The 56956-nt window shown below is 73.2% G+C and carries 51 protein-coding genes and 1 pseudogene (1 of these 52 cut by a window edge); 27 read left to right on the top strand and 25 right to left on the bottom strand.

What is annotated here, in order from left to right; all coding sequences use genetic code 11:
* The 7 genes and pseudogenes from BZZ08_RS24185 to cobI form a co-directional block, all read left to right on the top strand.
* The coding region (locus BZZ08_RS24185; protein ID WP_104634366.1) for a CobD/CbiB family cobalamin biosynthesis protein at positions 1–681 on the top strand (681 nt) is incomplete at its 5' end.
* Positions 678–2186, top strand: coding sequence for a cobyric acid synthase (locus tag BZZ08_RS24190; RefSeq protein ID WP_104634367.1), 1509 nt, complete (start codon positions 678–680; stop codon positions 2184–2186). The genes BZZ08_RS24185 and BZZ08_RS24190, both read left to right, overlap by 4 nt.
* Positions 2183–5836, top strand: coding sequence for a cobaltochelatase subunit CobN (gene cobN, locus BZZ08_RS24195; protein WP_104634368.1), 3654 nt, complete (start codon positions 2183–2185; stop codon positions 5834–5836). The genes BZZ08_RS24190 and cobN overlap by 4 nt, the downstream gene beginning before the upstream one ends.
* Positions 5833–7856 (top strand): annotated as a pseudogene (locus tag BZZ08_RS24200) (putative cobaltochelatase). Before cobN ends, BZZ08_RS24200 begins: the two are co-directional and overlap by 4 nt.
* Complete coding sequence (gene cobO, locus BZZ08_RS24205) at positions 7856–8455, top strand: cob(I)yrinic acid a,c-diamide adenosyltransferase (protein WP_104634369.1); 600 nt, start codon at positions 7856–7858, stop codon at positions 8453–8455. The pseudogene BZZ08_RS24200 and the gene cobO overlap by 1 nt, the downstream one beginning before the upstream one ends.
* On the top strand, positions 8449–9930 hold the full coding sequence (locus BZZ08_RS24210; RefSeq protein ID WP_198601671.1) for a cobyrinate a,c-diamide synthase: 1482 nt from the start codon (positions 8449–8451) through the stop codon (positions 9928–9930). The genes cobO and BZZ08_RS24210 overlap by 7 nt, the downstream gene beginning before the upstream one ends.
* Positions 9927–10658 (top strand): precorrin-2 C(20)-methyltransferase, encoded by a 732-nt coding sequence (gene cobI, locus BZZ08_RS24215; protein ID WP_104634410.1) that lies wholly within the window; start codon positions 9927–9929, stop codon positions 10656–10658. The genes BZZ08_RS24210 and cobI overlap by 4 nt, the downstream gene beginning before the upstream one ends.
* Before the next feature lie 20 nt (positions 10659–10678).
* Here cobI and BZZ08_RS24220 read toward each other — a convergent pair whose 3' ends face one another.
* Complete coding sequence (locus BZZ08_RS24220) at positions 10679–11407, bottom strand: ZIP family metal transporter (protein WP_104634370.1); 729 nt, start codon at positions 11405–11407, stop codon at positions 10679–10681.
* 95 nt (positions 11408–11502) lie between these two features.
* On the opposite strand from BZZ08_RS24220, the gene cobM reads away from it, so the two are divergent.
* Genes cobM through cobC form a run of 5 tightly spaced genes read left to right on the top strand, consistent with a single transcriptional unit; the run spans position 11503 to position 17284 of the window.
* Positions 11503–12315, top strand: coding sequence for a precorrin-4 C(11)-methyltransferase (gene cobM / locus BZZ08_RS24225; RefSeq protein WP_198601672.1), 813 nt, complete (start codon positions 11503–11505; stop codon positions 12313–12315).
* Positions 12312–13553 (top strand): precorrin-6y C5,15-methyltransferase (decarboxylating) subunit CbiE, encoded by a 1242-nt coding sequence (gene cbiE / locus BZZ08_RS24230; protein ID WP_198601673.1) that lies wholly within the window; start codon positions 12312–12314, stop codon positions 13551–13553. The genes cobM and cbiE overlap by 4 nt, the downstream gene beginning before the upstream one ends.
* A complete protein-coding gene (gene cobJ / locus BZZ08_RS24235) occupies positions 13550–15310 on the top strand; it encodes a precorrin-3B C(17)-methyltransferase (RefSeq protein ID WP_241965553.1) in 1761 nt (586 codons plus the stop codon). The genes cbiE and cobJ overlap by 4 nt, the downstream gene beginning before the upstream one ends.
* Positions 15307–16224 (top strand): sirohydrochlorin chelatase, encoded by a 918-nt coding sequence (locus tag BZZ08_RS24240; RefSeq protein WP_104634372.1) that lies wholly within the window; start codon positions 15307–15309, stop codon positions 16222–16224. The genes cobJ and BZZ08_RS24240 overlap by 4 nt, the downstream gene beginning before the upstream one ends.
* Positions 16196–17284 (top strand): Rv2231c family pyridoxal phosphate-dependent protein CobC, encoded by a 1089-nt coding sequence (gene cobC, locus BZZ08_RS24245; RefSeq protein ID WP_241965554.1) that lies wholly within the window; start codon positions 16196–16198, stop codon positions 17282–17284. Before BZZ08_RS24240 ends, cobC begins: the two co-directional genes overlap by 29 nt.
* Positions 17285–17369: 85 nt before the next feature.
* Here the strand turns inward: cobC and BZZ08_RS24250 are convergent, their stop codons facing one another.
* From BZZ08_RS24250 to BZZ08_RS24260, 3 genes are all read right to left on the bottom strand, one after another.
* The gene (locus BZZ08_RS24250) at positions 17370–18314 is read right to left on the bottom strand and encodes an SCO1860 family LAETG-anchored protein (protein ID WP_198601674.1); all 945 of its coding nucleotides are present in this window, start codon (positions 18312–18314) and stop codon (positions 17370–17372) included.
* 197 nt (positions 18315–18511) lie between these two features.
* Complete coding sequence (locus BZZ08_RS24255; RefSeq protein WP_104634375.1) at positions 18512–19603, bottom strand: amidohydrolase family protein; 1092 nt, start codon at positions 19601–19603, stop codon at positions 18512–18514.
* A 43-nt stretch (positions 19604–19646) separates the two neighbouring features.
* Positions 19647–20012: a hypothetical protein gene (locus BZZ08_RS24260; RefSeq protein ID WP_241965555.1), complete on the bottom strand. Its 366-nt coding sequence runs from the start codon at positions 20010–20012 to the stop codon at positions 19647–19649.
* A gap of 284 nt (positions 20013–20296) precedes the next feature.
* Here BZZ08_RS24260 and BZZ08_RS24265 point away from each other — a divergent pair, with 284 nt between their 5' ends.
* The 5 genes from BZZ08_RS24265 to thpD all read left to right on the top strand — a co-directional run bounded on the left by BZZ08_RS24265 (position 20297) and on the right by thpD (position 25096).
* Positions 20297–21424, top strand: a complete 1128-nt coding sequence (locus BZZ08_RS24265) for a pyridoxal-phosphate-dependent aminotransferase family protein (RefSeq protein WP_104634376.1) — start codon at positions 20297–20299, stop codon at positions 21422–21424.
* A 329-nt stretch (positions 21425–21753) separates the two neighbouring features.
* The gene (ectA, locus tag BZZ08_RS24270; protein ID WP_104634377.1) at positions 21754–22266 is read left to right on the top strand and encodes a diaminobutyrate acetyltransferase; all 513 of its coding nucleotides are present in this window, start codon (positions 21754–21756) and stop codon (positions 22264–22266) included.
* 130 nt (positions 22267–22396) lie between these two features.
* On the top strand, positions 22397–23668 hold the full coding sequence (gene ectB / locus BZZ08_RS24275) for a diaminobutyrate--2-oxoglutarate transaminase (protein ID WP_104634378.1): 1272 nt from the start codon (positions 22397–22399) through the stop codon (positions 23666–23668).
* A 120-nt stretch (positions 23669–23788) separates the two neighbouring features.
* Positions 23789–24187: an ectoine synthase gene (locus BZZ08_RS24280; protein WP_030184764.1), complete on the top strand. Its 399-nt coding sequence runs from the start codon at positions 23789–23791 to the stop codon at positions 24185–24187.
* 6 nt (positions 24188–24193) lie between these two features.
* Positions 24194–25096 (top strand): ectoine hydroxylase, encoded by a 903-nt coding sequence (gene thpD / locus BZZ08_RS24285; RefSeq protein WP_198601675.1) that lies wholly within the window; start codon positions 24194–24196, stop codon positions 25094–25096.
* Between the two features lie 78 nt (positions 25097–25174).
* Here thpD and BZZ08_RS24290 read toward each other — a convergent pair whose 3' ends face one another.
* The 4 genes from BZZ08_RS24290 to BZZ08_RS24305 all read right to left on the bottom strand — a co-directional run bounded on the left by BZZ08_RS24290 (position 25175) and on the right by BZZ08_RS24305 (position 29399).
* Entirely contained in the window at positions 25175–26233 is a 1059-nt protein-coding gene (locus BZZ08_RS24290; protein WP_104634379.1) for an aminotransferase class V-fold PLP-dependent enzyme, read from the bottom strand.
* Between the two features lie 108 nt (positions 26234–26341).
* Positions 26342–27055 (bottom strand): DsbA family oxidoreductase, encoded by a 714-nt coding sequence (locus BZZ08_RS24295; RefSeq protein WP_104634380.1) that lies wholly within the window; start codon positions 27053–27055, stop codon positions 26342–26344.
* A gap of 87 nt (positions 27056–27142) precedes the next feature.
* The gene (locus BZZ08_RS24300; protein WP_104634381.1) at positions 27143–27751 is read right to left on the bottom strand and encodes a DUF1349 domain-containing protein; all 609 of its coding nucleotides are present in this window, start codon (positions 27749–27751) and stop codon (positions 27143–27145) included.
* Between the two features lie 118 nt (positions 27752–27869).
* Positions 27870–29399: an aldehyde dehydrogenase (NADP(+)) gene (locus tag BZZ08_RS24305; RefSeq protein WP_104634382.1), complete on the bottom strand. Its 1530-nt coding sequence runs from the start codon at positions 29397–29399 to the stop codon at positions 27870–27872.
* Positions 29400–29521: 122 nt separating this feature from the next.
* Between BZZ08_RS24305 and BZZ08_RS24310 the strand changes: the two genes are divergently transcribed.
* The 5 genes from BZZ08_RS24310 (at position 29522) to BZZ08_RS24330 (ending at position 33720) form a co-directional block, all read left to right on the top strand.
* Positions 29522–30295 carry an IclR family transcriptional regulator gene (locus BZZ08_RS24310; protein WP_059301842.1) on the top strand — a complete coding sequence of 258 codons (774 nt, stop codon included), beginning with the start codon at positions 29522–29524 and terminating at the stop codon, positions 30293–30295.
* Positions 30296–30298: 3 nt separating this feature from the next.
* The gene (locus tag BZZ08_RS24315) at positions 30299–30769 is read left to right on the top strand and encodes a GNAT family N-acetyltransferase (RefSeq protein ID WP_104634383.1); all 471 of its coding nucleotides are present in this window, start codon (positions 30299–30301) and stop codon (positions 30767–30769) included.
* Between the two features lie 98 nt (positions 30770–30867).
* Positions 30868–32322, top strand: a complete 1455-nt coding sequence (locus BZZ08_RS24320; protein ID WP_104634384.1) for a peptidoglycan D,D-transpeptidase FtsI family protein — start codon at positions 30868–30870, stop codon at positions 32320–32322.
* A 94-nt stretch (positions 32323–32416) separates the two neighbouring features.
* Positions 32417–32992, top strand: a complete 576-nt coding sequence (locus BZZ08_RS24325; RefSeq protein WP_104634385.1) for a SigE family RNA polymerase sigma factor — start codon at positions 32417–32419, stop codon at positions 32990–32992.
* Positions 32989–33720, top strand: coding sequence for a hypothetical protein (locus tag BZZ08_RS24330; RefSeq protein WP_104634386.1), 732 nt, complete (start codon positions 32989–32991; stop codon positions 33718–33720). Before BZZ08_RS24325 ends, BZZ08_RS24330 begins: the two co-directional genes overlap by 4 nt.
* An 80-nt stretch (positions 33721–33800) precedes the next feature.
* Here BZZ08_RS24330 and BZZ08_RS24335 read toward each other — a convergent pair whose 3' ends face one another.
* The 14 genes from BZZ08_RS24335 to BZZ08_RS24400 all read right to left on the bottom strand — a co-directional run bounded on the left by BZZ08_RS24335 (position 33801) and on the right by BZZ08_RS24400 (position 49244).
* Positions 33801–34598, bottom strand: a complete 798-nt coding sequence (locus BZZ08_RS24335) for an HAD family acid phosphatase (protein WP_104634387.1) — start codon at positions 34596–34598, stop codon at positions 33801–33803.
* Positions 34599–34715: 117 nt separating this feature from the next.
* Positions 34716–35846 carry a pectinesterase family protein gene (locus BZZ08_RS24340; protein WP_104634388.1) on the bottom strand — a complete coding sequence of 377 codons (1131 nt, stop codon included), beginning with the start codon at positions 35844–35846 and terminating at the stop codon, positions 34716–34718.
* A gap of 75 nt (positions 35847–35921) precedes the next feature.
* The gene (locus BZZ08_RS24345; protein WP_104634389.1) at positions 35922–37253 is read right to left on the bottom strand and encodes a pectate lyase family protein; all 1332 of its coding nucleotides are present in this window, start codon (positions 37251–37253) and stop codon (positions 35922–35924) included.
* 38 nt (positions 37254–37291) lie between these two features.
* The gene (locus tag BZZ08_RS24350; protein ID WP_104634390.1) at positions 37292–38095 is read right to left on the bottom strand and encodes a rhamnogalacturonan acetylesterase; all 804 of its coding nucleotides are present in this window, start codon (positions 38093–38095) and stop codon (positions 37292–37294) included.
* Between the two features lie 154 nt (positions 38096–38249).
* Positions 38250–39620 carry an ABC transporter substrate-binding protein gene (locus BZZ08_RS24355; protein ID WP_198601676.1) on the bottom strand — a complete coding sequence of 457 codons (1371 nt, stop codon included), beginning with the start codon at positions 39618–39620 and terminating at the stop codon, positions 38250–38252.
* Positions 39621–39675: 55 nt separating this feature from the next.
* The gene (locus tag BZZ08_RS24360; RefSeq protein ID WP_104634392.1) at positions 39676–41220 is read right to left on the bottom strand and encodes a glycoside hydrolase family 43 protein; all 1545 of its coding nucleotides are present in this window, start codon (positions 41218–41220) and stop codon (positions 39676–39678) included.
* Complete coding sequence (locus tag BZZ08_RS24365) at positions 41217–42062, bottom strand: DUF6807 domain-containing protein (protein WP_104634393.1); 846 nt, start codon at positions 42060–42062, stop codon at positions 41217–41219. Before BZZ08_RS24365 ends, BZZ08_RS24360 begins: the two co-directional genes overlap by 4 nt.
* Positions 42059–43216, bottom strand: coding sequence for a Gfo/Idh/MocA family protein (locus BZZ08_RS24370; RefSeq protein ID WP_104634394.1), 1158 nt, complete (start codon positions 43214–43216; stop codon positions 42059–42061). Before BZZ08_RS24370 ends, BZZ08_RS24365 begins: the two co-directional genes overlap by 4 nt.
* A complete protein-coding gene (locus BZZ08_RS24375) occupies positions 43213–44112 on the bottom strand; it encodes a carbohydrate ABC transporter permease (RefSeq protein WP_104634395.1) in 900 nt (299 codons plus the stop codon). Before BZZ08_RS24375 ends, BZZ08_RS24370 begins: the two co-directional genes overlap by 4 nt.
* Complete coding sequence (locus BZZ08_RS24380) at positions 44109–45044, bottom strand: carbohydrate ABC transporter permease (RefSeq protein ID WP_104634396.1); 936 nt, start codon at positions 45042–45044, stop codon at positions 44109–44111. The genes BZZ08_RS24375 and BZZ08_RS24380 overlap by 4 nt, the downstream gene beginning before the upstream one ends.
* Before the next feature lie 115 nt (positions 45045–45159).
* Positions 45160–46908, bottom strand: coding sequence for an L-arabinonate dehydratase (araD, locus tag BZZ08_RS24385; RefSeq protein WP_104634397.1), 1749 nt, complete (start codon positions 46906–46908; stop codon positions 45160–45162).
* A complete protein-coding gene (locus tag BZZ08_RS24390; RefSeq protein ID WP_104634398.1) occupies positions 46905–47813 on the bottom strand; it encodes a dihydrodipicolinate synthase family protein in 909 nt (302 codons plus the stop codon). The genes araD and BZZ08_RS24390 overlap by 4 nt, the downstream gene beginning before the upstream one ends.
* The gene (locus BZZ08_RS24395) at positions 47810–48478 is read right to left on the bottom strand and encodes a GntR family transcriptional regulator (protein WP_104634399.1); all 669 of its coding nucleotides are present in this window, start codon (positions 48476–48478) and stop codon (positions 47810–47812) included. The genes BZZ08_RS24390 and BZZ08_RS24395 overlap by 4 nt, the downstream gene beginning before the upstream one ends.
* A gap of 166 nt (positions 48479–48644) precedes the next feature.
* The gene (locus BZZ08_RS24400) at positions 48645–49244 is read right to left on the bottom strand and encodes a TIGR03086 family metal-binding protein (protein ID WP_104634400.1); all 600 of its coding nucleotides are present in this window, start codon (positions 49242–49244) and stop codon (positions 48645–48647) included.
* Positions 49245–49385: 141 nt separating this feature from the next.
* Here BZZ08_RS24400 and BZZ08_RS24405 point away from each other — a divergent pair, with 141 nt between their 5' ends.
* Complete coding sequence (locus BZZ08_RS24405; RefSeq protein WP_104634401.1) at positions 49386–50633, top strand: MFS transporter; 1248 nt, start codon at positions 49386–49388, stop codon at positions 50631–50633.
* Here BZZ08_RS24405 and BZZ08_RS24410 read toward each other — a convergent pair.
* The 3 genes from BZZ08_RS24410 to BZZ08_RS24420 form a co-directional block, all read right to left on the bottom strand.
* Positions 50622–51014, bottom strand: coding sequence for a VOC family protein (locus tag BZZ08_RS24410; RefSeq protein ID WP_104634402.1), 393 nt, complete (start codon positions 51012–51014; stop codon positions 50622–50624). The two genes, BZZ08_RS24405 and BZZ08_RS24410, sit on opposite strands and share 12 nt — an antisense overlap.
* Positions 51015–51094: 80 nt before the next feature.
* On the bottom strand, positions 51095–52267 hold the full coding sequence (locus BZZ08_RS24415) for a hypothetical protein (RefSeq protein WP_104634403.1): 1173 nt from the start codon (positions 52265–52267) through the stop codon (positions 51095–51097).
* On the bottom strand, positions 52264–53214 hold the full coding sequence (locus tag BZZ08_RS24420; protein WP_104634404.1) for a 5-dehydro-4-deoxyglucarate dehydratase: 951 nt from the start codon (positions 53212–53214) through the stop codon (positions 52264–52266). The genes BZZ08_RS24415 and BZZ08_RS24420 overlap by 4 nt, the downstream gene beginning before the upstream one ends.
* 206 nt (positions 53215–53420) lie before the next feature.
* On the opposite strand from BZZ08_RS24420, the gene BZZ08_RS24425 reads away from it, so the two are divergent.
* From BZZ08_RS24425 to BZZ08_RS24440, 4 genes are all read left to right on the top strand, one after another.
* The gene (locus tag BZZ08_RS24425; RefSeq protein WP_104634405.1) at positions 53421–54230 is read left to right on the top strand and encodes an NAD-dependent epimerase/dehydratase family protein; all 810 of its coding nucleotides are present in this window, start codon (positions 53421–53423) and stop codon (positions 54228–54230) included.
* Positions 54231–54512: 282 nt separating this feature from the next.
* Complete coding sequence (locus BZZ08_RS24430; RefSeq protein ID WP_104634414.1) at positions 54513–55289, top strand: DeoR/GlpR family DNA-binding transcription regulator; 777 nt, start codon at positions 54513–54515, stop codon at positions 55287–55289.
* Positions 55290–55385: 96 nt separating this feature from the next.
* Positions 55386–56756: an ABC transporter substrate-binding protein gene (locus tag BZZ08_RS24435; protein ID WP_104634406.1), complete on the top strand. Its 1371-nt coding sequence runs from the start codon at positions 55386–55388 to the stop codon at positions 56754–56756.
* A protein-coding gene (locus tag BZZ08_RS24440; RefSeq protein ID WP_104634407.1) for a carbohydrate ABC transporter permease crosses the window boundary here: on the top strand, positions 56753–56956 show its 5' portion. Its footprint extends 741 nt past the window's final position; 204 of the gene's 945 nt are visible here — the first part of the coding sequence; the start codon lies at positions 56753–56755; its stop codon lies beyond the right edge, outside the window. Before BZZ08_RS24435 ends, BZZ08_RS24440 begins: the two co-directional genes overlap by 4 nt.

Below are 56956 nucleotides of genomic sequence, written 5' to 3' on the forward strand. Positions count from 1 at the left end.
ACCTCGCTGGCCCGTGAGGCCGCCGCCGTCGGCCGGGCCCTGGAGGCCGGGGACGTCGCGGCGGCCCGGGCGCGGCTGCCGCACCTGTGCGGGCGGGACCCGCAGGCGCTGGACGCCGACGGCGTCGCCAGGGCCGTCGTGGAGTCCGTCGCCGAGAACACCTCGGACGCGGTCGTGGGCGCCCTGGTGTGGGGCGCCGTGGCGGGCGTGCCGGGGCTGCTCGGTTTCCGGGCCGTCAACACGCTGGACGCCATGGTCGGCCACAAGCCGCCCAGGTACCGCCGCTACGGCTGGGCCTCGGCCCGCCTGGACGACCTCGCGGGCTGGCCGGGCGCCCGTCTGACCGCCGTCCTGACCACCGTGGCCGGTGGCGACCCGCGGGGCGCGGCGCGGGCCTGGCGCGCGGACGCCGCACGGCACCCGAGCCCCAACGCGGGGCCCGTGGAGGCCTCGTTCGCCGGTGCCCTGGGCGTGCGGCTCGGCGGGACGCTCTCCTACGGCGGGCGGGTCGAGCACCGGCCCGTCCTCAACGGCGCCGCGGGGCGCCCGGTACGGGCCGGTTCCGGCGACATCGACCGGGCGGTACGGCTGTCCCGGCGCGTGAGCTGGCTGGCGCTGGGCGTGTGCGCGGGCGCACGGCTGCTCGCGCGCGGCATCGTCAGGAAGGGACGTACGTCATGATCGGTGGTCTGCTCGTCGCCGGCACCACCTCCGACGCCGGCAAGAGCGTCGTCACCGCCGGGATCTGCCGCTGGCTGGTGCGGCAGGGCGTGAAGGTGGCGCCGTTCAAGGCGCAGAACATGTCGCTGAACTCCTTCGTGACCCGCGAGGGCGCGGAGATCGGGCGGGCGCAGGCCATGCAGGCCCAGGCCTGCCGGGTGGAGCCGACCGCGCACATGAACCCGGTGCTGCTCAAGCCCGGCGGGGAGCGCAGCAGCCAGGTCGTACTGCTCGGCAGGCCGGTCGGCGAGATGAGCGCCCGCGGCTACCACGGCGGGCGCCAGGAGCGGCTGCTCGGCACGGTGCTCGACTCGCTCGCCGAACTCCGTGCCACGTACGACGCGGTGATCTGCGAGGGGGCGGGCAGCCCGGCCGAGATCAACCTGCGCCGCACCGACATCGTGAACATGGGGATCGCCCGGGGCGCCGGACTCCCGGTCCTGGTCGTCGGCGACATCGACCGCGGGGGCGTCTTCGCCTCCTTCTTCGGCACGGTGGCGCTGCTGGCCCCGGAGGACCAGGCGCTGGTCGCCGGGTTCCTGGTCAACAAGTTCCGGGGCGACGTGTCGCTGCTGGAGCCGGGCCTCGACATGCTGCACGGCCTCACCGGGCGGCGGACGTACGGTGTGCTGCCGTTCCGGCACGGGCTCGGCATCGACGAGGAGGACGGACTGCGGGTCTCCCTGCGCGGGACCGTGCGGGAGTCGGTGGTCGCGCCGCCCGTCGGCGAGGACGTGCTGCGGGTCGCCGTCTGCGCGGTGCCGCTGATGTCCAACTTCACGGACGTGGACGCGCTGGCCGCCGAACCGGGTGTCGTGGTGCGGTTCGTGGACCGGCCGGAGGAGCTGGCCGACGCGGACCTGGTGGTCGTGCCGGGGACGCGGGGGACGGTGCGGGCGCTGGAGTGGCTGCGGGAGCGGGGGCTCGCGGACGCGATCGTCCGCAGGGTCGCCGAACAGCGGCCCGTGCTCGGCGTCTGCGGCGGCTTCCAGCTCCTCGGGGAGCACATCGAGGACGAGGTCGAGTCCCGCGCCGGGCACGTGGACGGGCTCGGGCTGCTGCCCGTGCGGGTCCGGTTCGCCCGCGAGAAGACCCTCACCCGGCCGGTGGGCGAGGCCCTCGGCGAGCGCGTCGAGGGGTACGAGATCCACCACGGGGTCGCCGAAGTCGCAGGGGGCGATCCCTTCTTGGACGGCTGCCGGGTCGGCCAGACCTGGGGCACGCACTGGCACGGTTCGCTGGAGTCGGACGGCTTCCGGCGGGCGTTCCTGCGCGAGGTGGCCGCCGCCGCGGGCCGCCGCTTCGTGCCGGCCCCCGACACCTCGTTCGCCGCGCTGCGCGAGGAGCAGCTCGACCGGCTCGGCGACCTGATCGAACACCACGCGGACACGGACGCGCTGTGGCGGCTCATCGAGTCCGGCGCGCCGCAAGGACTGCCCTTCATTCCACCGGGAGCGCCCGCATGAGCACAGTGTTGTTGTTGTCGACCGCCGACACGGATCTGCTGGCGGCCCGCGCGTCGGACGCCGCCTACCGGATCGGCAACCCGACCCGGGTCGACGTCCGGGAGGAACTGCCGGGCCTGGTCGAGGGCGCGGACCTCGCCGTCGTGCGCCTGCTCGGCGGCAAGCGCGCCTGGGAGGACGGGCTGGCCGCGCTGAAGGCCGCCGGCATCCCGACCGTCCTGCTCGGCGGCGAGAGCGTGCCGGACGCGGAGCTGATGGCCGAGTCGTCGGTCCCGGCCGGGGTGGTGGCGCAGGCGCTGCGCTACCTGGTCGAGGGCGGCCCGGACAACCTCACCCAGCTCGCCCGCTTCCTGTCGGACACGGTGCTGCTGACCGGCGAGGGCTTCGACGAGCCGGAGAAGATGCCGGAGTACGGCGTCCACGGCTCCCGGGACGTCGTGGCCGGCCGCCCGACGGTGGGCGTGCTCTTCTACCGCGCCCATCACCTGAGCGGCAACACCGCGTTCGTCGACACGCTGTGCGACGCGATCGAGGCGCGCGGCGCCAACGCCCTGCCCGTGTACTGCGGTTCGCTGCGCGGCGCCGACCCCGGGCTGTACGAGCTGCTGGGCCGGACCGACGCCCTGGTCGCCACCGTCCTCGCGGCGGGCGGCACGCACGCCTCGCAGGCCTCGGCGGGCGGTGACGAGGAGGCGTGGGACGTCGGGGCCCTGGCCGACCTGAACGTGCCGGTGCTGCAAGGGCTCTGCCTCACCTCCTCCCGGGCCGCCTGGGAGGCCTCCGACGCCGCCCTCTCCCCGATGGACGCGGCGATGCAGGTCGCGATCCCGGAGTTCGACGGGCGCCTGGTCACCGTGCCGTTCTCCTTCAAGGAGCAGGGTCCTGACGAGGTGCCGGTGTACGTCGCCGACCCGGAGCGGGCCGGGCGGGTCGCCGGGATCGCCGTACGGCACGCGGCGCTCGGGCACAAGGCGAACGCCGACAAGAAGCTCGCGCTGGTCTTCACGGCGTACCCGACCAAGCACTCCCGCGTCGGCAACGCGGTCGGTCTCGACACCCCGGCGTCGGCGGTGCGGGTGCTGGACGCGCTCAGGGACGCGGGGTACGGGGTCGGCGCATACCCCTCCGAGGGCGACGAGTTGATCCACCGGCTGATCGCGGCCGGCGGCCACGACGTGGAGTGGCTGACCGAGGACCAGCTCGCCGCCGCGCCCGCGCGGGTGCCGCTGGCCGACTACCGGGCCTGGTTCGAGACGCTGGACCCGGAGCTGCGGGGCGCGATGACCGAGGCGTGGGGCGAGCCGCCGGGGTCGCTGTACGTCGACGGGGACGACATCGTGCTGGCGTCGCTCCGGTTCGGGAACGTCGTGGTGATGATCCAGCCGCCGCGCGGCTTCGGGGAGAACCCGATCGCGATCTACCACGACCCGGACATGCCGCCGTCGCACCACTACATGGCCGCCTACCGCTGGCTGGAGCACAGTTTCGGCGCCGACGCGATCGTGCACATGGGCAAGCACGGCACGATGGAGTGGCTGCCGGGCAAGGGCCTCGGCCTGAGCGCGGGCTGCGCGCCGGACGCCGTACTCGGCGACCTGCCGCTGATCTACCCGTTCATCGTCAACGACCCCGGCGAGGGCACCCAGGCCAAGCGGCGCGGCCACGCCACGGTGGTCGACCACCTCGTCCCGCCCATGGCGCGTGCGGACACCTACGGCGACCTGGCCAAGCTGGAGCAGCTGCTCGACGAGTACGCGCTCGTCTCCGACCTGGACCCGACGAAGGCGCCGGCGGTCCGGGCGCAGATCTGGACGCTGGTCAAGGCGGCCGAGCTCCACCACGACCTGCACGTGGACGACCAGCCGGACGACGACGCGTTCGACGAGTTCGTCATGCACATCGACGGCTACCTGTGCGAGATCAAGGACGTGCAGATCCGCGACGGCCTGCACGTCCTGGGCGGCGGCCCGGTCGGCGAGCCGCGCGTCAACCTGGTCCTCGCGGTGCTGCGCGCCGCGCAGGTGTGGGGCGGGCAGGCGAACGCCCTGCCGGGCCTGAGGGCGTCCCTGGCCGAGCACTTCGGCCTGGTGGAGAAGGAGCTGCTGGCCGAGCCCGGTGCCCCGGTGAAGGTGCCGGTGGAGCTGACGGAGCTGGTGGACGGTCCGGCCCGGTCGGCGGCCGACGCGATCGACCTCCTCGAGCAGCTGTGCCGGCGGGTCGCGGAGGGGATGGAGCTGCGGGCGTGGGACCCGGCGGCCGTCCCGGGCCTGGTGCGCGACGTGCTGGGCAGCGAACTCCCCGACGCGGTCGCGGTGCTGGAGTTCGCCTGCACGGAGGTCGTGCCGCGCCTGGCCCGGACCACGGACGAGATCGGGCACATCCTGCGGGCCCTGGACGGCGGCTACGTGCCTGCCGGACCGTCGGGCTCCCCGACCCGCGGGCTGGTCAACGTCCTGCCGACCGGCCGGAACTTCTACTCCGTCGACCCGAAGGCGATCCCGTCCCGGCTGAGCTGGGAGGTCGGGCAGTCGCTGGCGGACTCGCTGATCCAGCGGTACCTGAACGACACGGGCGAGTACCCGAAGTCCGTCGGCCTCACCGTCTGGGGCACGTCCGCGATGCGCACCCAGGGTGACGACATCGCGGAGATCCTGGCCCTGCTGGGGTGCCGTCCGGTGTGGGACGACGCCTCGCGCCGGGTGACGGGCTTCGAGGTGGTGCCGGTCGACGAGCTGGGCCGGCCCCGGGTCGACGTCACGGTGCGCATCTCGGGCTTCTTCCGGGACGCTTTCCCGCACGTGGTGGGGCTGATCGACGACGCGGTGCGGGCGGTCGCGGAACGGGACGAGCCCGCCGGGTCGAACTTCGTGAAGGCGCACGCCGACGAGGACACCGCCGAGCACGGCGACCGGCGCCGGGCCACCTCCCGCATCTTCGGCTCCAAGCCGGGCGCGTACGGCGCGGGTCTGCTCCCGCTGATCGACGCCCGCAACTGGCGCTCCGACGCGGACCTCGCCGAGGTGTACGCGGTGTGGGGCGGCTACGCCTACGGGCGCGGGCTCGACGGGCGGGCGGCGCGCGGGGACATGGAGACGGCGTTCCGGCGGATCGCGGTGGCCGCGAAGAACGTGGACACGCGTGAGCACGACCTCGTGGACGCCGACGACTACTTCCAGTACCACGGCGGCATGGTGGCCATGGTGCGGCACCTGACGGGCGAATCCCCCGAGGCGTACGTCGGCGACTCCGCCACTCCCGACCAGGTGAAGACCCGGACGCTGGGCGAGGAGACGCACCGGGTCTTCCGGGCCCGGGTGGTCAACCCGCGGTGGATGGCGGCGATGCGGCGGCACGGTTACAAGGGCGCCTTCGAGATGGCGGCCACCGTGGACTACCTCTTCGGGTACGACGCCACGGCCGGCGTGGTGGACGACTGGATGTACGAGCGGCTCAGCGCCGAGTACGTCTTCGACCCGGAGAACCGGGACTTCATGAAGAAGTCCAACCCCTGGGCGCTGCGCGGCATCACGGAGCGGCTGCTGGAGGCCGCGGACCGGGGGCTGTGGGCGGAGCCGGACCAGGAAACCCTGGACCGGCTGCGCGCCACCTATCTGGAGCTCGAAGGTGACTTGGAGGGTGACGACAAGTGAGTACCCCGTTCCCGTTCACGGCCGTCGTGGGCCAGGACGACCTGCGGCTCGCGCTGCTGCTGAACGCCGTCTCCCCGGCCGTCGGCGGTGTGCTGGTCCGCGGCGAGAAGGGCACCGCGAAGTCCACGGCCGTGCGGGCGCTGTCGGCGCTGATGCCGGAGGTGGACGTCGTCTCCGGGTGCCGCTTCTCCTGTGACCCCGACTCCCCCGACCCGGGCTGCCCGGACGGCCCGCACGAGCCGGGCGCGTTCGCGTCGCGCCCGGCCCGGATGGTCGAGCTGCCCGTCGGCGCCTCCGAGGACCGGCTGGTGGGTGCCCTGGACATCGAGCGCGCGCTGGCGGAGGGCGTGAAGGCCTTCGAGCCGGGCCTGCTGGCCGACGCGCACCGCGGGATCCTGTACGTCGACGAGGTCAACCTGCTCCACGACCACCTCGTGGACCTGCTGCTGGACGCCGCCGCCATGGGCGCCTCGTACGTCGAACGCGAGGGCGTGTCGGTGCGGCATGCCGCGCGGTTCCTGCTCGTCGGGACGATGAACCCCGAAGAGGGCGAGCTGCGCCCGCAGTTGCTGGACCGGTTCGGCCTGACCGTCGAGGTCGCCGCCTCGCGCGAGCCCGACCAGCGCGTGGAGGTCGTACGGCGCCGGCTGGCCCACGACGACGACCCGGCCGGTTTCGCGGTGCGCTGGGCCGACGAGGAGGCCGCCGTACGGGCGCGGATCGTGGCGGCGCGGGAGCTGTTGCCGTCGGTGCGGCTGGGCGACGGGGCGCTGCGGCAGATCGCGGCGACGTGTGCCGCCTTCGAGGTGGACGGCATGCGGGCCGACATCGTGATGGCGCGGACGGCGACCGCGCTGGCGGCCTGGGCCGGGCGGACGGAGGTGCTCGCGGAGGACGTGCGGCAGGCGGCACTGCTCGCGCTCCCGCACCGGCGGCGGCGCAATCCGTTCGACGCGCCGGGGCTCGACGAGGACAAGCTGGACGAGACGCTGGAGGAGTTCGGCGGGCAGGACGGGGACGGGCCCGACGGGGACGACGATCCCGACCCGGGTCCCGGCGGCGGTCCCGGTGGACAGCCCGAGCCCGACGACGCGCCGCCGGGTGACGGCGACGCCGCCGCGCGTCCCGAGGCCGGGGAGGACGGGGAGCCGCAGCCGTCCGGCGGTGCCGGGGAGCAGTCCCCCGCGCGGGCCGCCGAGCCGTTCCGGACCAAGGTGCTGAGCGTGCCGGGGCTCGGCGAGGGTGCCGCCGGGCGGCGTTCGCGGGCGCGGGCCGAGCACGGGCGGACCATCGGGGCCCGGCGGCCCCGGGGGGCGCTGACCAAGCTGCACCTTGCGGCGACCGTGCAGGCCGCCGCCCCGCACCAGCGGGCGCGGGGGCGCAGCGGGCCGGGGCTCGTGGTGCGCCGGGACGATCTGCGGCAGGCGACGCGCGAGGGGCGTGAGGGCAACCTCGTGCTGTTCGTCGTGGACGCCTCCGGGTCGATGGCCGCGCGGCAGCGGATGGGCGCCGTCAAGGGTGCCGTGCTGTCGCTGCTGCTGGACGCCTACCAGCGGCGGGACAAGGTGGGTCTGGTGACCTTCCGGGGTGCGGCCGCCGACCTGGTGCTGCCGCCGACCTCGTCGGTGGACGCGGCGGCGGTCCGCCTGGAGTCGCTGCCGACCGGGGGGCGTACGCCGCTCGCGGCCGGGCTGCTCAAGGCGCACGAGGTGCTGCGGGTGGAGCGGCTGCGGGATCCCGCGCGGCGGGCGCTGGTCGTGGTGGGACGGACGGGCGGGCGACCGGGGGCCCGGAGCCCGTCGCGCTGGCGGGGCGTGCCGCGCGGCTGTTCGCCGCCGAGGGCACCGCCTCGGTGGTCGTCGACTGCGAGTCGGGGCCGGTGCGGCTCGGGCTCGCCGGGCAGCTCGCGGGTGAACTGGGCGGTACGGCGGTGACGCTGGACGAGCTGCGGGCCGACTCGATCGCCGGGCTCGTGAAGGACGTGCGGGGCAGCAGGCTGGGCAGCGGGAGGGCCGCGTAATGCCGCAGGGGAAACCGAGTGTCGTACCGGACGACGGGCTGACGACCCGTCAGCGGCGCAACCGTCCGCTGGTCGTGGTGCACACGGGCATCGGGAAGGGCAAGTCCACCGCCGCCTTCGGGCTGGCGCTGCGCGCCTGGAACCAGGGGTGGCCGATCGGGGTGTTCCAGTTCGTCAAGTCGGCCAAGTGGAAGGTCGGCGAGGAGAACGCGCTGCGGGTGCTGGGCGCCAGCGGCGAGGGCGGGTCGGTCGACTGGCACAAGATGGGCGAGGGCTGGTCCTGGGTCCAGCGCGACGCGCAGCTGGACAACGAGGAGAAGGCCCGGGAGGGCTGGGAGCAGGTCAAGCGGGACCTGGCCGCCGAGACGTACAAGCTGTACGTGCTGGACGAGTTCGCCTATCCGATGCACTGGGGGTGGGTCGACACCGACGAGGTGGTGTCCGTGCTGCGGGAGCGGCCGGGGACCCAGCACGTCGTGATCACCGGGCGGAACGCGCCCGACGCGCTGGTGGAGTGCGCCGACCTCGTCACCGACATGTCCAAGGTCAAGCACCCGATGGACACCGGGCAGAAGGGGCAGAGGGGCATCGAGTGGTGACCTCCGCCGACTCCGACTCCCGCTCCCACGCCCACTCCGCCGTGCCCCGGCTGGTCGTCGCCGCGCCCTCGTCCGGGAGCGGCAAGACCACCGTCGCCACCGGGCTGATGGCCGCGCTCGCCGGGCGCGGGCTCGCCGTGTCGCCGCACAAGGTCGGGCCGGACTACATCGATCCCGGCTACCACGCGCTCGCCACCGGGCGGGTGGGCCGCAACCTCGACGCCTACCTGTGCGGGCCCGAGCTGGTCGGACCGCTCTTCCTGCACGGGGCGCGCGGCTGCGACATCGCCGTGGTCGAGGGCGTGATGGGGCTGTACGACGGGGCCGCCGGGGAGGGCGAGCTGGCGTCCACCGCGCAGGTCGCGAAGCTGCTGCGGGCGCCGGTGGTGCTGGTCGTGGACGCGTCGTCGCAGTCGCGGTCGGTGGCGGCGCTGGTGCACGGGTTCGTGAGCTGGGACCCGGAGGTGCGGATCGGCGGCGTGATCCTGAACAAGGTCGCGTCGGACCGGCACGAGGTGCTGCTGCGGGAGGCGGTGGACTCCGTCGGGGTGCCGGTGCTGGGGGTGTTGCGGAGGGCTCCGCAGGTCGACGTGCCGTCGCGGCATCTGGGGCTGGTTCCCGTAGCCGAGCGGCGTTCGCAGGCGGTGGGGGCGGTTGCGGCCATGGCCGGGCAGGTCGCCGACGGGTGCGATCTGGAGGCGCTGGTCGGGCTGGCGCGGACTGCCGGGGCGTTGGCTGGTGCGGCTTGGGATGCGGCCGAGGCCCTGGTTTCCTCGCCCCCGCCGCCCCGTCCCGTCCCGTCCCCGGGGGCTGCTGCCCCCGGACCCCCGCTTCGGCCTGGACGACCTCGTCCTCGAACGCCGGACGGGCTGAGGGAGCGCGTCGCCGTCGCCGGTGGGCCCGCCTTCACCTTCTCCTACGCCGAGCACACCGAGCTGCTCGCCGCCGCCGGGGCCGAGGTCGTCACGTTCGACCCGTTGCGGGACGAGGAACTGCCGGAAGGGACCGCCGGGCTGGTGATCGGGGGCGGGTTCCCCGAGGTGTACGCCTCCGAGCTGTCCGCCAACGAGGGGCTGCGGAAGTCCGTCGCCGAGCTGGCGCTCAGCGGTGCTCCCGTCGCCGCCGAGTGTGCGGGGCTGCTGTATCTGTGCCGGGAGCTGGACGGGTTGCCGATGTGCGGGGTGCTGGACGCCTCCGCCCGGATGTCGGAGCGGCTGACGCTGGGCTACCGGGACGCCGTGGCCGTGTCCGACAGCGTGCTGGCCGGGGCGGGGACGCGGCTGCGGGGGCACGAGTTCCACCGGACGGTCGTGGAGCCGGGGGCCGGGGCGGCGCCGGCGTGGGGGATGCGGGCGCCCGAGCGGCGCGTCGAGGGATTTGTGGAGCGCGGTGTGCACGCGAGCTATCTGCACACGCACTGGGCGGCCGAGCCCGGTGTCGCCCGTCGGTTCGTGGAGAGGTGCCGGACGTCATGAGCAGCAGACTGATCGGTGTGGGGGTCGGGCCCGGGGATCCGGAGCTGGTGACCGTGAAGGGGGTCAACGCGCTTCGCGGCGCCGATGTCGTGGTCGTGCCCGTGATGGACTCCGGTGAACGCGGGCGCGCCGAGGCGACGGTGCTGCACTACGTGGGCGGTGAGAAGGTCGTACGGGTCGTGTTCGCGCTGAACGAGCGCACCGACCGGGCGCGGCGCGAGGCGGCCTGGGACGCGGCCGGGGAGCGGGTGGCCGGGCTGCTGCGGGAGCACGCCGCCGTGGCCTTCGCGACCATCGGTGATCCCAACGTGTACTCGACCTTCACCTATCTCGCGCAGACCGTCGGCGCGCTGGTGCCGGGCACCGTCGTGGAGACCGTGCCGGGGATCACCGCCATGCAGGACCTCGCGGCGCGGTCGGGGGCCGTACTGACCGAGGGCACCGAGCCGTTGACGCTGGTGCCGGTCACCGCGGGGGCCGCCGTGCTCAAGGAGGCGCTGCACGGGCCGGGCACGGTCGTCGCCTACAAGTTCGGCCGGCAGGCGGCCGAGGTGGCCGAGGCGCTGCGGGAGAGCGGGCGGCTGGACGACGCCGTGTGGGGGTCGGCGCTCGGGCTGCCCGAGGAGTCCGTACGGCCCGCCGGCGAGCTGGACGGGGCGCCGTTGCCGTATCTGTCGACGCTCATCGCGCCCGCCCGGCGCGAGGGCGGGCGGGGCGGGAAGCTGTGAACGTCCGTGGTGCGCGGCGCTCACTCGGCGATGCCCACGACCAGCCAGATGAACGCCGCGCCCGCGACCGTGCACAGCAGGGTCGAGCGGGCGGGGTGCTCGTGGTGGGCCTCGGGGAGGATCTCGGCCGCGGCGAGGTACAGGAGCACGCCGCCGAACAGGCCGAGATAGGCGCCGAGCGCACCCTCCGGGATGGTGAACAGGAGGGTGGAGGCCGCGCCGACGACGGGGGCCAGCGCGTCGGCGACGAGCATCGCGACGGCCCGGCGGCGGGCGTTGCCGTACAGGCTGGTCAGTGTGTAGGTGTTGAAGCCGTCCGCGAAGTCGTGGGCGATCACCGCCATCGCGACCGCCGCGCCCATGCCGCCGCCGACCTGGAAGGCCGCGCCGATCGCCACGCCGTCCATGGCGCTGTGACCGACCATCGCGGCCGCGGCCGTCAGGCCCACCTCGGGCGAGCGGTGGCCGTGCTCGTCGGCTCCGTGTGCGGCGCGGCGGGCCGCCAGCAGGCGTTCCACCAGGTGCGCGAGCAGGAATCCGGCGACGAAGAGCAGCAGGGCGGCGGGCACGCCGAACACCTCGTCGCCCGCCGCCTGCAGGGCCTCCGGCAGCAGGTCGAGGCCGACCACGCCCAGCATGAGGCCGCCGGCCAGGCCCAGGACGAGGTGGCGCCGGTCGGTCACGCGCTGGGCCGTCCAGCCGCCGGCCAGCGTCATCAGGAACGCGCCGAGCGCGACGAAGACCGCCATGGGCCCTTGGTATCCGATCACGTCGCGTTCACGCGCGTACGACAGCAGCAACCGCAGTAAATATGCGCAGGACGCACAGGAGAGGACCGAAAACGATGGATTCCGAGGCCAAGGTGACCTTCGTCGGTGCCGGTCCCGGCGCCGCCGACCTGCTGACGTTCCGTGCGGCGCGCGCCATCGCCGAGGCGGACGTGGTGATCTGGGCGGCGAGCCTCGTCCAGGCGGAGGTGCTCCAGCACGCGCGGGAGGGCGCCGAGGTGCTGGACTCGGCGACGATGTCGCTGGAGGACGTCGTCGCCGTCTACCGGCGGGCGCGGCAGGAGGGGCTGCGGGTGGCCCGCATCCACTCCGGCGACCCGGCGCTGTGGGGCGGCACGCAGGAGCAACTCGACCGGTGCGCGGAGATCGGCGTCGCGACCGAGGTGGTGCCCGGTGTCTCCGCGTTCTCCGCGGTCGCCGCGCTCGTGCGGCGGGAGCTGACGATCCCGGAGGTCGCGCAGTCCGTGGTCCTCACCCGGCTCGGCGGGGGCAAGACGCCGATGCCGCCCGGGGAGGAGGTCCGCGAGTTCGCGAAGCACGGCACGACGATGGCGGTCTTCCTGTCGGCGGCCCGCAGCGGCCAGCTGGTGCGGGAGCTGCTGGAGGGCGGCTATCCGACGGAGACGCCGGTCGTCGTCGCCTATCAGGCCACCTGGCCCGAGGAGCTGGTCGTGCGGTGCACGATCGGGACGCTGGAGGAGACGGTCAAGGAGCACAAGCTCTGGAAGCACACCCTGTTCCTGGTCGGCCCGGCCCTCGACGCGCACGGCACCCGCTCGCACCTCTACCACCCGGGGCACTTCCACGGCTATCGCAAGGCCGACCCCGAGGCGCGCCGGGAACTGCGCTCGCGGGGTGCGAGCACGTGATCACCGTGGTCGGGGCGGGAGCCTCCGCCGGTGCGGCTCCCGCCGGGGACGTCGCCGCGGGTGCGGAGCTGGTCGTCGGGGGACGGCGGCACCTGGACTCGGTACGGCTGCCGGAGGGGGCCCGGACGGTCGTCCTCGGTGCGCTGGCGCCCGCCCTGGACACGGTCGCGGAGTACGTCGCCGAGGAGCGGCCGGTGACCGTGCTGGCCTCCGGTGATCCGGGGTTCTTCGGGATCGTGCGGGCGCTGGCCGAGCGGTTCGGTCCGGAGCGGCTGGACGTGCGGCCCGGGGTCTCCTCGGTCGCCGCGGCCTTCGCGCGGGCCGGGCTGCCGTGGGACGACGCCGTGGTGGCGAGCGCGCACGGGCGGGACCTGCGGACGGCCGTGCACCTGTGCCGGGCCCACCCGAAGGTCGCCGTGCTGACGGGCCCCGGAGCCGGTCCTGCGGAGCTGGGGGCCGCGCTGGGGTCCGACGGGCGGGTGTTCGTCGTCGCCTCCGCGCTGGGCTCGGCCGGGGAGCGCGTGGAGCGGATGACGCCCGCCGAGGCCGCCGCCCGGGACTGGGGGACGGCGGTCAGCGTGGTGCTGTGCCTGGACGAGGCGCGGGCGCTGGGGCCGCTGCGGGCGGTCGCGGGGCCGCGCCCCGGGCCCGCCGGGTGGGCGTTGGACGAGGACGCGTTCGCGCACCGGGACTCGATGATCACCAAGTTCGAGGTGCGGGCGCTGGCGCTGGCCCGCCTCGGGCCGCGCCCCGGCGACCTGGTGTGGGACGTCGGCGCGGGCTCCGGGTCCGTGGCCGTGGAGTGCGCGCGGCTGGGCGCCGCCGTCACCGCCGTCGAGAGGACGCCGGACGGTGTCGGGCGGGTCCGCGCCAACGCCGCCGCGCACGGTGTCGACGTGCGGGTGGTGCACGGGGCGGCGCCCGCGGTGCTGGCCGGCCTGGACGAGGACCCGGACGCGGTGTTCGTGGGCGGTGGCGGGCGCGAACTGCCCGCGATCGTCGCCGAGTGCGCGCGTCGGGCCCGGCGCGCCGTGGTCGTCGCGATGGCCGCGCTGGACCGGGTGCCGGCGGCCCGTCGGGCGCTGCTCGACGCCGGTCTCGACTGCGACGGGGTGCTGCTGCAGTCCTCGCGGCTCGCGCCGCTGCCGGGGGACGTGACCCGGCTCGCGGCCACCAATCCCGTCTTCCTGCTGTGGGGCGTGAGGCCGCACAGCCGTACCGAAGGAGTTGCCCCTTGATCGGGCTCATTTCCGCCACGGCGGCGGGAGCGGCGGCGCGGGACCGGCTGGCCGCGGCGTGGCCGGAGCGCACGCGCGTGTACGAGGGTCCCGTCGCGGACGCCGTACGGACCGCGTTCGCCGAGTGCGAGCGGCTGGTGTGCTTCCTGGCCACGGGGGCCGTGGTCCGGCTCGTGGCGCCGCTGCTGGACGACAAGCGGACCGACCCGGGTGTGGTGTGCGTCGACGAGGGCGGGCGGTTCGCCGTGTCGCTGGTCGGCGGGCACGGGGGCGGCGCGAACGAACTGGCCCGCGCGGTCGGCGAGGTGCTGGGCGCGGAGCCGGTGGTGACGACGGCGACCGACGCGGTCGGGCTGGCCGGTCTGGACACGCTCGGGCTGCCCGTCGAGGGCGATGTCGCCGGGGTGTCGCGGGCGCTGCTGGACGGCGAGCCGGTGGCGCTGCGCGCGGAGGTGGCCTGGCCGCTGCCGCCGCTCCCGGTCGCGGCCGACGGGGCGTACACGGTCCGGGTGACGGACCGTGCGGTGGAGCCGTCCGAGCGCGAGGTCGTCCTGCGTCCGCCGTCCCTGGTCGTCGGCGTCGGCGCGTCCAGGGGGGCGCCGGTGGACGAGGTGCTCGGCCTGGTGGAGGCCGCGCTGCGCGAGGCGGGGCTGTCGGCCGCGTCGGTGGCCGAGCTGGCCACCGTGGACGCCAAGGCGGAGGAGCCCGGGATCGTCGGGGCCGCCGGACGGCTGGGCGTGCCCCTGGTGACGTACCCGGCCGACGCGTTGGCGGGCGTCGAGGTGCCCAACCCCTCCGACGCCCCGCTCGCGGCCGTGGGCACCCCGTCGGTCGCGGAGGCGGCGGCGCTGGTGCGCGGGGGCGAACTCCTCGTGCCCAAGCGGAAGTCGGCGGCGGTGCCCGCGATGGCGACCTGTGCGGTGGTACGGCGGCCGGGGCGCGGGCGGCTCGCGGTGGTCGGGCTCGGGCCCGGCGCCCGGGACCTGGTGACGCCGCGGGCACGGGCGGAGCTGCGGCGGGCGTCGGTGCTGGTCGGGCTCGACCAGTACGTCGACCAGGTCCGCGATCTGCTGCCGCCGGGCACCCGGGTGCTGGAGTCGGGGCTCGGCGCGGAGGAGGAGCGGGCCCGGACGGCGGTCGAGGAGGCGCGGCGCGGGCACGCCGTCGCGCTGATCGGCAGCGGGGACGCCGGGGTGTACGCCATGGCCTCGCCCGCGCTGGCCGAGGCGAGCGACGACATCGACGTGGTCGGGGTGCCGGGCGTGACGGCGGCGCTGGCGGCCGGGGCGATCCTGGGCGCGCCGCTCGGCCACGACCACGTGTCCATCAGCCTGTCCGACCTGCACACGCCGTGGGAGGTCATCGAGCGCCGGGTGCGCGCGGCGGCCGAGGCGGACCTCGTCGTGACGTTCTACAACCCGCGCAGCCGGGGCCGCGACTGGCAGCTGCCCAAGGCGCTGGCGATCCTCGCGGAGCACCGGGAGCCGGCGACTCCGGTGGGCGTCGTGCGCAACGCGTCGCGCGCCGACGAGTCGAGCCGCCTGTCCACGCTCGCCGCGCTCGACCCGGCGACCGTCGACATGATGACCGTCGTGACGGTGGGCAACACCGCGACCCGGGAGATCGCCGGGCGCATGGTGACGCCGCGCGGCTACCGCTGGCAGGAGGACCCGGCGACCCGCCGCTCCCCCGCCGATGGCTCCCGGACCGCCGGGTCCGGGACGTCCGAATCCGAGACACCCGAGGAGAACCTGTGACGACCCCGCCCGCCCTGCTCATCGCCGGACACGGCACCCGGGACGAGGCCGGAGCCGAGGCGTTCCGCGACTTCGTGCGCGAGCTGGGCCGACGCCACCCCGAGCTGCCCGTCGCGGGCGGCTTCATCGAACTGTCCCCGCCGCCGCTGGGCGACGCGGTGACGGAGCTGGTGGAGCGCGGGGTGCGCCGGTTCGCCGCCGTGCCCCTGATGCTGGTGTCCGCCGGCCACGCCAAGGGCGACATCCCGGCGGCACTGTCCCGTGAGAAGGAGCGCCACCCCGGCATCTCCTACACCTACGGGCGCCCGTTGGGCCCGCACCCCGCGCTGCTGCGGGTGCTGGAGCGGCGCCTCGCGGAGGCGGTCGACCCGTCCTGGGACCCGTCCGAGGTGACCGTGCTGCTGGTCGGGCGCGGCTCGACGGACCCCGACGCCAACGCCGAGGTGTTCAAGGCGGCGCGGCTGCTGTGGGAGGGGCGCGGTTACGCGGCCGTGGAGACGGCGTTCGTGTCGCTGGCGGCGCCGGACGTGCCGGGCGGCCTGGACCGGTGCGTGCGGCTGGGGGCGCGGCGGGTCGTCGTGCTGCCGTACTTCCTGTTCACCGGCATCCTCCCGGACCGGGTCCGGCACCAGACCGAGGAGTGGGCCGCCGCGCACCAGGAGACCGAGGTGCGGTCGGCGGACGTGATCGGTCCGGAGCCGGAGCTGCTGGATCTGGTGTGGGAGCGGTACGAGGAGGCGGTCAAGGGCGACCTGCGGATGAACTGCGACAGCTGCGTGTACCGGATCGCGCTGCCGGGGTTCGAGGACAAGGTGGGACTGCCGCAGCAGCCGCACTTCCACCCCGACGACGACGGCGACCACCACCACGGGCACCATCACGGGCATGGACACGCGCACTCCCATGCTCACTGAGGCCCAGGGGCCCGATCTGCGCCATCACGGGGACGCCGAGGTGCGCGACGAGGGTTCGGCGCTGGTGGACCTCGCGGTGAACGTCCGCGCGGACACTCCCCCGGCCTGGCTGCGTGAGCACGTCGCCGCCTCGCTCGGCTCGCTCGCCGCCTACCCGGACGGGCGGGCCGCGCGGGCGGCGGTGGCCGCGCGGCACGGGCTGCCGGTGGAGCGGGTGCTGCTGACGGCGGGGGCGGCGGAGGCGTTCGTGCTGCTGGCGCGGGCACTGAAGGTGCGCCGGCCGGTCGTGGTGCACCCGCAGTTCACCGAGCCCGAGGCGGCGCTGCGGGACGCGGGGCACACGGTCGGCCGGGTGCTGCTGCGGGCGGCGGACGGCTTCCGCCTCGACCCTGCCGGCGTCCCCGAGGACGCCGACCTGGTGGTGGTAGGCAACCCGACGAACCCCACCTCGGTGCTGCACCCGGCGGGCGTGCTCGCGTCGCTGGCCCGGCCCGGTCGGACGCTGGTCGTGGACGAGGCGTTCATGGACGCGGTGCCGGGCGAACGGGAGGTGCTGGCCGGGCGGACGGACGTACCCGGTCTGGTCGTCCTGCGCAGCCTCACCAAGACCTGGGGGCTGGCGGGACTGCGCATCGGATACGTCCTGGCCGAACCGGAGACGATCACCGACCTGGAGCGCGCGCAGCCCCTGTGGCCGGTGTCCACGCCCGCGCTGGCGGCGGCCGAGGTGTGCGTGGCGCCGCGGGCACTGGCGGAGGCCGCCCACGCCGCCCACCGCGTCGCCGCCGACCGGGACCGTCTCGTCGCCGGGCTGGCGCAGTTCGCCGGTGCCGGGGTGCGGGTCGTCGGTCCGGCCGAGGGTCCCTTCGTCCTGGTCGGCGTCCCGGAGGCGGCCGCCGTACGGCACCGGTTGCGCGGCCTGGGGTACGCGGTCCGGCGCGGGGACACCTTCCCGGGGCTGGGCGAGGGGTGGCTGCGCCTGGCGGTACGGGACCGGACGACGACGGACGGCTTCCTGCACGCCCTGGAACGCGCACTGGCGACACCGAACCCCTCCTGAGCCCACCCCCCCGACCGGCCCCCGCACCGCCGTCCCCGTCTGCCCGGCCCTTCACGTCAGCCCCGCCCGGCCGGGCCCCTCGCCGTCAGCCGTGCCTGCGCCTGGCCAGGAGCAGTGCGCCGCCGCCTGCCAGGACCAGGGCCGCGGCGCCGGCCGCGATGTACGGGGTCGCGGAGCTGCCGCCGGTCTCGGCCAGGTCCGCCTCGGCGCGGGCGCCCTGGGGCTTCACGTCCGCGGCGGGGTCGGCGTCCTGCTCGGCCGGGGGTTCCTCGGCCTTCGCCGGGGGCTGCCCGGCCTCGTGCGTCGGGGCGGACGGGGACTCGCAGGTCGCCTCGGCCAGGGTGACGGTGCCGTCGACCTCGGCGACGTTCAGGTCGAGGGGGTTGACGGAGACCTTGAGTTCGAGCGCGGTGGCGGCGGCCGTGCGGGAGGTGGTCTCCTCCTTCGAGAGGTCGAGCCGGACCTCGCCGACGCCGGGCACCTTCACGTCCGTCGTCCCGCCGGTGGTGAGCGTGACCTTCTTGCCGAGGACGGTCACCGGACCCAGCAGGTTGGCGTCGGCGACCGGCTTCTTCCCGGCCTCGCAGGTCGCCGTGGAGGTGACCTCCTGGACCTCGATCACCGACAGCAGCGGCAGGCCGGGGACGTGCAGCCGGGCGCGGGCCAGCGTGGTGGAGCCCTCGCTCCCGCCGGCGTTCGCGGTCGCCTTCGCCTCGGCGACGTCGGCGCGCAGGACGCTGAAGGGCTTGCCGCCGTCGACGCCGTCCAGCCGGGCGGTGAGCGCGGTCTTCTCGGCGTTCCCGGGGGCCCGCACCTCGTTGAGGGTGACCGCGAGCGGGACGTTCACGGTCTTGTTGAGCAGGGAGACGTCGAGCCCGGTGCGCAGCACGGTGGCGCTCGCGCGGCCGTGGTCGCCGGTCGCGTGGGCGGATCCCGCGCCGGCCAGGGTCGCGGGGCCCGCGGCCAGGGCGGTGGCCGCCGCGACGGTGGCGAGACGGCGTGCGGGCATGCGGAAGGTGTTGCCGTTCAAGGTGGTGGGACCCCCAGTGAGACATGCGTACGGGGCACGCATGAGCGATGTGCTTGGGACCCGGACAGAATGTCCCCGCGTCCACCGAACCGTCAGCGAACTCAGGGCACTTCACCCCTTCGTGGGGTATTGGCGAACCCTTTCGAATCTTCCCCGCATCTTCCCGCACGGGTGTTCCCCGGCGTCACTCCCGTCGGCTAACCGACGACCCGCCCGTTGAGCACCACCCGGCGCGGAGTGGTGAGCACGCGCACGTCCGCGCGCGGGTCCTGCTCGTACACCACCAGGTCCGCCGGTGCGCCCTCCTCCAGGCCCGGACGGCCGAGCCAGCGCCGGGCGGCCCAGGTCGTCGCGGCGAGGGCCTCGACGGGCGGGATGCCCGCGGTGACCAGCTCCGCGACCTCGGCCCCGGCCAGCCCGTGGGCGAGGGCACCGCCCGCGTCGGTGCCCACGAAGACCGGGATCCCGGCGTCGTAGGCGTTGCGCACGGTGTCGTAGCGGCGTTCGTGGAGCCGGCGCATATGGGCCGACCAGCGCGGGAACCGGGTCTCGCCGCCGTCGGCCAGCGCGGGGAAGGTGGCGATGTTGACGAGGGTGGGCACGATGGCGACGCCCCGCTCGGCGAAGAGGGGGATCGTGTCGTCCGTGAGCCCCGTGGCGTGCTCGACGCAGTCGATGCCGGCCTCGACCAGGTCGCGCAGGGAGTCCTCGGCGAAGCAGTGCGCGGTGACGCGGGCGCCCAGGCGGTGCGCCTCCGCGATGGCCGCCTCGACGGCGCCGCGCGGCCAGCAGGCCGACAGGTCGCCGAGGTCGCGGTCGATCCAGTCGCCGACCAGCTTCACCCAGCCGTCGCCGCGCCGGGCCTCCTGGGCGACGTGGGCGACGAGGTCCTCGGGCTCGACCTCCCAGGCGTAGTTGCGGATGTAACGGCGGGTGCGGGCGATGTGCCGGCCCGCCCGGATGATCTTCGGGAGGTCCTCGCGGTCGTCGATCCAGCGGGTGTCGGAGGGCGAGCCCGCGTCGCGGACGAGGAGGGTGCCCGCCTCGCGGTCGGTCAGCGCCTGCTTCTCCGCGACGTCCGCGGGGACCGCCCCGTGCTGGTCCAGGCCGACGTGGCAGTGCGCGTCGACCAGGCCGGGCAGCGCCCAGCCCTCGACGGTGCGGACGTCGGCCGCGCCGGCGGGGCGGTCGTACGAGATACGGCCGTCGACCACCCACACGTCGTCCCGGACCTCCTCCGGTCCGACGAGCACCCGACCCTTCACGTGCAGCACCGCGCGATCGCTCATGCCCCGCACCCTAGACGGTGCCCGCACGCCCGTCCGGGGCCGGTCACCGGCGCCCGCCGCGCGCTGCCGCACGGGTGCGCAGCTCGGTCGCGTACCCGGCCCCGACGGCGCTCGCGACGGCCGTCAGGGCCAGGACGGCGGTGGCGGGATTGACGTAGCCGGGGACGTCGTCGCTGGTGTACTCGCCGCCGTCGGTGGTCTCGCAGACGAAACCCAGGGGCAGGAAGGAGACCGACTGGTCGATGACGTGGAGGGCGCGCTCCTCGTACCCGGGCATGCGGCAGGGCGGCGCCGGTGCGGAGCCCGCGCCGCCGTCGGACGCCATGACGGCGCCGGTCACGTGGAGCAGCCCCCAGGCGTACGCCGCGACGGCGGCCGCACCGGCGAACGCTGCGAGGGCGTGCAGCACCGGACCCGCGGGCGCGACGGGCGGCGAGGACGCTCGCGCCGTGGCCGGTCAGCCCGACGGCCGACACCACGGCGACCACGACGACCAGCAGGAGTACGAGGAACACGGGGCCAGTCCATCAGGCCGGTGACCGCTTCGGCTGTGACGGAAGCCATGATTCCGGGCGTGGGGGTGTCGCAACGGAACCCCTCCGGCGCGAGTGCCGGCGGACGCCGTGGTTACTCTCGACTCCGTACGCCGCGTACCCGCGCCGCGCACCCGCCGTTACCGAAGAGAGCACCGCCGTGACCCATCCCCTCCTGGACCTCCCCCCGCTGAGCGCCGGACGTTTCGCCGCGATCGAGGACCGGGTCGCGCGCCTGCTCGGCACCGGGCAGGACGTGGTGGTCATGCAGGGCGAGGCGCTGCTGCCGCTGGAGGGCGCCATCCGCGCCGCCGCGGGCCCCGGCACCGTCGCGTTGAACGTCATCACGGGGCCGTACGGGCAGACCTTCGGGAACTGGCTGCGGGACTGCGGCGCGACCGTGCACGACCTCGCCGTGCCGTTCCACACGGCCGTCTCCGCCGAGCAGGTCCGCCGGGCCCTCGCCGAGCACCCGGAGACCGACTTCGTGTCCCTCGTGCACGCCGAGGCGGCGACCGGCAACACCAACCCGGTCGCGGAGATCGGCGAGGTGGTGCGGGCGCACGGCGCGCTGTTCTACCTGGACGCGGTGGCCTCCGTGGGCGCCGAGCCGGTGCTGCCGGACGCGTGGGGCGTGGACCTGTGCGTGATCGGCGCGCAGAAGGCGATGGGCGGCCCGGCCGGGGTCTCGGCGGTGTCGGTGAGCGAGCGGGCCTGGGCGCGGATGGCGGCGAACCCGAACGCTCCGCGCCGGTCGTACCTGTCGCTGCTGGACTGGAAGGAGCGCTGGATCGACGGCGGGCGCAAGGCGCTGCTGCACGCGCCGGCGCAGTTGGAGATGCTCGCGCTGGAGGCCTGCGTCGAGCGCATCGAGGCGGAGGGCCCCGAGACGGTGATGGCGCGGCACGCGTCCGCCGCGGCGGCCACCCGGGCCGGCGCGCTCGCGCTGGGCGGCCTGGAGCCGTACGTGTACGAGGCGGGGGACGCGGCGCCGGTCGCCACGACGCTGCGGACGCCGCCGGACGTCGACGCGTCCGCGCTGGTGGCCCGTGCCCTGGAGTCCGACCCGGCGCTGCCGCTGGCCGCGGGCGGCGGCGCGCTGGCGGGCAGGATGATCCGGGTCAACCACTACGGCCCGGACGCGACGCGCGGGGCCGTGCAGGGCTGCCTGGCGGCACTGGGTGCCGCGCTGGCCGAGCGGGGCGTGAAGGCCGACCCGGAGGCCGCCCGGCGGGCCGTCCAGGAGGCGTGGGAGCGGCCGGCCGGACCCGGCCTTTCACGGGGATGAATTGAAGGGAATTCCCGATGCTCGCAGCAGCGGAATTAGAGAATTCCACTCAGCGCAGCTTCCCGTATTCTTCTGCCCGCTTTCCTAGGACCTAAACACAAAGATTTCACGACAACCGATCTGCACATTTCGGACACGTCTCGCACGGGTTACGCGATTGTGACCCGATCCACAAGCCGCCCGTTCTGCGGCTTAAGTCCCTGGCAAATCGCCACATAACGCCGCCACCTCGCGCGGAGGCACGCGCCCGCGTGATAACACACGGAGCGTCCATTCGTAACCCCATCCGGCGATGCAATTTTGAATTTCGCTGGGTAAATTCAATTTGCATGACTGCCGCGCAAGCAGACCTGCAAATCGATCGTCCGAGAGTGGCCGACGGCGCCGCCCTGTGGCGGATAGCGAGGGATTCCAAGGTCCTCGACCTCAACTCCTCCTACAGCTATCTGCTCTGGTGCCGGGACTTCGCCGCGACGTCGGCCGTCGCCCGCGACGAGCGCGGTGAGCCGGTCGGCTTCGTCACCGGCTACGTGCGACCGGACCGCCCGGACACCCTGCTGGTGTGGCAGGTGGCGGTGGACGAGGCGTACCGCGGGCGCCGGCTCGCCGCCTCCCTGCTCGACGGACTGGCCGAGCGGGCCGTCGCGGAACGCGGGCTGACCACCCTGGAGACCACCATCTCCCCCGACAACACCGCATCCCAGCGGCTGTTCACCTCGTTCGCCGAGCGCCGCGGCGCCCGGCTGGAGCGCGAGGTGCTGTTCGACACGGACGTGTTCCCCGACGGACCGCACGAGCCCGAGGTGCTGTACCGCATAGGCCCCCTGTCCGCCACCGGCTGACCGACCGGCACTCCGGACGGCCCGGCACCCCGTGCCAGTCCGGCCCCCAGACTTCCCGGCGGACCGCACCGGTCCCCCGGAGCCGTACGACCTTCCTCTCCCACCCTCACCCCACGAGGAGCGATTCGTCGTGACCATCACCCAGCCCGACCTCAGCGTCTTCGAGACCGTCGAGTCCGAGGTGCGCAGCTACTGCCGCGGCTGGCCCACCATCTTCGACCGTGCGGTCGGCAGCCGCATGTACGACGAGGACGGCCACGAGTACCTCGACTTCTTCGCCGGAGCGGGCTCGCTCAACTACGGGCACAACAACGCGGTCCTGAAACGCGCGCTGATCGACTACCTGGAGCGGGACGGCGTCACGCACGGGCTCGACATGTCGACGACCGCCAAGCGCCGCTTCCTGGAGACGTTCCAGAACACCATCCTGCGGCCCCGCGACCTGCCGTACAAGGTCATGTTCCCGGGCCCGACGGGCACCAACGCCGTCGAGTCCGCGCTCAAGCTGGCCCGCAAGGTGAAGGGGCGCGAGTCGATCGTGTCCTTCACCAACGCCTTCCACGGCATGTCGCTGGGCTCCCTCGCGGTGACCGGCAACGCCTTCAAGCGGGCCGGCGCCGGCGTCCCGCTGGTGCACGGCACGCCCATGCCGTTCGACAACTACTTCGACGGGACCGTCGAGGACTTCATCTGGTTCGAGCGGCTCCTCGAGGACCAGGGCTCCGGCCTGAACAAGCCGGCCGCCGTGATCGTCGAGACCGTGCAGGGCGAGGGCGGCATCAACGTCGCCCGGGCCGAGTGGCTGCGTGCCCTGGCCGACCTGTGCGCGCGCCAGGACATGCTGCTCATCGTCGACGACATCCAGATGGGCTGCGGCCGTACCGGCGCCTTCTTCTCCTTCGAGGAGGCGGGCATCACGCCGGACATCGTCACCGTCTCCAAGTCGATCAGCGGCTATGGCCTGCCGATGGCGCTGACCCTGTTCAAGCCCGAGCTGGACGTCTGGGAGCCGGGCGAGCACAACGGCACCTTCCGCGGCAACAACCCGGCCTTCGTCACGGCGACCGCCACGCTGGAGGCGTACTGGGCCGACGGGTCGGCGATGGAGAAGCAGACCCGCGCCCGCGGTGAGCAGGTCGAGCAGCACATGATCGCCATCACCGAGGAGAACCTGGCCGACATCAAGGAGTACCGGGGCCGCGGTCTGGTCTGGGGCCTGGAGTTCCACGACAAGGACCGCGCGGGCCGGGTCGCCAAGCGCGCCTTCGAGCTGGGGCTGCTCATCGAGACGTCCGGCCCCGAGAGCGAGGTCGTCAAGCTGCTGCCGGCCCTCACCATCACGCCCGACGAGCTGGACGAGGGCATGAAGACCCTGGCCAGGGCCGTGCGCGAGACCGCCTGACCGTCCTACCGACTGACGGCGCAACCGTCGGACACCACTGCTTCCGGCGCCTTCGGGCCGCATGGCCGAAGGCGCCGGGGACCCCACCGCACATCCTCACCTAGGAGGCATCGCAACACCGTGATCGTCCGTTCGTTCAAGGAGTTCGAAGGCACCGACCGGCACGTGAAGAGCGCGTCCGGCACCTGGGAAAGCACCCGGATCGTCCTCGCCAAGGAGAAGGTCGGCTTCTCCCTGCACGAGACGATCCTGTACGCGGGTACGGAGACGTCGATGTGGTACGCCAACCACATCGAGGCCGTCGTCTGCACCAAGGGCGACGCCGAGTTGACCGACCGCGAGACGGGGAAGACGTACCACATCACGCCGGGCACGATGTACCTCCTCAACGGCCACGAGCGGCACACGCTCAAGGTCAAGGAGGACTTCCACTGCATCTGTGTCTTCAACCCGCCCGTCACCGGACGGGAGGATCACGACGAGAACGGCGTCTACCCGCTGCTCACCGAGGAGGTGTGAGTCACCGTGACCACGACCACGACCACGAACGTCACCGACCTCTACCCGACCCGCGGCGCCACCGAGGTGGCGACTCCCCGGCAGGACCCGGTGGTCTGGGGCTCCCCGGACACTCCCGGTCCGGTGTCGGCCGGTGACCTCCAGGCGCTGGACCGCGACGGCTTCCTCGCCATCGACCAGCTGATCGCGCCGGACGAGGTCGCCGAGTACCAGCGGGAGCTGGAGCGGCTCACCACCGACCCGGCCATCCGCGCGGACGAGCGCTCGATCGTCGAGCCGCAGTCCAAGGAGATCCGGTCGGTCTTCGAGGTGCACAAGATCAGTGAGGTCTTCGCCAAACTGGTGCGCGACGAGCGCGTGGTCGGGCGGGCGCGGCAGATCCTCGGCTCGGACGTCTACGTCCACCAGTCGCGGATCAACGTCAAGCCGGGCTTCGGGGCCAGCGGCTTCTACTGGCACTCGGACTTCGAGACCTGGCACGCCGAGGACGGCCTGCCCCACATGCGTACGATCTCGGTCTCGATCGCGCTCACCGAGAACTACGACACCAACGGCGGCCTGATGATCATGCCGGGGTCGCACAAGACGTTCCTCGGGTGCGCGGGGGCCACGCCGAAGGACAACTACAAGAAGTCCCTGCAGATGCAGGACGCGGGGACCCCGTCCGACGAGGCGCTGACGAAGATGGCCTCCGAGTACGGCATCAAGCTGTTCACCGGCAAGGCCGGCTCGGCGACCTGGTTCGACTGCAACTGCATGCACGGGTCGGGCGACAACATCACCCCGTTCCCGCGCAGCAACGTGTTCATCGTGTTCAACAGCGTGGAGAACACGGCCGTGCAGCCGTTCGCGGCTCCGATCCGGCGGCCGGAGTTCATCGGGGCGCGGGACTTCACTCCGGTGAGGTGACCCGCTTCTGATCTCGGGCAGGGGCCTTTTCGTGTGGGACGGGAGGCCCCTGCCCGATATTCTTTCCGGCCCGCCGGGTCAGCCCGCCAGCACGTCGAGCAGCCGGTCCACGTCCGCCGTCGTGTTGTACACGTGGAAGGCGGCCCGCAGGTTGCCCGCCCGGTCGGACACCTGGACCCCGGCCCGGCCCAGCTCGCCCTGCCGGTGGCCCAGCCCCGGCACGGACACGATCGCCGAGCCCGGCGCGGGCACCGGCTCGTGGCCCAGCGAGCGCACGCCCGCGCGGAACCGGTCGGCGAGCGCGGTGTCGTGGGCGTGCACGGCGTCGACGCCCAGTTCCTCCATCAGGGCCAGGGAGTGCCGGGCGCCGGTGTAGGAGAACAGCGCGGGGCTCTCGTCGAACCGCCGGGCGGAGTGCGCGAGTTCCTCGACGGGGCCGTAGCAGCTGTCCCAGGGGTGCTCCCCGGTCGCCCACCCGGCGAACAGCGGGGTCAGCCCGGCCGCCGCCCCCAGGTCCTCGGGGACCACGAGGAAGGCGACGCCGCGCGGGCAGAGCACCCACTTGTAGCCGACGGCGGTCACGTAGTCGAAGTCGTCCGCGGCCGTCGGCAGCCAGCCGTTCGCCTGGGAGGTGTCGATCAGCGTCCGCGCCCCGTGCGCGCGGGCGGCGTCCCGCAGCGCGGGGAGGTCGGCGAGCCGCCCGTCGGCGGACTGCACGGAACTGACCGCGACGAGCGCGGTGTCAGGGCCCACCGACTCGGCCAGCCGCTCCAGCGGTACGCTGCGCACCTTCAGGTCGCCGCGCGTGTACAGCGGATTCACCAGGGAGCTGAAGTCGGCCTCCGCGGTGAGGACTTCGGCCCCCGACGGCAGCGACGCGGCGACGAGCCCGCTGAACGTGGCGACGGACGCGCCGGTCGCGACCCGGGTGGCGGGCACCCCCACGAGGCGGGCGTACGCGGCCCGGGCCGCCTCGACGTCGGCGAACATGTCGAGCGGCTGCCCTTCCGCCGCGGCTGCCGCCGCGTCCCGCATGGCCGCGAGGGCCCGGGCGGGCAGCAGGCCGGTGCTGGCGGTGTTCAGGTACGTGGTCTTCGGGGCGAACTCGGTACGGACGAGATTCTCGAAGCTCTCCATGGCACCACTGTGCGGCCCCCCGGACCTCTCCGTCCATCGCGTATTTCTACGCGGTTTCTCCAAGTATCACTTATGCACGGCCTCTCACCTGGGCTTTTGGCCACCCCTTCACCCCTGGGGCACCGCGCACCCGTCCGGACCGCAGGCCTGCGCGCCCCCGTCGTCGATCAGCTTCAGCGGCGTGCGCTCGCCCCACGCCTGGGTCAGCGCCTGGGCGAAGACCTCGGCGGGCTGGGCGCCCGAGACGCCGTAGGCGCGGTCCAGCACGAAGAACGGCACCCCGGTGGCCCCGAGCTGGGCCGCCTCGCGCTCGTCGGCGCGCACCTCGTCGGCGTAGGCGGCGGGGTCGATGAGCACCGCGCGGGCCTCGTCCGCGTCGAGCCCGGCGGCGACGGACAGCTCGACGAGCCGCTCGTCGTCGTTGAACACGGAGCGCTCCTCGGCGAAGTTGCCCCGGTAGAAGGCGTCCAGCAGCGCCGCGTGCCGCCCCCGTTCCCTGGCGAGGTGCAGCAGGCGGTGCATGTCGAAGGTGCTGCCGTGGTCGCGGTCCCGGGTGCGGTAGTCGAGGCCCTCGGCGGCGGCCTGCGCACCGAGGTTGTCCTCACCGGCCCGCGCCTGCGCCTCGCTCATGCCGTACTTGGCGGTGAGCATCGTCAGCACGGGCTGCACGTCGTCCTTGGCCCGCCCGGGGTCCAGCTCGAAGGAACGGTGGACCACCTCGACCCCGTCCCGGTGCGGGAAGGCCGCGAGCGCCTTCTCGAAGCGGGCCTTGCCCACGTAGCACCAGGGGCAGGCGATGTCGCTCCAGATCTCGACGCGCATGTCTCGGCTCTTCTCCAGGTCGTACGACGGCGGAGGCCCTCTCCGCCTCGTACGTGAACGTTCAAGCAGCGGGTCCCATTCCCGCCGTCAGCTGCCGTCCCGCAGGTCCGCCGGCCAGGCCGGGCGGAACTCCAGGTGGTCGTACGTCACGGTGCAGCCCTCCCCCGTCGGCGCCTGCGCCAGGAAGCCGACCAGGGCGGAGCCGGTCTCCTCCTCGTCACCCAGCGTGAAGAGGCGTACGAAGGTCCAGCGCTTCCCGTCGAGGGAGGCGTGGAAGGCGAAGGCCCGCCCGCTCCGGCTGACCCGGAGCCAGACGGAGTCCCCCTGCACGGTGAAGGAGTTGCAGTCGTCGGAGTGGCCCCGGGTGACCACCGTGCAGACGGTGGGCACGTCCGGGGAGTACTCCAGACACAGCTTGGCCCAGGCCCGCTCCCCCACGTGCACGTAGAGCACCCCGGCGTCGAAGGCGCCCCGGAACCCGGCCGACACCCGCGCGATCAGCTGGAAGTCCCCGTCGGGCGCCCCCAGCAACCGCGGCGCGTCGGACACGGACTCCAGCGCTTCCCCGGTGGGCGGCACGAACCGATCCTGCCGGGGCCCGGCGGTTCCGGTGAGCACACCGTCGGCGTAGGACCAGTGCCCGTCGGGGCCGTAGGGGCGGAGGGTGAAGGGCAGTTCGGGGAGTTCGAGGTTCATGGTTCGATCATCGCAGGCTCAGCGGATGCCCTTGAGGGGCGCGGGGAACTGCGCGGCAGGCCACGGCGGCGCGTGACCCGCCGAACGACCCGCACCCCTACGGCGCGACCGCGAACCTCTACCGCTCGAGCACCCCGTTGAACCGCCGAGGCAGCCCCAGCGGATTGTCGTCCCGCAACTCCGCCGGCAGCAGCGCCTCAGGCACCCCCTGATAGGCCACCGGCCGCAGCCACCGCTCGATAGCGGTACCCCCCACCGACGTGGACGTCGACGTGGTCGCCGGGTACGGCCCCCCGTGCTGCTGAGCCGCGGCCACCGCGACCCCCGTGGGCCAGCCGTTCACGAGGACCCGTCCCGCCAGCGGCGTCACCTCCGCGAGGAGAGCCGCTCCGGCACCCTCCCCCGCCACCTCCTCGGCGGAGAGCTGCACGGTCGCCGTGAGGTTCCCCGGCAGCCGGGACAGCACGCCCCGCACCTCCGCCTCGTCCTGGTAGCGGGCCACCACGGTGACCGGCCCGAAGCACTCCTCCAGGAGCAGGTCGTGCTCGCCCTCCGCCGCCAGCCGCGCCGCCGGCACCGTGAGGAACCCGGCGCTGACGGTGTGCTCGCCGCCCGAGCCCGGCGTCACAGGGGAGTCCACGTCGGGCAGCGCGGCGCGCTCGGCGACGCCCGCGACGAAGTTGTCCCGCATGCGGTGGTCGAGGAGCACCCCGGCGTCGGTGGCGCTGACCGCGTCGGTGAGGGACTTGACCAGGCCGTCGCCGGCGTCACCGGCCGGCACGAGCACCAGGCCGGGCTTCACGCAGAACTGCCCGACGCCCAGCGTCATGGAACCGGCCAGCCCCGCGCCGATCGCCTCCGCCCGCTCGGTGGCCGCCGCCTCCGTGACGACGACCGGGTTCAGCGAGCCCAGCTCGCCGTGGAAGGGGATCGGCACCGGACGCGCCGCCGCCGCGTCGAACAGCGCGCGACCGCCGCGGACGGAGCCGGTGAAGCCCGCCGCGGCGACCAGCGGGTGCTTGATCAGCTCCACGCCCGCCTCGAAGCCGTGCACCAGGCCGAGGACGCCGTCCGGGATGCCGTGGCGGGCCGCGGCCCGGCGCAGCACCTTGGCGACCAGCTCGGACAGGGCCGGGTGGTCGGGGTGGGACTTGACGACGACCGGGCAGCCGGCCGCGAGGGCGCTGGCCGTGTCGCCGCCGGGGACGGAGAAGGCGAAGGGGAAGTTGGAGGCCGAGTAGACGGCGACGACCCCGAGCGGCACCTTGTAACGGCGCAGGTCCGGGATGGGCGGGGTGGCGGTGTCGTCGGGGTGGTTGACGACCACGCCGAGGTACTCGCCCTCGTCGACGATGTCGGCGAAGGCCCGCAGCTGGTAGCAGGTGCGGGCGAGTTCGCCGGTGAGCCGGACCGGGCCGAGCGCGGTCTCCGCGTCGGCCACCTCGACGAGGGTGCCCTCGGCCGCCTTCAGCTCGTCGGCGGCGCTCCGCAGGAAGGCCGCGCGGACGGTGCGGTCGGCCAGCGCGTCCCGGGCGGCGTGCGCGGCGCGGACGGCGGCGTCCACCTCCTCGGCCGTGGCTTCCACGGCGACCTGTTCACGCTGCTTCCCGGTACGGGGGTCGACACTCCAGACTGGTGCTGCTGCCACCGCGGGTCCCTCCACGTGCTCTGCACAGAAGATGTTCGATATACTGAACGCTGTCTCTACTGATGAATATGCTGTTCGAGACTATATCTTCAGCTTCTCGTCGAACGAAGGGGTCAAGGGCGATGTCGGCTGTCGAGACGGGGGGCGGAGCGCAGGTCAAGTCCGCGGTGCGGACGGTTGAACTGCTCGAATACTTCGCCGGACGCCCCGGTATGCACTCCCTCGCGTCGGTCCAGGAGGCCGTCGGGTATCCGAAGTCCAGCCTCTACATGCTGCTGCGCACACTGGTGGAGCTGGGCTGGGTGGAGACGGACGCCACGGGCACGCGGTACGGCATCGGGGTACGGGCGCTGCTGGTCGGCACCTCGTACATCGACGGCGACGAGGTGGTCGCGGCGGCCCGGCCGACGCTGGACCGGCTCTCGGACGACACGACGGAGACCATCCACCTCGCGCGCCTGGACGGCACCAACGTGGTCTACCTGGCCACCCGCCAGTCCCAGCACTACCTGCGGCCGTTCACCCGGGTCGGCCGCCGGCTGCCCGCGCACTCGACCTCGCTGGGCAAGGCGCTGCTGAGCACGTACAGCGACGAGCAGGTGCGCAAGCTGCTCCCGGAGACGCTCCCGGCGCTGACCGAGCACACCATCACCGACCGGGAGAAGCTCATCGAGGAGCTGCGCCTGGTGCGGGAGCAGGGCTTCGCCGTGGACCGCGAGGAGAACACGCTGGGGCTGCGCTGCTTCGGCGTGGCGGTCCCCTACCGCACCCCCGCGCGGGACGCGATCAGCTGCTCGGTGCCGGTGGCGCGGCTGACGCCCGCGCACGAACAGATGGTGAAGGACGCGTTGTTCGACGCGCGGGACCGGCTGACATTGGCCACGCGTAGGCTCTGATCCATGCACATCGCACTGCGTGAGGTACACGACAGCGATCTGCCCGTCTTCTTCCGGCAGATGAACGATCCTGAGGCCCTGCGCATGGCGGCCTTCACGGTGAAGGACCCCGCCGACTGGGAGGCGTTCGCCACCCACTGGAACAAGATCCGCGCCTCCCGCGACGTGGTGCGGACCATCCTCGGCGACGGTGACGTCATCGGCAGCACGGCGGTGTACGGGGATCCGGGCGAGCGCGAGGTGACGTACTGGGTGGACCGGGCGTACTGGGGGCAGGGTGTGGCCACGGCCGCGCTGCGCGCCCTGCTCGCCGAGGTGCCGGACCGCCCGCTGTACGCGCGCGCGGCGGCCGACAACGCGGGGTCGCGGCGCGTGCTGGAGAAGTGCGGGTTCGTGACCAGCGCGCGTGCGCGGGGGTTCGCGCCGGCCCGGGGCGAGGAGATCGACGAGGTCGTGCTGCACCTCGCGGAGTGAGGACATCGCCGATGAACGGCCGATGAGAAAGATGAGAAAACGGGGCACACGGGAACGACCGTCCCCCGCCCGTTCGTCCTGTCAGCGGGATGAACGGGATGAACAAGACGATCAGGCGGGCCTCGGTCCTCACGCTGCTCCTGGTGTTCGCTCTGCTGATCAGGGCGACCTGGGTGCAGTTCTACGAGGGCCGGGCGCTCGCGGACGGCAAGGACAACCGGCGCAACGCGATAGAGACGTACGCGGAGCCGCTCGGGAACATCATCGTGGCCGGCCGGTCGGTCACCGGATCGGCGCCGACGGAGGGCGGCGACCTCGCGTACAAACGCACGTACGGGAACGGGAAGCTGTACGCGGCGGTGACGGGCTACGCCTCGCAGGCGTACGCGCCGACCCAGCTGGAGGGCATCTACCAGGACGTGCTCAACGGCACCGATCCGCGGCTGAAGACCGTCATGGACACGGTCACCGGCACCCGGGCCGAGCCGGGCAACGTGGTGACCACGATCGACCCGGACGTGCAGAAGGCCGGGTTCGAGGCGCTGGGCGACAAGAAGGGCGCCGCCGTGGCGATCGACCCGAAGACGGGCAGGATCCTGTCCGTGGTGTCGACCCCCTCGTACGACCCGACCTCGCTGACCGACGCCAACACCGCCGGTGAGGCCTGGAAGAAGCTCACCGGTGACCCGGACAAGCCGCTGACCAACCGCGCGCTGCGCCAGCCGCTGCCGCCGGGCTCGACGTTCAAACTGGTCGTGGCGGCCGCCGCGCTGGAGAACGGGCTGTACGACTCGGTGGACGTGAAGACCGACAGCCCCGACCCGTACACCCTGCCCGGCACCGCGAAGGACCTGACCAACGAGAACCCGAGCGCCCCCTGCGAGAACGCCACGATCCGCACCGCGCTGCAGTACTCGTGCAACAACGTCTTCGCGAAGATGGCCGTCGACCTCGGCCAGGACGAGCTGCGCGCCATGGCCGAGAAGTTCGGCTTCAACGACGAGACGCAGGACGTGCCGGTACGGGCCTACACCAGCGTCTACCCGAAGGACATGAACCGGTCGTCGACGGCGCTGACGGGCATCGGCCAGTTCGACGTGACGGCGACCCCGCTGCAGATGGCGATGGTGTCCGCGGCCCTGGCCAACGGCGGCGAGCTGGTCTCCCCGCACATGGTGTCGCAGGTCACCGACAGCGGCGGCGACGTGCTGGAGGACCACACCGACGCGGACTCGAAGCGGATCGTCAGCTCCTCCACCGCGGAGCAGTTGCAGTCGGCCATGCGGACCGTCGTCGAGAAGGGCACGGGGTCCAACGCCCAGATCTCCGGCGCGACGGTGGGCGGCAAGACGGGCACGGCCCAGCACGGCGAGAACAACAGCAAGACGCCGTACGCCTGGTTCACCTCCTACGCCAAGTCCGACACGTCGGGCAAGGAGGTCGCGGTGGCGGTCCTCGTCGAGCAGTCCGACGCGGCCCGCAGCGAGGTCAGCGGCAACGGCCTGGCGGCCCCGGTGGCCAAGGCAATGATGGAGGCGGCGCTCCAGGACTGAGGCCGCCCCTCGGCCGAAGCCGCCCCTCCCCCGCGGGTTCGGTCTGCCGTACGGTGTTCGGCACCCGGGAAGCCGCTGCGAGGGAGAGTCCGCCGTGAGGACAGTCGCCGACGACGACGCCTCCGCGGAGTTCCACGCCTTCTTCGAACGCCACTACGCCGAACTGGCCCGGCTCGCCCGGCTGCTGACGGGCGAGCCGGACGCCGCCGACGACCTGGCGGCGGACGCCCTGCTGGCCCTGTGGCACCGCTGGGACCGGGTCCGCGCGGCCGACCACCCGGTGGCCTACGCGCGCGGTGTGGTCGCCAACCTCGCCCGCACCCGGGTCCGCACCGCCGTGCGTGAGCGCAGACGCGTCGCCCTGTTCTGGTCGCAGCGCGAGGAACAGGCCGAGAACCCCGACGTCGCGGGCGTGGTGGACGTGCAGGAGGCGCTGCGCCGGCTGCCGTTCCGCAAGCGGGCGTGCGTGGTGCTGCGGCACGCCTTCGACCTCTCCGAGAAGGACACGGCGCTCGCCCTGGGCGTCTCGGTGGGCACGGTCAAGAGTCAGACGTCGAAGGGGGTGGCCGAACTCCAGCGGCTGCTCGGCACCCGGGCGGCTCCGCGCGCTCCCCGGCAGGTGCGCGCGGCGATCGCGCACAGCGGTGAGGCCGCGGGAGGGACCCGATGACCGGGCGGCGGGACGTGGACGAGGAGCTGCGTGCCCGGCTGCGCGAGGCGGCCGGGGCGCACCGGCCCGACCGGGTCCGGATCCTGGCCCGGGTGGAACGCGGCATGGCGGTCGGCGACCGCGGGCCGGCCCGTGTGCGGCTGCCGGGGTGGGTGCGGGTGGCCGGTGCGACGGCGGCGGTGGCGGGCGTCCTGGTGGCCGGCGGCTACGCGGTCACGGCGGCGGTGCAGGACGACGCCCCCGCACCGCGCTCGGTCGCCGCCCCGCCGGTTCCCGCACCGTCGCCCGAGGAAGCCACCCCGAGCCGGCCGCCCGCCTCCGACGCCGAGGACGGGCCCCTGTGGTCGGACGGCTCGGTGGACCCGCACAGCAACGCCTTCTGGGCGCAGAGCAACATCACCCTCAGGACGAGCACTCCGCTGACCGCGCTCACCGTCGAGCTGAGGGTGGCGCAGACCGGTTCGGTCACCTCCACCGGGGCCTGGCGGTCGCTCCCGGAGGACGACTTCACGTGCACGGTGGAGGAGCGGGACGGTTTCCTCGTCTACCGGTGGACGCTCGAGCGGGGCCGTACGGTCCCGGCGGGCGAGTGGATGTTCGCCGGCCAGTACAACCACGAGCGCGGTGGCCGGGACGCCCGCGGCGACCGCTACGCGGCGACGGCCACCGCCGCGTCCGGACGGCTGTCGGTACGGGGCGACTTCGCGCCTCGCGACGACGACTCGTGAGGAACCTCTGAGGCCCCGGCAACCCGTTCCGCACCGGTGGCGACCAGGACGCGCCGGCCCGTCCCCGCCGGGGCGGCGCGCTACTCCACGAAATAGGTCGGGTTGGGCAGCTTGTACGTCCGGTCCGCGTAGCCGCCCTGGAGGTCGGAGTACTGGTCGCCGAAGTTGGCGACGATGTCGTACCCGAGGTCCCGCTCGATGTGCCGGCGGGTGCCCGCCCTGTACTGCACCGTGGTGCACTTCCAGGTGCCCGGGGTGGCGCAGTGGGCCAGGTAGGACGGCGGGTTCGCCTTGTCCTTCAGGAAGATGTGGCCGGTGTCGAGGTTCACGTCGGCGCCGACCTTCTTCAGGTTCTCGACGGCGGCGGCGCGCTGCGCCTCGCTCAGGCCGGAGTTGTAGAAGACCTCGACCCCCTTCTTCTCGGCGTACCGGGCGAGTTCGGGGCTGCCGGGGACGGCCGGGCGGTCGGCGCGGTCGACGTAGGCGGCCCAGGTGGCGCCGTCGTAGCCGTAGTTGTTCTTCTTCTCGTAGTCGAGGCTGAGCAGCAGTGTGTCGTCGATGTCGAAGACGACCGCCGGCCTGGTGTGCCGGTGGTGCGCCGCGCGGGCGGCCCGGTCGATCTGCTGCTTCGCGGCGGCGTCGAGGCGGGCCAGGTCGGTGGCGTACGGGCTGTCCGGGGACGCCTGGTAGACACCGTCGGCGTCGAGCGTGGTGCCGTAGTAGGCGTCGATGTCCTTGGCCAGCACCCCGATGTTGTACGGCTCGTGGGTGGAGTTGGCCGTCGACTGGCCGGCGGTGGCGGCGCCCGTGCCGTACAGGACGGCACCGGCGACGGCACAGGCGGCGGTGACGGTCGCGATGCGCAGTGGTTTATGCATGACACAGGTTTCTACGCGCGTCACCCTGGTGAGCGCGAGACCCGTGGCCGGATCCGCGCCCCTTTACCTGGCAAAAATCACGTCAAGCAGGTCAAGTCCCGGTGACCTGCGGACCGGTCACCGCCGCCGGTCGTACGGCCGCCAGTCGCCGAGGTACGCCTCCCGGGTGTGCGCGGCGGCCTGGGCACGGGTGAGCCGGGGCCGGTTCTCCGGGACGGTGGCTGCGGCGCCGGGGCCGGTGTTGCGGTACTCGCGGAACCGCTGCTCCTGCCAGGGGTACGCGTCCCGCATGTTCGCGTACGGCGCCACCGCGTCGATGCCCGCGCCGAGGTGGGTCTCGCGCACGGTGAGCATCGGGCGGGCGGTGGTGTCGGAGCTGGGCACCCAGGGGCGGGCCAGCTTGTAGTAGCCGTCGGGGGCCTCGCTGCTGACGCGGCCGCGGACCACCAGGTAGCCGCGCGGGTTGGCGCCCGCCGTGGACGGCGCGAACACGAAGCCGTAGGGGGCGGTGTCGAGGTCGGGGCGGACCAGGGTGCGGAAGTGGCACTGCTCGTACACCGCGGTCGCCCGGCCGAAGACGAAGTCGACGTCGCCCTCCGCGTAGCAGCGCGCGTAGTACTGGCGGGCGAAGAGGCCGAGGTCGCGGGTGTCGGCGTAGAGGGTGTCCTGGTGGCCGAGGAAGCGGCAGTCGTGGAAGGCGGACCGGTCGCCCATGACCTTGAGAGCGACGGCCTGGGTGCCGGTCCAGTCCGGCTGGTCGGCGCGCAGCCAGTCGTTGGCGAAGGTGATCGCGCGGGCGGTGAAGCCGTCGGCGCGCACGGTGGTGGTGGCCGATCCGCTGGTGCCGTAGGTGCCGGAGCCGTCCGGCTTGGGGGTGCCGGCCGCGTTGTCGTACACGATGACGACGTCGCGCGGGTCCCCGGAGGCGCCGAGCCAGGTGGCCCCGGTGCGCCCGGTGTCGACGGAGACCGTCTCGCGGTAGGTGCCGGGGGCGAGGACGAGCGTCCAGCCGTCGCCCTCGGCGGCGTCGACGGCGGCCTGGACGGAGGTGAAGTCGCCGCGGCCGTGCGGGTCGACGTACAGGGTCTTCGGGGTGCGGCGGGCGGCCGGTGAGCCGTACCGGCCGAAGGGACGCGGGTGCGCCCGGGTGCCGGCGACGGCGGGACCGGCGGCCGCGAGACCGAGGGCGGCGCCCGCGCCGGCGGTCGCCAGGAGGAAGCCTCTGCGGGACGGGGCGGGTCGGTGCATACGGATGCTCCTTCGGGGACGGGCGGGGTGGGCCGGGGCGGTGCGGGCGCCCCGGCCCGGTTCGGGGGACGGGGGTCAGCGCAGCCGGCCGGCGCCCGCGCCGTGGTCGACGACGAAGGGGACCGCCCGGGCCGGCAGCACCTGGGTGCGCAGCGTGGGCGTCCAGCCCGCGCCGGAGCGGAGTGCGGCGTCCGGGTTCTCGGCGTTGTGGGCCGCGATCAGGTCGACGGTGCGGCCGTTGACGCGGTTGTGGGCGGCGCTGAGCGGCGAGTCGTTCCAGCGCTTGAGCACCTTCGCGGGGCTGACTCCGGCCGGCAGGGTGAAGGCGTTGTGCTCGGCGACCAGGGCGGACTCCTTGCCGACGCCGAAGCTGTAGGCGTAGTCGTCCGAGGCCACGAAGTGGTTGTTGTAGACGTCGACCTGGCCGAAGCGGACCCGGGGCGCGCGCTCGACGAGGTTCTTGAACAGGTTGTGGTGGAAGGTCGCCCTCAGGTGGCCGCGGTCGACGGCGGCGGTGGACTCGCTGTCGCTGTTGCCGATCAGGATGGTCTTGTCGTGCTCGGTGAAGACGTTCCAGGAGGCGGTGACGTAGTCGGCGCCCTTCACGATGTCCAGCTGGCCGTCGTGCTGCTGGTAGAGCATGCCGAAGTAGGTGGGCGCCGCGCTGTCGGGGTGCTCGCCGTCGGTGAAGGTGTTGTGGTCCAGCCACACGTGCGTCGACCCGTGGACGACGGCGCTGTCGTACTCGGAGTTCCAGTTGCCCTGGTCCCCGTCCGTCGGGTCCCACTGCGGGAAGCAGTCCACGGGGCTCTCGAAGGCCAGGTTGCGGACGATGACGTTGTCCACGTCCTTGATCTGGAGGCTGGCGCCCTTGAGCGCGGCGCCCCGGCCGACGCCGATGATGGTGGTGTGGGAGGGGACGTTCGCCTTGACGGCCCGGTCCTGCTGTGCGGCGGAGGCGCGGCGCAGGCCCTCGGGGCTGTCGTCGGGCTCGGCGCTCAGGTCGGTGTCCCTGCCCCAGTTCTCCGGGGAGTACTTCTCCAGGTAGGCGTCGAAGTCGTAGCCGGGCGCGGCGAAGGCCTCGCAGCCCTGCGAGACGGCGTCGACGGTGCCCTTGACCTTGATGATCCGGGGCGCGGTGCCTTCGACGGCGAGGGCGGCCTTGAACTCGGCCCAGGTGGAGACGGTGTAGACGTGCTCCGCGTCGGCGTCGGCCCCGCCGGTGGTACCGGTGCCGTGGGAGGCCCAGCCGTCGCCCGCGGGCAGCGTCTGCCGGGCGGTGTCCCGGGGGTGGTGGCCGGGGCGGGCCTCGGCCGTGGCGGCGGTCAGGCTCAGTACGAGGGCGGTGCAGCCGGCGAGCGCGGCCGCTCTCTTCATGGCATGCCCATGCCATCTACGCGTGATCATGGTGCGGCTCTCCCTTGTTCCGGGTGTCGGTCGAGGTGTTACGCGGTGGCCGGCGCGGGCCAGCTGATCCAGGACTCGGGGATCTCCTCGTCCAGCCGGCGCACGTCCCGGTGCGCCAGTACGCGCCCGCGCAGCAGCTCCCGGGCGACGATCCGGGCGACCGCGATCGCGCCCGGCGGATTGAAGTGGGTGTTGTCCTGCTCGGTGGCGGTCCAGTTGAAGTACGCCTTGGTCCCCTCGACGCCGAGCCGCTGCCACAGCGCGAGCGACAGCGCCTGTACGTCGAGCAGCGCCACGCCCTCCTCGCGCGCCAGCGCCCGCATCGCCGCCGGGTACTCCCCGTGGCTGGGCACGGCGTCCCCCTCGGCGTCGAACCGCCGCCGCTCGACGGGCGTGGCCAGCACCGGCCGCGCCCCGCGGGCCCGCGCGCCGTCGACGTACAGCCGCAGGTAGTCCTGGTACGTCGTCCAGGGCTCCGTGTAGCGGGCGGGGTCCTCGTCCTTCTCGTCGTTGTGCGCGAACTGGATCAGCAGGAGGTCACCGGGCCGGACCGCCCCGAGGACGACGTCGAGCCGCCCCTCGTCGGCGAAGCTCTTGGAACTCCGCCCGTTCACGGCGTGGTTGGCGACCCCCACCTCCTTGCGGAGGAAGAAGGGCAACGCCATGCCCCACCCGGTCTCGGGCGCGGCGTCGGAGTACTTCTGCGCGGCGGTGGAATCCCCGGCGATGTAGAGGGTGCGGGGGCGGTGGCGTCCGCCGGCGTGGGCGGTCTGGGTGGCGGAGAACGCCAGCGGGATGGAGGCAACGGCGGCTGAAGCAACCTGTCTTCGGCTGAGCGACATGCGGGTCACCTTTCGGCGCGAGGGGCTGGGAAAGACACCTGGGGGCGCGGGGCTGTATCGATGTGCGGCTCCGCCGCGTGGGCGCGACAAGCCAGGGACGGCCCGCAGCCCGCACACCACAGGCCGCCCCACGGCGATCTCCAGCTCAGGGCGTTCAGCCCATCTGCTCCGTCCACTCGCCCTGCGCCTCGTTCAGCTTCTCGGCCAGCCCGTCCAGGAAGTCCTTCGCACTCATGTCGCCCAGCAGCACCTTCTGGAACGCCGGCTCACTCTCCGACTTGGACAACGTGTTCCAGTCCGGCAGGTAGTACGGCAGCTGGACGATGGTCGTGGACCCGTCGTTCAGCGCCTGCGCCGCCAGCTTCGTGGGCTCGGCCTTCTGGATCCACGCGTCGTTCGCCGCCTCGGTGTTGGACGGCACCTGCCCGGCCGACTCGTTGAACTTCGAGTTCTGCTCCTTCGACGTGGCGAACTCGATGAACTTCCAGGCGGCCTCCTTGTTCTTCGAGCTCTTGAACATGCCGAGCCCGTCGACCGGGTTGGAGACCTGGACCCGCTTGCCGGAAGCACCGACCGGCTGCGGGATGCCGCGGAACTTGTCGACGCCGAGCGCCTTCACGTGGTCCTGGTAGGAGCCGAGGTTGTGGTTGACCATGCCGATGGTGCCGGTGTCCCACTGGGCGACCATCTTGGCGAAGTCGTTGTTGACGTCGGCGGCCGGCGTGACCTTCTTGTAGAGGGCCGCGTACTTCTCCAGCGCCTCGACGTTCTTCGGGTCGTTGACGGTGGTCTTCTTCTTGTCGGCGTCCCAGAACGAGGTGATGCCGGACTGCCCGTACATCGCGTCGAACGCCTGGGCGATGGATCCGGAGCCGCCGCGGATGGTGTAGCCGAACTCGTTCTTGCCCGTGTTCGTCAGCTTCTCGGCGGCGTCGTAGAACTTGTCCCACGTCGTCGGCGCGTCGAGACCGGCCTTCTCGAACAGGTCGGTGCGGTAGTAGAGGACGCCGTTGTTGGCGGAGCTGGGCATCGAGTACAGGGTGCCGTCGCCACCGCCGGCGGCCTTCAGGGACTCGACCATGTCCTTGTTGAGCTTGCCGTTCAGGGAGGACTTGGTGAGCCGCTCGTCCAGCGGCTCCAGGGCGCCCTGGGCGGAGAAGCCCGCGAGCATCGACGCCGTCACACCGCCGACGTCCGGCAGGCCGCCGCCCTGGATGGCGGTGTCGACCTTGGACTGGTACTCGGTGGCGGCGATCCCGACGTACTCCACGTCGATGTCCGGGTTCGCCTTCTCGAAGTCGGCGATGATCTCCTTCCAGACGTCCGTACGGATACCGCCGTTGTTGTCCCAGAAGACGATCTTCCCCTTGCCGCTGCCCTCGGCACCCTTGTCGCCGCCCGCCCCGCTGCCGTCGTCACCGCAGGCGGTGGCGGTCAGCGCGAGCACGGCCCCCAGGGCGACGGCGGCGGACGTCCGGCGCCTGACTGTGCCTTTGTCTCTGCTGCTGAGCATGCTGATCCTCATTGGTCGGCTCTCTTCTTCCGGATCGAACAAAGCGGTGGAACGACAACGTGCGGGTTCAGTGGGTTCGGTGGGGCCCGACGCGGAACCGCGTGAAGGTGGCGGTGCCGGCGTGTCCCTGGCCGGCGGGCGCGAGGGCGAACAGACCGAGCAGCGCGCCGACCCAGCGCCAGGGGGTGGCGGCGAACTCCCGGCCGACGGGATGCGGGCCGCCGCCGGGGTCGTCGTCGCCGAGGTCGTAGGAGAAGCGGCAGCGTGCCCCGGGGACCGTCTCGATCCGCAGCCGGGCCCGTCCCCCGGGCGCGGGGCGGGGCCGGTCGGCGTCCCGCTCGGACTCGGCCACCGACTCGGCGAACCGGTGCACCAGGTGCACGGTCCCGTCGGTGTCCCGCTGGAGTCCGACCCAGCGGTAGGCGTCGCCGAGGACCGCGAGCCCGGCCCGCGCGCCGGGTTCCTCGCTGTCCAGGCGCAGCTCGACCTCGATCACCGAGGGCTCGCCGGGGAAGCGCTGGGTGAGGACGCCGGGCAGCAGGCGCAGATCGTGCGCGTCGGCCGAGCGGACGCAGGCGAGGCGCAGCCCGTCCCCGGCGTGCTGGGTGGCCCAGCCCTCGCGGGGGTTGGCCGTCCACGACCACTGGCGGCCGAACCGTCCGCCGGGGAAGTCGTCGCCGGTCGCGGGCGCGGCGGCCGGCTGCGGGGGCAGGGCGGGACGCGCGTGCCCGGTGACCGGGGCGCCGTCGTCGCCGAGGACCGGCCAGCCGTCCGTCCCCCACCGCATCGGCTGGAGGTGGACCACCCTGCCGTACGCGCCGCGCTGCTGGAAGTGCAGGAACCAGTCCTCGCCGGACGCCGTGCGCACCCAGCCGCCCTGGTGGGGGCCGTTGACGTCGGTGTCCTTCTGTTCCAGGACGACCTTCTCCTCGTACGGCCCGAAGAACTCGCGGGAGCGGAAGGCGCCCTGCCAGCCGGTCTCCACCGATCCCGCGGGGGCGAGGATCCAGTACCAGCCGTCGTGCCGGTAGAGCTTGGGGCCCTCCAGGGTGAACCAGCCGGGCAGCCGGTCGGCGTCGACGATCACCTCGCCCTCGTCGAGGAGTCCGGTGCCGTCGGGGCGCATGCGGTGGCCGGTGAGGCGGTTCTTGATCCCGGAACGGGAGCGGGCCCAGGCGTGCACCAGGTACGCCTCGCCACTCTCCTCGTCCCACAGGGGGCAGGGATCGATCAGGCCCTTGCCCGCCTTGACCAGGTGGGGCGCGGTCCACGGGCCCCGGATGTCGGGGGCGTTGACCTGGAAGACACCCTGGTCGGGGTCGCCCCAGAAGATCCAGAACCGGCCCGCGTGGTGGCGCAGGGACGGTGCCCAGACGCCGCGGTCGTGCCGGGGCCGCGCGAACTCCCGCTCGGGCTCCAGGCGCTCCAGGGCGTGCCCGACCAGGGTCCAGTCGACCAGGTTGCGGGAGTGCAGCAGGGGCAGGCCGGGGACGCGGCCGAAGCTGGACGCGGTCAGGTAGAAGTCGTCGCCGACGCGGATCACGTCCGGGTCGGACCAGTCGGCGTTCAGGACGGGGTTGGTGTACGTCCCCGTACTCTCGGCAGCGGTCACGGGCTCACCGCCTTGCGCACCAGGGCGGCGGCGCCGTCGGCGTCGAGGCGGCCGTCGGCGACGACGGTGACGATCCGGCGGACCAGGGTGTCGCCCGGGGCGACGGTCACCCGGTCGTCGTGGGCCAGCGAGGAACCGACGCCCGGATACTCCTCGGTGCGCACGAACCACGGGTCGCGCCGGGTGCGTTCGGTGGCGCCGGCGAACACCAGCGACCAGGTCTCCCCGGTCATGGCGAGCCAGTCGGCGCCGCTGCCGTGCACCTCGCGCTCTCCCTCCCGGTCGGCGGTGAAGACGCTGGGCGCCGCGTTCTCCTTGCGGGCGCGCCAGAAGAAGCCGCCGTAGGCCGCGCCGGGGCGCCCGTTGGTGGCGGGGCTGCCGAGGGTGAGCGGGTCCGGGGTGGTGTTGGTGAGGGAGAAGGTGAAGTCCAGCGCCCAGGCGGTGCCCGTGAGTTCGGTGGCCGCGACCGTGCGGCGCTCGCGCAGCAGCTCGGTGCCCGCGGCGACCCAGCGCAGTTCCTCGACGAATCCGTCGGGGTCGCGGAGCTGGAAGGCGGTGTGCCGCTGGGTGCCGTGGTTGTCCAGCTCGGTCGGCCCCCTGTCGCGGACGAAGGTGCGCCCGCCCCAGAAGTTGTGCCCCTCGACGTCGGGAACGGCGACACCGACGCCGAGGTGATGGAGGTGGTCGGCGGGGCTGAACTCGGTGACGGCCGTGCCGGCCAGGGTGGTGACGGGGTGCAGGTAGGGGCGCGGCGAGAGCCGGTACGGCAGCTCGGTCCGGGTCACGTACCGGGCGACGGGGCGGCCCGCCACGCGCAGCACCGGGGAGTCGTTGCCGGTCATCGGGTGCTCACCTCATAACGCGGGTGCTCGGTGCGCGGCGCCCAGGGCGCGCCCAGTTCGGAGTAGAGGGAGAGGGTGTCGGCGGCGGCGGCCACGAGCGCGTCGATGCCGGGGACCACGCGGCGGTCCTCCCCGGGGACGCGGCGCCAGGCGGCGGCGGGCAGCGGCTCCGGGTCGGGGGCCCGGCGGATCGCCTCGACGACCCGCATGAAGGCGCCCGTCTCGTCCGGCGGGACCAGCAGCGGGGCTCCGGTGGCGAGGTGGTCGACCAGGTTCTCCAGCAGGTCGGTGCGGTCGTGGTGGACCTCCTCGGGGCCGTGGCCGCCCCGCTGGAGCAGGACCCGGTCCTGCTTGTACCAGAAGGTGACGCGGCCGCTGGAGCCGTGCACCAGGACGTACGGCTCGTCCGCCCGCTCCGCGCACAGGGTCGCGGCGACGGTGACGCGGTGCCCGCGCGCGGTGCCGATCCGCACGCAGGAGGTGTCGTCGGCCTCGATGTCGTTGGCGTGGCTCAGCTCGGTCTCGATGCCGGTGACGTCCTCGGCGCGGGCGGTGCCGCCGAGCGCGAGGGCGGTGGCGACGGCGTGCGCCAGCGGGTTGGTCAGCGCGCCGTCGATCACGTCGGCGCCGTTCAGCCGCCGCTTGCCGGACCAGGGTGCCCGGCGGAAGTAGGCCTCGTCGCGCACCCACGCCCCGGCCCCGCCGATGCCCACGACCTCGCCGATCGCGCCCTCGGCCACCAGCTCCCGGATGGCGGGGACCGCGTGCGAGCCCAGTGACTGGAACCCGATCTGGCAGGCGACGCCGGTCTCGGCGACCCCGTCGGCCATCCGCCGGAACTCGGCGTACGACGGCGCCGGGGGCTTTTCGAGGAGCAGGTGCACTCCCCGGCGGGCGGCGGTCAGGGCGAGGTCGGTGTGGGTGGGGATCGGCGTGCAGATCACGGCGATCCGGGCGCCGGTGGAGTCGAGCAGGGCACCGAAGTCGGCGGACTGCTCGGGGAGTTCTCCCTCTGCCTCCTGCTCGGTCAGCGGGGTCAGCTCGCAGATGCCGGCCAGCCGGACCAGTCCCGCCCGTTCCAGGCGGCGGATGTTGGCGACGTGCCAGCGGCCGTGGCCGCGGGCGCCGGCGAGGACGACGGGTACCGGGTTCATCCCTTCACCGCCCCCGCGCTGAAGCCGGTGATCAGCCACTTCTGGATGAAGGCGAAGACGATCACGACGGGGACGGCGGCGACGATGCCGCCGGCGGCGAGCGCGCCGAGGTCGACGCTGTCCGCGCTCATCAGGGAGTTGAGGCCGACCGGGATGGTCTGCTTGTGCTGGTTGTTGAGGAACATCAGGGCGAACAGGAAGTGGTTCCAGGAGTGCACGAAGGCGAAGGAACCGACCGCGATCAGGCCGGGCCGCAGCAGCGGCAGTACGACGATCCGGAAGGCCCGGAACCGGCCGCAGCCGTCGACCCAGGCGGCCTCCTCCAGCGAGTACGGCACGTTCTTGATGAAGTTGCTGATCAGGATGATCGACAGCGGCAGCTGGAAGACCGTCTCGGCGATGATGACGCTGCCCAGCGAGTTGATCATCTGGAGCCCGGCGAAGATCTCGAACAGCGGTACCAGGAGCAGCGCGCCGGGCACGAACTGGGAGCAGAGCAGGGCGAGCATGAAGACCCGCTTGATCTTGAAGTCGAACCGGGCGAGGGCGTAGCCGCCGGCCAGCGCGACGAGCGTGGTCATCACGAGGGTCGCGAGCCCGACGTACACGCTGTTCTCGAAGTAGGTGCCGAAGCCGCGGTCGGTCCACACCTTCTCGAAGTGCTCGGTGGTCATCGGCCAGGGCACGAGCGAGGTCGAGCCGGCCGGGCGCACCGCGAAGAGCAGGATCCAGTAGAACGGGATCAGGGTGAAGACCAGGTAGATCCCGAGCGGCAGGTAGATCTGCCAGCGGGGGACCTCGTCCCAGGCCGGGCGGCGCTTCTTCGCCGGTCGCGGCGGTTCGTGGTCGGTCCGCGCGGGCGCGGGAGCGGGCGCGGTGGCCTCCTTGGTGATCACTTGTTCTCGCCTCCGAACTTGCTCAGCCGCAGGTAGACGATCGAGCAGAAGAGCAGGATCACGAACGCGACCGTGGTGAGGGCCGACGCGTAGCCGAAGTCGTGGGCGTCGACGCTGGTGTTGGCGATGTACAGGGGCAACGTCGTGGTCTCGCCGGCCGGTCCGCCGCCGGTCAGGGTGTAGAGCAGGTCGACGTTGTTGAACTCCCACACCGCGCGCAGCAGCGTGGAGAGGATGATGGCGTCCTTCAGGTGCGGCAGCGTGATGTGCCAGAACTGCTTGAGCCGGCTGGCCCCGTCGACCTCGGCGGCCTCGTACAGGTCCTTCGAGACGGACTGGAGGTCGGCGAGGATGAGGATGGCGAAGAAGGGCACGCCGCGCCAGAGGTCGGCGACCACCGCCGCGGAGAACACGGTCGAGGTGTCGGACAGCCAGCTGGTGCCGTACGAGCCGATGCCCATGTCCGCGAGGTAACGGGTGACGCCGGTCTGGGAGTTGTAGAGCAGCACCCAGATCGCGGAGGTCAGGACGCCGGAGACCGCCCAGGGGGAGAAGACCATGGCCCGCCCGACGCCCCGGCCCACGAAGGTCTGGTTGACGATGAGCGCCAGGGCCAGACCGAAGAGCAGTTGCAGTCCGACCTCGACGAAGACCCACTTGGCGCTGAAGACGAGGGTGTCCCAGAACACCGGGTCCTCGGTGAAGATCCTGACGAAGTTGTCGAAGCCCGCGAAGCCGTTCCGCCACGGTTTGGTGGGGTTGTACTCCTGAAGGCTGTAGTAGAAGACGCTGATGACCGGGTAGGCGATGAAGCCCAGCATCAGCAGGGCGGCCGGTCCGATCAGCAGGTACGGGAGCCTGCGCGGCGTGGCCGAGGCACGGCGCCGCCGGGGTGGCGCGGGCGGTTTCGCCACGGCTGCGGCTTGGGCCATGACAGTTCTCCGTTCTAGGACGTCTACGTCGTGCGGGGCGTGCGCGGAGCTGATGCGCTGATGGGAAGCGCTTTCTCGATGGGCAGGGGCGTGCCGGGTCCCGCCGTCGGCGGGCTCAGCCCGCGTAGGGGTCCTGCACCTTGCCCGGGCGGGCCAGGAACTCGAAGTCGCAGCCGGTGTCGGCCTGGGTGATCTGTTCGTTGTAGAGCGCGCCGTAGCCCCGCTCGTAGCGGGCGGGCGGCGGTGTCCAGGCGGCCCTGCGGCGCTCCAGCTCCTCGTCGTCCACGTTGAGCCGGAGCAGGCGCGCCTCGACGTCGAGGGTGATGGAGTCGCCGGTGCGCACCAGGGCGAGCGGTCCGCCGACGTACGACTCGGGGGCCACGTGCAGGACGCACGCGCCGTAACTGGTGCCGCTCATCCGCGCGTCGGAGATCCGGACCATGTCCCGCACGCCCTGCTTGAGCAGGTGGTCGGGGAGGGGCAGCATGCCGTACTCGGGCATGCCCGGACCGCCCTTGGGCCCGGCGTTGCGGAGGACCAGCACGCTGTCGGCGGTGATGCCCAGGTCCGGGTCGTTGATGGTGCGCTGCATGGTCCTGTAGTCGTCGAAGACGACGGCGGGGCCGGTGTGCTTGAGCAGGTGCGGCTCGGCGGCGATGTGCTTGATGACGGCGCCGTCCGGGCAGAGGTTGCCGCGCAGGACGGCGACCCCGCCCTCGGCCGCGACCGGGTTGTCGCGGGTCCTGATGACGTCGTCGTGGTGGACGAGGGCGCCGTCCAGCTGCTCCCGCAGGGTGTCGTGGGAGACGGTGGGCCGGTCGAGGTGGAGCAGGTCGGTGATGCGGGAGAGGAAGCCGGGCAGGCCGCCGGCGAAGTGGAAGTCCTCCATCAGGTAGGTCTGTCCGCCGGGGCGGACGTTGGCCAGCACCGGGACGGTGCGGGCGATGCGGTCGAAGTCGTCCAGGGTGAGGGTGACCCCGGCGCGGCCCGCCATGGCGATCAGGTGGATCACGGCGTTGGTGGAGCCGCCGAGGCCGAGCACGGTGGTGACGGCGTCCTCGAAGGCGTCGGCGGTGAGGATGTCGCTCGGTTTCCGGTCCCGGTGGACCAGTTCGACGACGCGCAGTCCGGCCGCGGCGGCCATCCGGTCGTGCCCGGAGTCGACGGCCGGGATGCTGGAGGCACCCGGGACGGTGACGCCGAGGGCCTCGGCGGCGGCGGTCAGCGTGGAGGCGGTGCCCATCGTCATGCAGTGGCCCGGCGAGCGGGCCAGGCCGCTCTCCAGCTCCTGCATCTCGCAGTCGCCGATGAGGCCGGCCCGCTTGTCGTCCCAGTACTTCCACATGTCGGTGCCGGAGCCGAGGGTCTCGCCGCGCCAGTGCCCGGGGAGCATGGGCCCGGCGGGGACGAACACCGCGGGCAGGTCCACCGTGGCGGCGCCCATCAGCAGGGCGGGCGTGGACTTGTCGCAGCCGCCCATCAGCACGGCGCCGTCGACCGGGTAGGAGCGCAGCAGCTCCTCGGTCTCCATCGCGAGGAGGTTGCGGTAGAGCATCGGGGTCGGCTTCTGGAAGGTCTCGCTCAGTGTGGAGACCGGGAACTCCAGCGGGAACCCGCCCGCCTGCCACACCCCGCGCTTGACCGCCTGGGCGCGGTCGCGCAGGTGGACGTGGCAGGGGTTGATGTCGGACCAGGTGTTGAGGATCGCGATGACGGGCTTGCCGAGGTGCTCCTCGGGCAGGTAGCCGAGCTGGCGGGTGCGGGCGCGGTGGCTGAAGGAGCGCAGTCCGTCCGTGCCGTACCACTGGTGGCTGCGCAGCTCCTCGGGGCGCTTGCGGCGGGCCGCTCCGACGGGATCGGTCATATCGACCACCCCGCGGCGATGGCGGCGACCTCGGCGCGCTCGTCCTCGGGCAGCGGCTTGCTCGGCGGGCGGACCTCCCGGCGGCACAGGCCGAGCGAGGCGAGGGCCTCCTTGACCACGGTGACGTTGTTGGCGGAGCCGTTGGCGGCGCGCAGTTCCTCGAAGCGGCGGATCTGCTCCCAGACCTTCATGGCGGCCGGGTAGTCGCCGGAGCGCAGCGCCTCGATCATGTTCAGCGAGACGGCCGGGGCGACGTTCACCAGGCCCGAGGTGAAGCCGGTGGCTCCCGCGCTGAAGTACGAGGGCGCGTACGGCTCGGCGAGCCCCGCGACCCAGACGAAGCGGTCGAGGTTGGCGTCGCGGGCGAACGCGGCGAACTTGGCGGCGTCGGGGACGGCGTACTTCACGCCGACGACGTTGGGGCAGGCGTCGGCGAGGTCGGCGAGGCGGGCGCCGGTGAGCTGGGCGTTGCGGATGTAGGGCACGACGCCCAGTTCGGGCACGGACTCGGCGATGGCGCGGTGGTAGTCGACCCAGCCGCCCTGGGAGACGTAGGGGTGGACGGGCTGGTGGACCATCACCATGGAGGCGCCCAGGTCGCGGGCGTGCCGGGCGGAGGCGACCGCGGTCGGCAGGTCGTGGCCGACGCCGACCAGGATGTCCGCGCGCTCGCCGGTCTCCTCGATGGTCAGCTCGGTGACCAGGCGGCGCTCGGCCGGGGAGAGGGCGTAGAACTCGCCGGTGTTGCCGTTGGGAGTGAGGGTCGTGATGCCACCGTCGAGGAGACGACGCAGCAGGGCCCGGTAGGTGGCGGGGTCGACGGTGCCGTCCTCGGCGAACGGGGTCACCGGGATCGCCACCACGTCGGCCAGGGCCGCCCGCTGGGTCTCGAACGTCGCTGTCATGCCTGACCGTCCTCTTCCTGGGCCGCGGTCCCCGCTTCGGGGAAGGCCCGCTCGACGAAGGACGCGATGTGCGCGTGCAGGGCGCGGGCCGCGCCGTCCGCGTCACCGGCGAGGGCGAGGCGCAGGATCTCCTGGTGCTCGCCGGCCTCCCGCTCCCAGGACGGGTCGGCGGCCCAGGCGACCGCGGAGACGAGGGCCGCCTGGTCGCGGACCTCGTCGAGCATCCGGCCGAGCAGCGGGTTGCCGCACGGCAGGTACAGGGCGCGGTGGAACTCGCGGTTGGCCAGCGACCGTTCGGCCGTGTCCGTGGCCCGGTCGGCCTGGGTGAGCGCGTCCCGGGCGGCGTCCAGGGAGGCACCGCGGCGCACGGCGCGCTTCAGCGCCTCGGGCTCGAGGAGCAGCCGGACGTCGTAGACCTCGCGCGCCATGTCCGCGTCCACCATGCGCACGGTGACGCCCTTGTACTGGCTCATCACGACCAGTCCGGTACCGGCCAGGGTCTTGAGCGCCTCGCGCACCGGTGTCTTGGACACCCCGAACTGTGCGGCGAGGTCGGTCTCGACCAGGGCCTGGCCGGGCGTCAACCGGCCGGTGAGGATGCGGCGTTTGATCTCCTCCAGCACGTACTGCGTGCGGGAGGGGATCGGCGTGGGCACAGAGGTCATGCGCGCCTCTCGGAATCTCGCGTCGGATGCGCGACAGATCTCGGACATCAGATCTCGCGTATCGCGTCTCATATATGACGTACGGAGTACGACGCGTTGAAGGTAAGAGGGGCGCGCGGCGACGTCAATGCTTCTGACAAAGGAAGTTGGCTGCGGCCGGTGTTCGCTATGCGGTGCGGGACCAGCCCGGGTCGCGTCCGCTGAGCCCCACGGCGCGCTCCAGCAGCGGCGCGTCGGCGGTCACGGCGACGACCGGCCCGAACATGCCCTGGTCCCGTTCGGACTCCGCCGCGGCGGCGGCGAGCAGCCCGTGCGCCGCCTGGAGCGCGGCCGCGTCGGGGGTGTACTCCTGGCCGGTCGCGCGGGCCAGGTCCCAGCCGTGGATCACCAGTTCGTCGGCGACGACGGCGCCGGCGACCGCGCCGGGCAGGTCGATGCCGCCGGCCCGGGTCAGGCCGGTCCACGCCTCGGGGTCGCGCCACGCCTCGGCGAGTTCTCCGAGCACGGCGGCGAGCTGCTCGCGCCAGCCGGGCCCGATGTCCGGCACGGACGCCTCGGGGCTGGTGTCCGTGGTGGGCCCCAGGTCCTTGCGCGCGGCGTCCCGGAAGGCGACGGCGAGACCGGTCAGGTGGCCGAGCAGGTTGCGCACCGCCATGTCGGGGCAGGGCGTCGGGTCCGCGAGCCCGTCGTCGCGCACACCGTCGGCGAGGCGGGTGAGGATCCGCGTCTGCGGTCCCAGGTCGAGGGTGGTGGTCTCGGCGGTCATCGGCTGCTCCTCGGGAGGTGCGCGGTCGGCTCTCTCGGAGGGTGGACCCGGCGCGCCCGCGAAACTCATCGGCCGCCGGCGTCGGCATTAGGGCACCTGCCCGATGCCCGCACCCGGGCCTTAGGGCCACGCTGACCAGGTATGACGACGGCAGGAACGAAGAAATCCGCAGGGTCGGACGGTCCCTGGCCCGTGGTCCGCGTCCTGCGCGACCGCGACGCGGGCCTGTATCTCGCCGGGGTGGTGGTGTCCGGCTTCGGCACCTCGGCGCTGTGGCTGGCGGCCGGCGTGTGGGTGAAGGACCTCACCGGCTCGGACGGGCTGGCGGCGCTGTGCATGCTCGCGATGTGGGCGCCGACCCTGGCGGGCCCGGCGCTGGGCACCCTGGCGGACCGGGTCCGCCGCAGGCCGCTGCTGATCGCCGCGAGCCTGCTGATGGCCTGCCTGCTGCTCACGCTCTTCGCGGTGGACTCCCGGGACACGCTGTGGCTGCTCTTCGCGGTGCTCTTCGTGTACGGGGCGGCGGGTGTCGTCCACGACGCGGCCGAGTCGGCGCTGGTGGCCGCCGCCGTCGCCCCGGGGCTGCTCGGCGACTTCAACGGCCTGCGCATGACCGCCAACGAGGGCATGAAGCTGGTCGCGCCGCTGGCCGGGGCGGGGCTGTACGCGGCCTACGGCGGACCGGGCGTGGCGCTGCTGGACGCGGCCACGTTTGTGCTGGCCGCCGGTGTGTACGCCGCCCTGCGGGTACGGGAGGCGCCGCCGGAGCGCCCCGCGGCCGACTGGCGGCGCCGCACGGCCGAGGGCGCCCGGTACCTGTGGGGGCACCCCGGCCTGCGCCCGCTCGTCCTCGCGGGCGGCGTCACGATGCTGTGCGCGGGCGTCAACGGCGCCACGGCCTACGCGGTCGTCGACGCCCTCGGGCACTCCCCCGCGTACGCCGGTGCGCTGTACGCGGTCCAGGGGGCCGGGTCGGTGGTGGTGGGGCTGCTCGCCGGACCGGCCGTGCGGCGTCTGGGCGGACGGCGCTTCGCCGCCGCGGGGATCGCCCTGTTCGCGGTGGCGGTGGCGGTGCGGGCGGCACCGTACGACGCGGTGGCCCTCGCCTCCGGTGCGGCGATCGGCGCGGGGCTGCCGGCGGTGCTGATCGCCGCCCTGACCGCCGTCCAGCGCGAGACCCCGGGGCCGCTGCTGGGCCGGGTCGCGGCGACGGCCAACTCCCTGGTCTTCACGCCCAACGTGCTCGGACTCGCCGTGGGCGCGGCCCTGGTGGAGCCGACCGGCCTGCGCCTGCTGCTGCCGGCGGTGGGCGCGGTGCTGCTGGCGACGGCGACGGCACTGGCGACCGTGCGCAGGCCGACGGACCGGCCCACGCCGTCAGCCGCGTAGGGCCAGCCACTCCTGGAGTTCGACGAGGTTTCCCGCCGGGTCCATGAGGTGGGCGACCCGCATGCGGTCCGTCATGGGTGCCGGACCGTGGACGAGTTCGGCGCCCCGTGCGGTGATCTCCTCGCAGGAGCGGTCCAGGTCGTCGACCCGCAGGACGACGAGGGACCGGTGGCCGGCCGGCTCGTCGGCGAGTCCGCCCAGCAGCCGGGCCATCTGTGCGCGGTCCTGGAGGGCGATGCCCGCGGTGCCGCCGTCGGGGGTGAACTTCGCGTACGGGCCGTCCTCCGCCTCGAACTGCGGCTTCAGCCCCAGGACGTCCCGGTAGAAGCGGTAGCAGCCGGGAAAGTCCGTGACCAGCAGGCGGACCTGGGCGAGTTCCATGGCCATCCCCCTCGAAGAGCGCGACGAGGGGTGCCGAGGTCGGCCGGTGACGACCGGGCCCGGACCCCCTCGTCCGCACCTTACGCGAGGGCCGTGAGCCCCGTCCGCACCCCCTCCAGATCCCCGTCCGACGCCAACCCCGCGTGATACAGCCGCAGTTCCGTCGCCCCCAGGTCGCGGGCGCGGGCGGCGTCGGCGGCGAGGGTGCGGGGGCTGCCGCCCATGCCCGAGACCACCGTGAGGTTGGCGGCGAGGACGGCCCCGTCGGCGGCCTGCTCGGCGAACGGCGTCAGCAGGCCCGCGCCGCCCGTGCAGGGCACGACCACGCCGTCCGCGACGGAGAGGATGTGCGCGGGGTCGACGCCGGCGTTGGCGCCGCAGTGGTAGGACACCGGGTCGGCGTGCAGCAGGACCTGGAAGCCGTCGGGTGCGGCGGCGCGGACCGCCGAGACCGCCGCTTCCTGGAGCGTGCGGGCCCGGTCGTCGCGCCACGCGCGCGTGGCGTTCGCGGCCGCCGCGCCGAGGAGCTTCTCGACGCCCGCCCAGCCCCCGTCCGAGGGCGCCGCGCCCCGCCAGACCGGTTCCAGCGCGGTGCGCACGGCGGCGGCGAGTGCGTCGGGGTCGAGGCCCTGACCGCCGTAGCCCGCCCGGCAGTCGGGGCAGAAGCACAGCGACATCAGGTACTGCCCGGCGTCCCCGAGGGCCACCCCGTCGGTCTTGTCGTGGGCGTGCAGGTGGGCGAGCCCGTACCAGCCCAGCGACTCCAGTTCCGTGCCGTGTGCCCCGGGCCGCACCGCCGCCTCGGCGGCCAGGTCGGTGAGGTAGGCACGGGTGGCGGGCTGCGCGATGCAGGGCGCCCAGGGGTAGCGGTCGCCGTAGGCGTTGACGACGGAGGTGTGCGGGTGTTCCGCGCCGAGGCGGGAGTTGTGGGCGAGGACGACCCAGGTGTGCACCTGGAGGCCCGCGTCCGCGAGGGCGGCGGCGGCCTCGCCGTACGCGTCGCCGGGCGCCCAGTCTCCAGCCTCGTACGGGCGCAGGTCGCGGCCCTCCCAGCGGGCGGCGTCCGGCGGGTAGAGGACGGCGGCGTGCCCGACGGTGACGACGCGGTGGCGCGGGTGGCGGGGGGTGAGGGCGCGGGTGGAGTGGTAGGCGGCGGCGAGCGTCACCTGGGCCACGCCGAGGTCCGCGACGCGCGCGGGGGCTTCCGGGTCGCCGCCCACGTCCCAGGGGTAGGCGAACACCGACGCCTTCACCGGCCGGCCCCTTCCCGGAGCAGCGCCTGACCCCGCTCGATGATCCGCGCCAGCTCCTTCACGTGCTCCTCGGCCGGCTCCTCCAGCGGCGTCCGCACCTCCCCCACGTCCAGGCCGCGCAGCCGTACGCCCGCCTTGACCAGGGCGACGGCGTACCCGCGGCCCCGGGCGCGCAGTTCGACGAACGGCCGGTAGAAGCCGTCCAGCAGCCGGTGCACCGTGGTGTCGTCGCCCTCGCGCAGCGCCCGGTGGAAGGCGAGGGCGATCTCGGGGGCGAAGCAGAACACGGCGGACGAGTAGAGGGTGACGCCGAGCGCGCGGTAGGCGAGCTGGGTCTGCTCGGCGGTCGGCAGTCCGTTGAAGTAGAGGAACTCCTCGCCGGGCAGTTCCGTGCGCACCGCGCTGACGGTCCGCTGCATGAGGTCGAGGTCGCCGAGCCCGTCCTTGAGGCCGACGATGCCGTCGGTGCGGGCCAGTTCGACGACGCTCTCGGGGGTGAACACGGCGTTGTCGCGCTGGTAGACGATCACGGGCAGCGCGGTCGCGGCCGCCACCTCCCGGTAGTGCCGCACCAGTCCCTCCTGCCCGGCGAGCACCAGGTAGGGCGGCATGGCGAGCAGCCCGTCGGCCCCGGCCTCCTCGGCGAGGCGGGCGTAGCGCACGGCGAGGGCGGTGCCGTAGCCCGCGCCGGCGAGGACGGGCACCCGGCCCGCGCTCTCCTCGACGGCCGCGCGGACGCAGGCCGCGAACTCCTCGGGCGTCAGGGCGTGGAACTCGCCGGTGCCGCAGCAGGCGAACACGGCGGCGGCACCCGCCTCGACCCCGCGGCGCACATGGGTGCGGTAGACGTCCAGGTCGAGTCCGCCGTCGGGTCCGTACGCCGTGACGGGGAAGAACAGCGGGCCGCTGGGCGCGGTGAGCCGAGTGGCGAGAGGGGCTGAGGTCACGGGCGCTCCCCATTCCATATCTATGACCTGCGTCTACATTTCTGAACGCGACCACGCTAAGCCGCCCCGCTAACACCGTCAAGCAGGCGCCCTCTTGACGCCCGACCACCCGCTCCTTAGCGTGTCCACGCATCTGAACGTGAGGCACACACCGGCACGCACGCACGCGTACGCCACTACGACAGACCGACCTAGGAGTCCCGAGGATGCCCGCTCCCCGCACCGTCCTGCTCACCGGCGCCGCCGGCGGCCTCGGCACCCTGATGCGGGAACTGCTCCCCGGACACGGCTACGAGCTGCGCCTGCTCGACCTGCGCCCGGTCGACGGCGAGCCGGACGCGATCGTCGCCGACCTCGCCGACCGGGACGCCCTGCGCGAGGCGGTCCGGGGCGTCGACGCGATCATCCACCTCGCGGGCATCTCCCTGGAAGCCTCTTTCGAGAAGATCCTGAAGGCCAACATCGAGGGCACGTACAACCTGTACGAGGCCGCCCGCGAGGAGGGCGTCGGCCGCATCGTCTTCGCCTCCTCCAACCACGCCGTCGGCTACACCCCGCGCCCGCGGGGCGACGACCCCCTCATCCCCGTCGACACGCCGCGCCGCCCGGACACCTACTACGGCCTGTCCAAGTGCTTCGGCGAGGACCTCGCCCAGCTCTACTGGGACAAGCACGGCATCGAGACCGTCTCCGTGCGCATCGGCTCCTGCTTCCCCGAGCCGACCAGCGTGCGCATGCTCTCGGTGTGGATGAGCCCCGCGGACGGCGCCCGCCTCTTCCACGCGGCCCTCACCGCCGAGAACGTCGGGCACACCGTCGTCCACGGCTCCTCCGCCAACACCCGGCTGTGGTGGGACCTCACCTCCGCGCGGGCACTCGGTTACGAACCCCGGGACGACTCCGAGCCGTACGCCGAGAAGCTGATCGCCGAGCAGGGCGACCTCGACCCCGGCGACCCGGCGCACGCCCGCCTCGGCGGCCACTTCGTGACCGACCCCCCGATCTGGCCGTACTGACCGGAAGACGACCCCGCACCACCCTCGAAGGAGCGGACGGGCACCGAACGGGCCCGTCCGCTTCCGCATGCGGGCATCCGCGCTGCCCGTTCCCACCCCGCCCCGCGCTGCGCCCCAGGTCCGAGACGGGCACCCGGGACCGCAAACGGGCCCACCCGGGCAGTATCGGGTCCGCAACAGACCTGGTCAGTGCCGCGCGGTCGCTGTAGAACTTCCTCCAAGGGCCGCAGGGGCCCGAACGGGCAAGCACACGGCGACGAGGCGGTGAGGCGGGTGTTCGGCATGAGTACGGGGACAAGGACGACGGAAGAGCGTCGGCACGAGATCGTGCGCGTGGCCCGCGCCACCGGCTCGGTCGACGTCACCGCGCTCGCCGCCGAACTGGGCGTCGCCAAGGAGACCGTACGACGGGACCTGCGCGCCCTGGAGGACCACGGCCTGGTCCGCCGTACCCACGGCGGCGCCTACCCGGTGGAGAGCGCCGGGTTCGAGACCACGCTCGCCTTCCGCGCCACCAGCCACCTGCCCGAGAAGCGCCGGATCGCGTCCGCGGCCGTGGAACTGCTCGGCGACGCGGAGACGGTCTTCGTCGACGAGGGCTTCACCCCCCAGCTCATCGCCGAGGCACTGCCCAGGGACCGGCCGCTGACCGTGGTCACCGCGTCCCTGCCGGTCGCCGGCGCGCTCGCGGAGGCCGGTGACACCTCCGTCCTGCTGCTCGGCGGCCGGGTCCGCCCGGGCACCCTGGCCACCGTCGACCACTGGACGACGAAGATGCTGGCCGGCTTCGTCGTCGACCTGGCCTACATCGGCGCCAACGGCATCTCCCGCGAGCACGGCCTCACCACCCCCGACCCCGCGGTCAGCGAGGTCAAGGCGCAGGCCATCCGGGCCGCCCGCCGCACGGTGTTCGTCGGCGCGCACACCAAGTTCGGGGCGGTGAGCTTCTGCCGCTTCGCGGAGGTCGGCGCCCTGGAGGCCATCGTCACCAGCACCCTGCTGCCCACGGCCGAGGCCCACCGCTACTCCCTGCTGGGACCCCAGATCATCCGCGTCTGAGCACCGGCCCGGACCCCACCGGTGGCCGCACGGCACACCCACCCCTTCCACTGCCCCTTACCTCCCCATACCTCCCCATACGTTCAGGAGCGATCCATGCGAACCCAGAGCCGACGGAGGCCGCGAGCCACGCTCGCCATGGCCGCCGCAGGGACGCTGCTCGCCCCGCTGCTCACCGGCTGCTGGGTCGGGGCGGGCGGCGCCGGATCCGGCGGCAACGCCATCAACGTCCTGATGGTCAACAACCCGCAGATGGTCGAACTGCAGAAGCTCACCGCCGACCACTTCACCAAGGAGACCGGCATCAAGGTGAACTTCACCGTCCTGCCGGAGAACGACGTCCGCGACAAGATCAGCCAGGACTTCGCCAACCAGGCCGGCCAGTACGACGCCGCCACCCTCTCCAACTACGAGATACCGATCTACGCCCGCAACGACTGGCTGCACGAGATGGACTCCTACGTCGCCAAGGACCCGGCCTACGACGAGCAGGACGTCCTCGGCCCGATGCGCGAGTCCCTCACCGGCGACGACGGCAAGCTCTACGGCCAGCCCTTCTACGGCGAGTCCTCCTTCCTGATGTACCGCAAGGACCTGTTCGCCAAGGCGGGCCTCGAGATGCCCGAACACCCCACCTGGTCCCAGGTGGCCGGCTTCGCCGAGAAACTCGACGGGTCCGAACCCGGCATGAAGGGCATCTGCCTGCGCGGACTGCCCGGCTGGGGCGAGCTGATGGCACCCCTGACGACGGTCGTGAACACCTTCGGCGGCACCTGGTTCGACCAGGACTGGCAGGCCCGGCTCGACTCCCCCGAGTGGCAGAAGGCCACGAAGTTCTACGTCGACCTGGTCCGCGAGCACGGCGAGTCCGGCGCCGCCCAGTCCGGCTTCGCCGAGTGCCTGAACAACATGACCCAGGGCAAGGTCGCCATGTGGTACGACGCCACCTCGGCGGCCGGCTCCCTGGACGCCGCCAAGTCCCCGGTCAAGGGCAAGATCGGCTACGCCCCGGCGCCCGTGGAGAAGACGGACTCCTCCGGCTGGCTCTACACCTGGGCCTGGGGCATCCAGAAGGCCTCCCGCAACTCCGACAAGGCCTGGAAGTTCGTCTCCTGGGCGTCCAGCAAGGAGTACGAGCAGCTGGTCGGCGACGAGATCGGCTGGTCCAACGTCCCGGCCGGCAAGCGCGCCTCGACGTACAAGAACCCGGCCTACGTCAAGGAGGCCGCCGCCTTCCAGGAGATGACCCGCAAGGCCATCGAGGGCGCCAAGCCCAAGGACCCCGGCGTGCAGCCGCGGCCCGCGCCCGGCATCCAGTTCGTCGGCATCCCCGAGTTCACCGACCTCGGTACCAAGGTCTCCCAGGAGATCAGCGCGGCCATCGCCGGACGCCAGTCCGTCGAGGAGGCCCTGAAGAAGTCCCAGCAGCTCGCCGAGAAGATCTCCGAGGAGTACGAGGGACGATGACCGCCACCACAACGGCCCCCTCGGCCGCACCCGAACACACCCGCCCCACCGTCCGCCCGCCGTCCGGCCGGCTGCGCGCCTGGGCCACCCGCGCCCCCCTCCTCCCCGCGCTGATCTTCATGATCGCGGTCACCCAGCTGCCCTTCGTGGCAACCCTGGTGATCTCCTTCTTCGACTGGAACGCCCTCTATCCCGACGCC

Origin of the sequence: Streptomyces sp. MH60, assembly GCF_002939385.1 — a bacterium.
Lineage (GTDB): Bacteria > Actinomycetota > Actinomycetes > Streptomycetales > Streptomycetaceae > Streptomyces.

Bases quoted from the DNA above. Each gene is read 5' to 3' on its own strand.
- BZZ08_RS24190 (WP_104634367.1), top strand. From the start codon at position 678: ATGATCGGTGGTCTGCTCGTCGCCGGCACCACCTCCGACGCCGGCAAG.
- cobN (WP_104634368.1), top strand. From the start codon at position 2,183: ATGAGCACAGTGTTGTTGTTGTCGACCGCCGACACGGATCTGCTGGCG.
- cobO (WP_104634369.1), top strand. From the start codon at position 7,856: ATGCCGCAGGGGAAACCGAGTGTCGTACCGGACGACGGGCTGACGACC.
- cobI (WP_104634410.1), top strand. From the start codon at position 9,927: ATGAGCAGCAGACTGATCGGTGTGGGGGTCGGGCCCGGGGATCCGGAG.
- BZZ08_RS24220 (WP_104634370.1), bottom strand. From the start codon at position 11,407: ATGGCGGTCTTCGTCGCGCTCGGCGCGTTCCTGATGACGCTGGCCGGC.
- cobM (WP_198601672.1), top strand. From the start codon at position 11,503: ATGGATTCCGAGGCCAAGGTGACCTTCGTCGGTGCCGGTCCCGGCGCC.
- cobC (WP_241965554.1), top strand. From the start codon at position 16,196: ATGGACACGCGCACTCCCATGCTCACTGAGGCCCAGGGGCCCGATCTG.
- BZZ08_RS24255 (WP_104634375.1), bottom strand. From the start codon at position 19,603: ATGAGCGATCGCGCGGTGCTGCACGTGAAGGGTCGGGTGCTCGTCGGA.
- ectA (WP_104634377.1), top strand. From the start codon at position 21,754: ATGACTGCCGCGCAAGCAGACCTGCAAATCGATCGTCCGAGAGTGGCC.
- BZZ08_RS24290 (WP_104634379.1), bottom strand. From the start codon at position 26,233: ATGGAGAGCTTCGAGAATCTCGTCCGTACCGAGTTCGCCCCGAAGACC.
- BZZ08_RS24295 (WP_104634380.1), bottom strand. From the start codon at position 27,055: ATGCGCGTCGAGATCTGGAGCGACATCGCCTGCCCCTGGTGCTACGTG.
- BZZ08_RS24300 (WP_104634381.1), bottom strand. From the start codon at position 27,751: ATGAACCTCGAACTCCCCGAACTGCCCTTCACCCTCCGCCCCTACGGC.
- BZZ08_RS24310 (WP_059301842.1), top strand. From the start codon at position 29,522: ATGTCGGCTGTCGAGACGGGGGGCGGAGCGCAGGTCAAGTCCGCGGTG.
- BZZ08_RS24315 (WP_104634383.1), top strand. From the start codon at position 30,299: ATGCACATCGCACTGCGTGAGGTACACGACAGCGATCTGCCCGTCTTC.
- BZZ08_RS24320 (WP_104634384.1), top strand. From the start codon at position 30,868: ATGAACAAGACGATCAGGCGGGCCTCGGTCCTCACGCTGCTCCTGGTG.
- BZZ08_RS24330 (WP_104634386.1), top strand. From the start codon at position 32,989: ATGACCGGGCGGCGGGACGTGGACGAGGAGCTGCGTGCCCGGCTGCGC.
- BZZ08_RS24335 (WP_104634387.1), bottom strand. From the start codon at position 34,598: ATGCATAAACCACTGCGCATCGCGACCGTCACCGCCGCCTGTGCCGTC.
- BZZ08_RS24340 (WP_104634388.1), bottom strand. From the start codon at position 35,846: ATGCACCGACCCGCCCCGTCCCGCAGAGGCTTCCTCCTGGCGACCGCC.
- BZZ08_RS24345 (WP_104634389.1), bottom strand. From the start codon at position 37,253: ATGATCACGCGTAGATGGCATGGGCATGCCATGAAGAGAGCGGCCGCG.
- BZZ08_RS24350 (WP_104634390.1), bottom strand. From the start codon at position 38,095: ATGTCGCTCAGCCGAAGACAGGTTGCTTCAGCCGCCGTTGCCTCCATC.
- BZZ08_RS24355 (WP_198601676.1), bottom strand. From the start codon at position 39,620: ATGAGGATCAGCATGCTCAGCAGCAGAGACAAAGGCACAGTCAGGCGC.
- BZZ08_RS24365 (WP_104634393.1), bottom strand. From the start codon at position 42,062: ATGACCGGCAACGACTCCCCGGTGCTGCGCGTGGCGGGCCGCCCCGTC.
- BZZ08_RS24370 (WP_104634394.1), bottom strand. From the start codon at position 43,216: ATGAACCCGGTACCCGTCGTCCTCGCCGGCGCCCGCGGCCACGGCCGC.
- BZZ08_RS24380 (WP_104634396.1), bottom strand. From the start codon at position 45,044: ATGGCCCAAGCCGCAGCCGTGGCGAAACCGCCCGCGCCACCCCGGCGG.
- araD (WP_104634397.1), bottom strand. From the start codon at position 46,908: ATGACCGATCCCGTCGGAGCGGCCCGCCGCAAGCGCCCCGAGGAGCTG.
- BZZ08_RS24390 (WP_104634398.1), bottom strand. From the start codon at position 47,813: ATGACAGCGACGTTCGAGACCCAGCGGGCGGCCCTGGCCGACGTGGTG.
- BZZ08_RS24395 (WP_104634399.1), bottom strand. From the start codon at position 48,478: ATGACCTCTGTGCCCACGCCGATCCCCTCCCGCACGCAGTACGTGCTG.
- BZZ08_RS24400 (WP_104634400.1), bottom strand. From the start codon at position 49,244: ATGACCGCCGAGACCACCACCCTCGACCTGGGACCGCAGACGCGGATC.
- BZZ08_RS24405 (WP_104634401.1), top strand. From the start codon at position 49,386: ATGACGACGGCAGGAACGAAGAAATCCGCAGGGTCGGACGGTCCCTGG.
- BZZ08_RS24410 (WP_104634402.1), bottom strand. From the start codon at position 51,014: ATGGAACTCGCCCAGGTCCGCCTGCTGGTCACGGACTTTCCCGGCTGC.
- BZZ08_RS24425 (WP_104634405.1), top strand. From the start codon at position 53,421: ATGCCCGCTCCCCGCACCGTCCTGCTCACCGGCGCCGCCGGCGGCCTC.
- BZZ08_RS24430 (WP_104634414.1), top strand. From the start codon at position 54,513: ATGAGTACGGGGACAAGGACGACGGAAGAGCGTCGGCACGAGATCGTG.
- BZZ08_RS24435 (WP_104634406.1), top strand. From the start codon at position 55,386: ATGCGAACCCAGAGCCGACGGAGGCCGCGAGCCACGCTCGCCATGGCC.